The following is a 55,887-nucleotide window of genomic DNA, read 5'->3' as shown; positions in this document are numbered from 1 at the left end:
CGGACCCCCTGACCCTCGAGGTCGTCGAGCTCATCGGCACCGTCGTGGCCCGCTACCACGAGGAGTACGAGCAGGCGGCGGCCAGCCACCAGCTGACCGGCGCCCAGGCGCGCGTCCTCGGTCTGCTCTCCCTGGAGCCGATGCCGATGCGCCGGATCGCCCAGAAGCTCAAGTGCGAGCCCTCGAACGTGACCGGAATAGTCGACCGGCTGGAGAGCCGGGGCCTGGCCGAGCGCCGGCCGGACCCGGCCGACCGGCGGGTCAAGCTGGCCGCCGCCACGGACGAGGGCCTGCAGACCGCCGACCGGCTGCGCGAGTCGCTCGACTTCGCGCGCGAGCCCCTGGCCGGACTCTCCACGGCCGAGCGGGCGGTGCTGCGGGACCTGCTCAAGCGGATGCTGGGCTGACGGGCCGTGCCGGGCCGACCGCGAGGCCGGCCCGGCACGGCCCGTCAGCGGCTCAGCACCACCACAGCCAGCACCCGTCCGGCGGCGTCTTCGACGGGCTCGGCGAGGGCTTCGGCTTCTTGGAGGGCTTCGGCGACGCCGGGCCGCTCGTCGCGGGGGGCCCCGACGCGGTCGGGGGCGCGGGCTGCCCCGGCCCGGAGCCACTGGCGGACGGCCGGGCCGAGACCGAGGCGCTCGCCGAGACGGACGGGCTCGCCGACCGCGAGGCGCTGGCCGACGGGCTCGCCGAGGCGGACGCGCTGGGCTTCGCCGAGGCGGACGCGGACGGCTGGAGCGCGGCCACGTCGGACGGGTCCCGGGTCGAGAGCGGCTGCTGGGCGCCCGCGCCGTCCTTGAGCATCACGTTGGACGACTGACCGCCCCCCTCGGTCGCGATCCGGGCCAGCGCGAAGGTGACCCCGACCGCGAGCACCAGGCCGAGGCCCATGGTCAGAGCGGTCCGGCGGCGGCGCCGGTGCACGCGGCGGCGGGCCGCGCCGGGGCGACGGCTCCCCCGCGCACCCTCGCCGGGAGCGCCCGGCGCGGCGGCGTACGAGGTGGTGTGCGCGGCGGCGTACGAGGTGGTGTGCCCGGGGTCGGGGGGAGCGCCGTAGGGCAGGGCGGGGCCGTCGGCGTACGGCGTGTCGGGGCCGGGCCCGGTGGCGTTCGCGGGCGCGGCGCCGGTCGGGCGGGCGGTGGTCAGGTACTCGGCCGGTGTTCCGCACCCGGCGCACGCCAGTGCGCCGTTGAGGTGCCTCCGGCAGGCGTGGCAATAGTCCATGGCGCCCGCAGGCTACGTGGTCGTTCGCATCATCCGTATCGCGGAGGTGTAAGGATCCTGTGTGCAATTCTGAGGCGCATGGCCGCCGCCCCCGCACCCCACCCGACCTCCCGCTTCGGTTCGCGGGACTTCCAGCTGGTGCTGTTGCGCCGGATGTCCGATTTCCAGCCCGACCTCGCCGACCAGGCCCGGATCCGGCTCGGGGCCTCGCTCGCCGAGCAGCGCGAGGCGAACAAGCGGTGGCAGGCGATGGTCCGCTCGCCCCGGGCGCGCGGGGCGCTGGCCCGCTACCGCTCGGTGCTCGGACCGGCCGAGTCCGTGGCCCGGCGGAGCATCGGGGACCTGGAGTGCGAGGCGCTGCTGTGGCCCGTACCGCTCTGGCCGGACCTCCGCTTCGAGGTGCTGGCCGCGCCGGACGGGGCGGTGTGGAACGAGTGGCTGGTCCGGGCCCCGGGCGCGCGGGGGCCCGTACTGGCGTCCCTCGGCGATCTGCGGCCCTGGTCGGCGACGGTGGACGAGGTGGCGCGGGCCTTCGCGCCCGCCCGCCCGATGGAGGGCACCGCGCCCACCCGGTGGCGGCTGGCCTTCACCGGGCGGGACGGGAGCGGAGCCGTGCGGCCGTGCGTGGCGGAGTTCACGTACGGCCTGCTCCAGCGCGTCGCGTACGAGCCCCCGGCCGCCGGGGTCCCGTCAGGCACCCCCTAGGTGGTGAGGAACGCGCGGACCCCGGCCGAGACCCCGTCGTCGCCGAGGAAGTCGTTGTGCTTGAGGCATCCGGCGTAGGTGTTGAGGGCGCCGGTCAGGGCCACGCTGCTGTCGGGGTTGATGACCTCGTCACAGGAGGACCAGAAGGTCGCGTACTTCACCGCGCCGGGCGTCTCGTCGCCCTCGGCGAGCTTCTTCTGCACGTAGGAACCGGGGCTCATGTCCCGGCAGGCCTGGTCCCAGAGGACACAGCCCCAGCTGATGTAGGTGCCGTGGTTGGGTCCGGCGAGCGAGATCCAGTGGTCCACGACCGGAGCGCCGCCGCCGGACTTCACGTACCAGCGGGTGACGAGCGAGCCGAAGGAGTGCGCGACCAGGTCGACCCGGGCGGCGCCGGTCTGGCGGCGGACCTGGTCGACGTACGCGGCGAGACGGCCGGAGAGCACCTCGTTGACCGACTGGTGGGTGTCGTAACCCCACGAGAACAGCTCCGAGTCGGCGTACCCGGCGGCGCGCAGGTCCTCGCGCAGGGCGCCCCACACGCCGGGGTCGGCGTTGTAACCGTGGACGAAGACCACCGGATTGCGCTGCGGTGCCTGGTCGGCGGCCTGGTGCGCGGCCTGGGCCGGGACCGGCGCCAGAAGCGCCAGGCAGAGCGCCAGGCAGAGCGTCAGAAGGGTCAGGAATCTCTGGCGGGCCGTCAGCATCGGGTCCCCCTTACCTTGTTACGCACGAGTAGCGCGGGCGGTGGGGGCATCGTGTCGCCTGTCGGTACAGAAAACCACCCCCGTGCAGCACCCCTGAACCCCCTCGCCCCCACCCCGACCGGAGCAGCACAACGGGCAATATGTCCGAATTACCCCAGAAGATACTGATTGGGGCCGGTCATCCGTCGGTCTTTTCGCACCCCCGCGCTCTCGGGAGGACCTGCCGTGACCGTCAGTCTTGAGCAGTTGCGCCGTTGCCACGTCGCCGTCGACCTCGGGGCCGCCAGGACCCGCGTCTACGTCAAGGGCGCCGGCCTGGTCGTCGACGAGCCCAGCGTGGCCGCCGTGAACACACGGACCGGCGCCCTCATCGCCGTCGGCACCTTCGCCGAACGGATGACCGGGCGCACACCGGACTACATCCGGGTCGTCCGCCCCGTCTCCGGCGGCACCGTCGTCGACATCGAGATGGCCCAGCGGATGCTGCGTCACCTCCTCGGCGAGAAGCTCCGGCGCGCCCTGCGCCGCAAGCCCCGGCTGCGGGCCGCCGCCTGCACCCCGCACGACGCGGACCCGCTGGCCCAGCGGGCGACCGTGGAGACCCTGGTCGGGCTCGGCGCCCGGCGGGTCGAGCTGGTGGACACCCTGATCGCGGCGGCCGTCGGCTGCGGCCTGCCCGTGGAGCAGCCGACCGCGACGATGATCATGGTGTGCGGAGCCGCGGCCACACAGGTCGCGGTGCTCTCCCTCGGCTCGATCGTCACCGCCCAGCGCATCCCGGTCGGCGGCGAGGCCATCGACCACGCCATCGTCCAGCACCTGCGCCACGCCCACGAGCTGATGCTGCCGAGCCAGGCCGTACGCCCGCTCCAGCTGGCCCTGCACGGCAACGGCATCACCTCCGAAGGCCCCGCCTCCACCCTGATCCACGGCCGTGACGTCGCGACCGGTCTGGCGCGGTCCGTGCACGTCGACACGGCGGCCGTGCGCGACGCCATCCACACCCCGCTGACCGCCGTGCTGGACGGGATCGGCAAGGTGCTCCGGGACTGCCCGCCCGACCTGGTCGCGGACCTGACGGACCGGGGGATCATGATGGTGGGTGGCAGCGCCCTGCTGCCCGGCCTGGACCAGATGCTGCGCGACGCCACCGGAATGCCCGTGCAGATCGCGGAACGGCCGGACGTGTGCGCCGTCCTCGGTCTCGGCGCGATGCTCGAAGGGAAGATCACCCCCATGGTTCTGAACCCCTTGGCCGAATGACCCCGACCAGCGGGCCGTCGGACCCGGAGGCCGCCCGGGCGCAGCACGCCGCCCGGGCCCGGCCGGATGCCCGCGCGCAGCCGGACGCCCGGGCCCGGCCGGACGCCGGGCTCCCGGTGCTGCTGGAGGCCGTGCTCAGCGTCGGCTCCGACCTGGAGCTGCACGCCACCCTCCAGCACATCGTCGACTCGGCGGCCGAGCTGTGCACGGCGCGCTACGCGGCGCTGGGGGTCGTCGACCCCGAGCACGTGCGCCTGACCGAGCTGTTCACGGCCGGGATGACCGAGGCCGAGCGCGACGCGATCCCGCGCCTGCCGGACGGGCGCTCGGGCCTCCTCGGCACGCTCATCAGCGATCCGCGCCCCCTGCTGATCACCGACCTCACCAAGGATCCGCGCGCGGCCGGTTTCCCGGCCGGTCACCCGCCGATGCACACCTTCCTCGGCGTCCCCATCCGGGTGCACACCGAGGTCTTCGGCAATCTCTACCTCACCGAGAAGCGCGACGGCGGCCCCTTCACGGAGGAGGACCTCGCGCTCGTGCGGGTCCTGGCCGCGCAGGCGGGGATAGCGATCGGCAACGCCCGGCTGTACGAGACCGCCCGGCGCCGGGAGCGCTGGATCGAGGGCGCGGCCGCCGTCACCACCACCCTGCTCGCGGGCCGCCCCGCCGCCGACGCGCTGATGTGCGTGGCCGAACGGGCCCGGCTGCTCGCGGACGCCGCGGCCGGCGTGGTGCTCCAGCCCACCCCCGAGGGCGGCATGGAGATCGTGGCCGCCTCCACCGAGGGCGAACCCGGGGACCTGGTCGGCACGGCGATCGCGCCCGGCTCGGCCGTGCTGGAACAGCTGCTGGGCGGCGAGCCCGTCTTCATAGACGATTCGGCGACCGACCCCCGGATGACCACGCACGTCCGGGTGCGGTTCGGGCCGAGCATGATGCTCCCGCTGCAGAGCGGCGGCCAGCTGATCGGCACGCTGGCGCTGCCGCGGGACCGGGGCGGGAAGCCGTACGACGCCGTGGACCGGCTGCTGGCCTCGCAGTTCGCGTCCCAGGCCGCGCTGGCGCTCGTCCTGGCGGACGCGCAGCACGACCGCGAGCAGCTGGCGGTCTACGAGGACCGCGACCGCATCGCGCGCGACCTGCACGACCTGGTGGTCCAGCGGCTGTTCGCGACGGAGATGATGCTGGAGAGCACGCGGCGCCGGTCCTCCACCGCGCCGTCCGGGGACACGGTGGGCGAGGAGCTGAGCCGCGCCGTGGACGAGCTGGACTCGACCATCCAGGAGGTGCGGACCGCCATCTTCGCCCTCCAGCAGCCGCCGACCAACGCGCCGACCACCTTCCGGGGGCGGGTGCTGCGGGAGACCGGCGGCGCGGCGGTCCTCTTCGGCTTCCAGCCGTCGGTGCACTTCACGGGGGCGGTGGACGCGCTGCTCTCGGACCAGGCGGCGGGCGCGCTGCTGGCCGCCCTGCGCGGGGCGCTGGCCGCGGCGCACCGGCGCAGCGACGTCGGCTCGATCGAGGTCGAGGTGGAGGTCCGGGGGGACTCGGACACCGAGCCCGGCCGGGTCCGCCTGACGGTGACCGACGACGGCCGCACGGAGTCGGGCGCGCGCGGCACCAAGGTGGACTGGCAGTCACCCCTGTGACGGGCCGGAACACCTAGGGCCGGGTGGCGGCGCGCAGTGCGATCCGGGTGCTGGACTGGGCCACTCCGGCTTCGCGCTTGAGCCTGCGCAGCAGGGTGTCCAGGGCCGCCGGATCGGCCGCCCTGGCCCGTACGACGTAGTCGTGGGCGCCGGTCACGTGCACCACCTCGGTGATCCCGGGCAGCCGGACGACCTGCTGCTCGAAGTCCTCGTTGGTGGTGTCGGGGCGCAGCGTGACGTCGATGAGGACGACGAGCCCGCCGCGGGTGTCGGCGGCCGGGTCCACGACGGTGGTGAACCCGAGGATCACCCCGTCGCGGCGCATCCGGCGCACCCGGTCGGCGGTCGCGTTGGCGCTGAGCCCGACGCGGACGCCGAGGTCGCGGTACGAGATCCGCGCATCCTGCTGCAGGATGCCGAGGATTTCCCTGTCGAGGCGGTCCATCCCGCGATTCTCGCAGCCACCCCCGATATCCGCTGCCGCCATGCGCCCCCGCCGCCGCATCCTCGCCCCATGACCACCCCGATGACCCTGCTCACCCCCACCCTGTCCGGCGCCGCGGCCGGCCTGGGCGTCGCCATGCCGATGGGCGCGATGAGCGTGCTGCTGCTCCAGGAAGCGATGCGCTCACGCCGCGCGGCCGTGGCGGGGGCCGCGGGAATCGCGGTGGTCGACTGCGCCTACGCCGCCCTGGCCACGGCCCTGGGCCCGTGGGTGGCCGGGTCCCTCTCCCCGGTGGAACCCTGGGTCCGCCTCCTCTCGGCCACGATCCTCCTGACCCTGGCCACCCACGGCCTCCGGCCCCACCGCTCCGAGCCCCGACCCCTGGTGCCCTCGGCGGGGTCGACGGCGGGGCCGACACCCCGGTCCACCGGGCCCGGAACGGCAGGCACGGCGCCCGGGCCGGGGGCCGTCACCCCCCGGCTCCCCGCCCCCCGCACGGCCCGCGGGGCCTTCACCCGGTACGTCGGGCTCACCGCCCTGAACCCCACCACCGCCCTCTACTTCGTCGCGCTGACCACCGCCCAGGGCTCCCGCATCGGCACCGGCCCCGCCGGGGCCGCCTTCGTCGTGGGTGTGCTCCTCGCCTCCCTCCTCTGGCAGCAACTGCTGGCCGCCGCCGGCTCCTTCGCCGGGAGCCGGATCACCGAGACCGCCCGGGCCTGGACCTTCCGGCTCGGGTACGGCCTGATCGCCGTCTACGCCGTCAAGATCGCCCTGCCCCTCCCCTGACCCCCGCGACCCCGCCGACCGCCCGGTACGCTGGCGCCGTGACGACCCGCCTCTCGGCCCGCGCCGCCATCGCCTCCGTCGCCGACCCCGGGAGTTTCTGCGAACTCCCCGTCCCCGAGCGGGAGTCCCGCCCGGACGGCCCGCTCGGCTGGGACGGCTACGACGACTCCCGCGCCCGCGCGGCCACCCGCACCGGCGAGCGGGAGTCGGTCGTCACCGGCACGGCCCGCGTCGGGGGCCGCGAAACCGCCCTGATCTCCTTCGAGTTCGGCTTCCTCGGCGGCTCCCTCGGCGAACGCACCGGCGACCGCCTCGAGGCCGCCTACACGCACGCCCGGACCCACCGCCTCCCCCTCCTCTCCCTGATCGCCACCGGCGGCTCCCGCATGCAGGAAGGCATGCTGGCCCTCACCCAACTCCAGCGCGTGGCCCGCCAGTCCGTTCTCAACCGGGCCGCCGGCCTCCCGCAGATCGCGGTGCTGCGCGACCCGACCACCGGCGGCGGCTGGGCCACCCTCGGCGCGGGCGCGGACATCGTGCTGGCGCTGCCCGGCGCGCAGGTCGGTTTCGCCGGGTCCCGCGTGCGCCCGGCCGACGCGGATCCGGCGGCCTACACCGCCGAGGGCCAGTACGCCGCCGGGCACGTGGACGCCGTCGTCCCGGCCGGGGACCTCGCCCAAGCCGTCGGCGACTGGCTGCGCCTGCTGGGCTCCCCGCACGCCGGGCCCGCCGATCCCCCCGCCGCGCTGGCGGACGTACCGCCTCCGGCGAGCGGGTGGGAGGCCGTGCGCCAGGCCCGCCATCCGGAGCGGCCGCGCGCCGAGGCCTACTTGGACGCGTACTTCGACCTGCGCCTGCCCCTCTCCGGGGACCGGGCGGGCGGCACCGACCCGGGGATGCTGTGCGGCGTCGGCCTGCGCGCGGGCCGGGCGGTCGCGTACGCCGCCCAGTGCGGCACCGCCACCCGCCCCGCCGGGTACCGCACGGCGGCCCGTGTCATCCGCCTCGCGGACCGGCTCGGGGTGCCCGTGCTGACCCTGATCGACACCCCGGGCGCCGCCAACGACGCGGCGGCCGAGCACGCGGGCGCGGGCGCGGCCATCGCGGACACTTTCGCCGCGCTGGCGGCGGCCACCGTCCCGGTGACCACCCTGCTGATCGGCGAGGGCGGCTCGGGCGGCGCGCTGGCCCTGGCAGCGCCCGGCAACACCTGGGTCACCCCCGACAGTTACTTCTCCGTCATCGCGCCGGAGCTGGCCGCGGCCATCCTCAAGCGGCCCGCCGACCAGGCACCGGCCACCGCGGACCAGCTGCGCCTGCGCCCACAGGACCTGGTGGACCTGGGGGTGGCGCGCGGCATCGTCACCCCGCGGACGTGACGCCCCGGGGGCACGGCCCGCACGGCTTCCGGTAGGTACCGCCGGGACCAGCCCGGCGGCGCTGACCCAGGAGCCCCCATGTCACGTACCGCACACCACATACGATCCGGCGCAGCGGCCCCCTGGAAGGGCGGCCCGCTCACCATCACCCTCCACGACCTGCGGTTCAGCGCGCGGCTGCGCGCCGAGGCGGAGCGGGCGGGCCGTCGCGTCCGGCCGCGGCCGGTGCGCCGCCGGGTCGTGGTCCGCCACCTGCCGCGGCTGCTGCGCGACTCCTCGGTGGCCCGCGCGGCGGCCCAGGAGGAACGCCGCGCCCGCGCCCGGCTGCGTACGGCCGCGCGCACCGCGGTCCGCACGGCGCGAACGCCCGGCCCGCACGCCGACCCGACCGCCGACCCGGACATCGCGCCGGGCACCGACCCGCACCCCGGCCCGGACACCGGCCCGGACACCGAGCCCGACATCCTCCCGGCCCGCCACCGCCGCGCCGCGCTCTGGCTCGCCTGACCCGCGGGGGTCGGGGCGCTCGGGGCGGCGGGCTCAGCGCCCGCGCCCCGACCGCGCGAACCGCGCCGGGGTGATCCCCACGTGCCGCCCGAAGTGCCGGGTCAGATGGGCCTGGTCGTGAAAGCCCACGGCCGTGGCCACCTCGGCGGCCGGCGTCCCCGCCAGCAGCAGCCGCCGCGCAGCCTCGATCCGCCGCCCGGTCAGATAGGCGTGCGGGGGCAGCCCGTACGCCTGCCGGAAGGCACGGATCAGGTGCGTGGGGTGGAGGTGCCCCAGCGCCGCCGTGGCCTCCGCCAGGGTGATCCCCTCGACCAGGCGGGCGTCGAGGAGTTCGCGCAGCCGTACGGCGACCTCCGCGCCCGGGGGTGCGTACGCCGCCGGCTCCCGCCCGGTCAGCCGCTCCCGCAGCCGCTCGCCGATGAAGGCGAGCCGCGACTCCGCCTCCAGCCGCTCGGCCGTGGGCCCCTCACGCGCCGACGCGGCTTCCCCCAGCACCTGGTGCAGCCCGTGCACCCGCTCGCGCAGCACCCCGTCGTGCAGCAGCGGGGTGCCGACGGCGGCCCCGGTCAGCCCGGGGGCGAGGACGGTGGTGTCGAGGTAGAGCACCCGCTTGCGGAAGCCCGCCTCGGTGACGGTCCGCCCGTCGTGCGCGACCCCGGGCGGCAGCAGGATCACCGACCGGGACACCCCGACACCGTGCCGCTCGCGCTCCAGCGCGAAGTCGACCCGGCCGCCGTCGAGGACCATCAGCGTCCAGGTGTCGTGGACATGGGCGGGGTAGGCGTGATCGGTGAACCGGGCGTGGAACACCTCGGATATGCCGGGGACCGGCGGATGCCAGGCGGAGACGCTCACGTCAGGAACGTACAAGACGCCCCCCGTCCGGCCCGGGCAGTCTGCCCGCATGACGACACAGGGCGGAACAGAGGGATCGGTCGACATCGCGGCGAAGCTCGCCGGTTTCGACGAACACTGGGCACCGCGGCGGATCGCCCGGGTCAACGACTACGACGTCCGGGTCGCCAAGCTGCTCGGCTCGTTCGTCTGGCACACCCACGAGGACACGGACGAGCTGTTCCTGGTGGTCGAGGGCACCCTGACGATCCGGTTGCGGGACGCGCGGGGTGCGGCCTCGGGCTCGGGCTCGGGCTCGGGCTCGGGCGAGAGCGCGGTGACGCTCCGGCCCGGCGAGCTGTTCGTCGTACCGCGCGGGACCGAGCACTGCCCGGTGGCCGAGGAGGAGGTCTCGATCCTGCTCTTCGAACCGACCGGTACGGCCAACACCGGCAGCGCGGGCGGCGACCGCACCCGCGAACCGGTGGACGCCTGAGGTCCACGCGCCCGGTCAGGCCTGCGGTGACCGGGCGTCGTAGCGGGCGAAACCGCGCCAGCGCAGGCCCAGCAGGACGAGTACGAGCACGCACGCGAGCCCGCCGCCGGTGATCGCGATCCCCGGCGAGGTGAGCTGGGCGACGGAGCCGGTCAGGAAGTCGCCGAGCCGGGGGCCGCCCGCGACGACCACGATGAAGACGCCCTGGAGGCGGCCGCGCATGTCGTCGGGGGTGGCGGCCTGGAGCATCGTCGTACGGAACACCATCGAGATGGTGTCCGCCCAGCCCGCGAGGGCGAGGAAGAGCAGGCCCAGCCACAGGTTCCGGGTCAGCCCGAAGACGGCGATGGCCAGGCCCCAGGCGGCCACGGAGAGCAGGATGGCCAGTCCGTGCCGCCGGATCCGGCCCTGCCAGCCGGAGAAGAGACCGCCGAGCAGCGAACCGACGGCGGGCGCGGCGACCAGCAGGCCGACGGTCTTGGCGTCGCCGCCGTACCAGAGCAGGGCGATGGCCGGGAAGAGCGCCTTGGGCTGGGCCAGCACCATCGCGGCCAGGTCGGAGAAGAAGGTCATCCGGACGTTGGGACGGGTGCCGAGGAAGCGCAGCCCGTCCAGTACGGAGGCCCGCCCGCGGCCGTCGTCGGTCCGCTCGGGGCGCATGGAGGGCAGCCGCCACATCGCGTAGAGCGCGGCGGAGAAGGCGACGGCGTCGATCAGGTACGCCGCCTGGTAGCCCCACCAGCCGACGATCAGGCCGCCGAGCATCGGCCCCGCGGTGAAGCCGAAGGTGGTGGTCAGCGAGGTGAGGGCGTTGGCGGCGGGCAGCTGCTCCGCGGGCAGCAGCTTGGGGATCATGGCGGAGCGCGCGGGCGAGTTGAGCGCGCCGCAGACCGCCTGGAGGGCGACCACGAGGTAGAGGAACCAGACCCGGTGGAAATCGAGCAGCGCGGCGCCGGCCAGGGCGGCCGAGAGGACGGCGGCGGCCGAGGAGCTGTAGAGGCCGAGCTTGCGCCGGTCGACGGTGTCCGCGATGGCGCCGCCGTACAGGCCGAAGACGACGAGCGGGACCAGGGAGAAGAGCCCGACGAGGCCGACGTGGAAACTGGAGCGGGTGATGTCGTAGACCTGGAGCGAGATCGCCAGGGCGGTCATCGCCTGGCCCATCCAGGAGATGGTGTTCCCGGTCCACAGCCGCCGGTAGTCGGCGGAGGTCCGCAAAGGGGTGAGATCGGCGAATATGCGCCGTCTGGGGGCTCCGGGCGGGCCGTCGGCGGGGCCGCCGGAGCCGCCGGGGCCGGCGGGGGCCGTGTCTGCGGACCGGGTCCGTGGGGGCGTACGAGTCACATCGGATGCTAACCGTCCGCCCCGGTCGCCTTCGATCGGATTTCCCGCCCGGCGCCCCTCCCTCCCCACCCTCACCGCTTGACTCCGGACCCCCGCGGCGCGACCCGTCCGACTGCTAACTCGCCACTATCACCGGACATTTGACCGAATCGACGTGCGCTCACCCCCTGTCGTTCAGCTCATGATGAAACGACTCGAATGTCCAGGGAGGCGCAGTGATCGAACCTGGCAAGAGCACAACGAGCAACACCGTCCGTGGTCCCGGGGTCCTGGGACGCGCCGGGACGGTCCCCCTCACCATCGGTGTCGAGGAGGAGTTCCTCCTCGTCGACGCCCGCACCTTCCGGCTGGTCCCGGCCGCTCCGCAGGTCCTGGCCACGGCGTCCGGCGATCCGACCCAGATCCACGCCGAGGGCACCCGCTACCAGGTGGAGATCTCCACCCCGGTCGCCGACTCGGCCGCCCGGCTGCGCGAGGACCTCACCGCGCTGCGGCGCGCCCTCGCCAAGGCCGCCCGCGCGCACGGCTGCCGGCTCCTCGCCAGCCCGTCGCCCGTCGTGACGGTGCCCGGACCGCTGCACCTGAGCGACGACGAGCCGCGCCAGCGCGAACAGGCCCGCCGCTTCGGCTCGCTCACCCAGACCCTGGTCAGCTGCGGCCGGCACATCCACGTCGGCACCCTCGACATGGACACCGCGGTGGCGGTGGCCAACCGGGTCCGGCCCTGGCTGCCCACGCTGATCGCGCTGGCCGCCAACTCGCCGTTCTGGGACGGCCGCGACACCGGGCACGCCAGCTGGCGCGCGATGGCCTGGTCCACCTGGCCCTCGGCCGGGCTGCCCCCGCACTTCACCTCCACCGCGCACTACCGGCGCTCGGTCGAGGCCCTGCTCGGCTCCGGGGCGGCCCTCGACACCAAGATGGTCTACTGGGACCTCCGCCCCTCCGGCAACTGGCCGACGCTCGAGATCCGGGCCCCCGACATGTCCCCGGACATCGACGGCGCCGTGCTCCAGGCCGAGCTGGCCCGCGCCCTGGTGGCCACCGCCCTGCGCGAGCTGGCCGAGCACCGCCCCGACCCGGTCGTACGGGAGGACGTACTGCGCCTCGCGCGCTGGCGGGCGGCCCACGACGGGCTGGAGGGCTTCGGGCTGGACCCCTTCACCGGGGCGGAGGTCCCGGCGGCGGACCTGGCGGAGGCCCTGCTCGACCTGATCGCCCCGGAACTCGCGGCGGCGGGCGACCTCGACCACGCGGCCAAGGCCCTGGCCGGCCTCCTGCGCGACGGCTCGGGCGCCCAGCGCCAGCGCGCGGCCTTCGCCCGCCGCGGGAACCTGGACGACGTACTGCGTCTCCTCGCGGACGAGACGGAGGACTTCTGATCCTCCCGACCAAGCCGCAGGTGAACACAATTCTTCACCTGCGGCTCGCGCCAGGGCATACGCGCAGCACGTCAAACAGAAATGCCTTGCCCCCAGTTGCGGGCCTATTCACTCCCCGTCGGCGTGATTCGCCTTTCAGCGCGTCCGCTCGGGACGCGAACCGGCATTCCGGCGGTACTTCACCGTGCCACGCCCGCTGGTGCGCCGACCACCTTGGCGATGACCCCGTACGCAGGCGAGACTCTCGCCGGCACGAGGCGGTTCAGCACGCCTGACCAGCTGCGCTGTGTGCCCGTGGGGCCAGGCACCAGGCGCCGGTGGGGAGGTCACGCGGGCGGCGCCGGCGTCGGTGCGGTACCTGTCAGCCACCTCAGCCGCCGAGGGAACAGACCCACGCGGCCACGGCTCCATTGACGATTGACTGACACCCGGGGCGAGGCTCACGCTGAAATACTCGCCGAGCCGGAAGAGGCTGAAGCGCGCCTTCGAGACGTGCAGAAAAGGCTTGCCGGCAACTGTGGGGCGCGAGCACCGCGGTCATCATTCCGCGTCCCACGACTGGGGGTGGCACTCCAGCCGCAGCGGCCGGTCCGCTGCGTGATCAACAGCACATCGGCGAGCACCCGCGACATGCCGTTGAGCGGCTTCCCGGCCGGGCACGCGAAGGGCGTCTCGCGTCCCTGGCCGACACACCGTCCCCACCCCGCCGCCGCCGGGTCCCCCGAGCGTCCCCTGAGCGTCCCTTGAGACACGAAAGACGGCCCCGAAGGGCCGTCAGGATCACCGAAGTGGCTCACACCGCCAGCAGAGATACTGGTCAGATCGTTTCTGCACACCTGGTGCGTGGTGGGGCGGGTGGGACTCGAACCCACGGCCGACGGATTATGAGTCCGCTGCTCTAACCGGCTGAGCTACCGCCCCTCACGGCGCGTCGCGCACATTTGTACGCGCCGTCTGCCGCAGCATAGCCGCTCATACGATCTCCTGCCTCGGATGCTTCGCATGATCGGCATCGCCTGCTCAGAGAGACCGCGCCTCGTGCTGCCCGGTTCCCGAACGGGACAAAAAAGAAGAGGACCCACCGGGTCCTCTTCTGGTCGCTCCCCCGACTGGACTCGAACCAGTAACCTGCCGATTAACAGTCGGCTGCTCTGCCAATTGAGCTACAGGGGATCGCGCTCCCCCGACTGGACTCGAACCAGTAACCTGCCGATTAACAGTCGGCTGCTCTGCCAATTGAGCTACAGGGGATTGCTGCGTGCGCCAAACAGCCGACCATCGGCGGTGCCGAGGGGCGCTCGTTCGTTGCGAGACATAGATTAGCGCAAGCAGGGGGGTGCTCCGCCAATCGGTATCGGCAGTGGGCCGGGCGGGCCGGGCACCGACACTTCGAAGGGCGGCAGGCATGCGGTACAAGGTCACGTTCGTCGTGGGACTGGCCCTCGGGTACGTGCTCGGCACCCACGCGGGGCGCGAGCGCTACGAGCAGCTCAGGAAGTCGGCGCGGGAGCTCGCCCAGAACCCCGTCGTGCGCAACGCGGCCGAGACCGCGGGGCAGAGCGGACGGCAGCTCGCGGGCAAGGCGTTCGCCGCGGTGAGCGACAAGGTCGGGGACGCGGTGCCGGACGGACTGGTCGGCCGGGTGCGGGGGCTGCGCGGCCGAGGCTCCGGCGCGGACGACGACTGGGGCACCAGCAACACCTGAGGCAACACCTGGGGCCACGAGCGGGGCGGGCGCGCCGGTCGCGGCCGCCCCGGGCCCGGCGGCGGCGAACCGGACGGTGACGTACCGGACCGCGCCGGACGGGACGCCCCGGCAGTGCGGCAGAATTCACTCCATGGGGATAGTCGCCGGGCTGGACAGCTCTTCCACCTTCACTCGCATCGTCGTCTGCGACACCGATACGGGCGCCGTGCTGCGCCAGGGGTACGCACCCCATCCACAGCACGGCGGCGGCGAACCCGGCGGCGTGAAGACCCACGAGACCGACCCCCAGGCCTGGCTGCTCTCGCTCGGCGAGGCCGCGGGCGGCGGGCTGCTCGAGGGCGTGCAGGCCATCGGGGTCTCCGCGCAGCAGCACGGGCTGCTCGCGCTGGACACCCAGGGGGCGCTCGTCCGTCCGGCCCTGGTCGGCAACGACAAGCGCGGCCAAGTCGCCGCCGCCGAACTCATCGAGGCGCTCGGCGTCGACGGCCACGGCGGGCGTCAGGCCTGGGCGGAGGCCGTCGGGTCCGTCCCGCAGTCCGCGCAGCCCGTCGCCAAGCTGGCCTGGCTGGCGCGCCACGAGCCCGAGGCGGCGCGGCGCGTGGCGGTCCTGATGTCCCCGCACGACTGGCTTGTCTGGCAGCTACTGGGCCGCCCGGCCCGGCGCACCACCGACCGCGGCGGCGCCTCCGGCACCGGCTGGTGGTCGGCGGCCACGGGTTCCTACCGCCCCGATCTCGTCGAGCTGGCGCTCGGCCACCGGGCGATGCTGCCGGAGGTGCTCGGTCCGGCCGACGCCGCGGGGACGACCCCCGAGGGCCTGCTGATATCCGCCGGTACCGGGGAGACCATGGCCGCGGCCCTGGGCCTCGGGCTCGCCCCCGGCGACGCGGTGGTCTCGCTGGGCGCGTCCGGTTCCGTGATGGCCGTGCACCACGAGGCGCTGTCGGAGCCGAACGGCCTGATCACCTCGCTGGCCGACGCCGCCGGGATGCACCTGCCGGTCGTGAACACCTCCAACGCGGTACGGGCCCTGCGCGGCACCGCCGAACTGCTGGGCACCGACCTGGCGGGGCTGTCCGACCTGGCCCTGAAGTCGACGCCGGGCGCGCACGGGCTCGTACTCCTGCCGTACCTGGAGGGCGAGCGGACCCCGAACCTGCCGCACGCCGCCGGGACCCTGTCGGGGCTGCGGCGCGACTCGATGAAGCCGGAGCACCTGGCGCGGGCGTCCTTCGAGGGCATGCTGTGCGGGCTGGCCGACGCGCTCGACGTGCTGCGCACGCGCGGCGTGGAGATCCGCCGGGTCTTCCTGCTGGGCGCGGCGGCCGAGCTGCCGGCGGTGCAGGCGGCCGCGCCGGGACTGTTCGGTACGCAGGTCGTCGTACCGCAGCCCGCGGACTACGCGGCGCTGGGCGCGGCGCGTCAGGCGGCGTGGGCGCTGGGCGTGGCGCAGGGCACGCTGGCCCCGCACACCCCGCCGGTGTGGCCCGCCCCCGCGGGGCAGGTCTTCGAAGCGGGTGAGGACCACGCGGTGTGGCAGGCGGTGCGCCAGCAGTACGTCGCGACGCGCGAGCAGATCCACCCGGGGGCGTTCCAGGCCTAGGCCGTCTCTTCCGGAGAGACGGCCCAGGCCACGCGCGGCGTACTCCTTTTGACCCGGCTTTGCGAAAAGCGGTGGGGATCAAGCCCCCGGTTGGCCGAAGATGGGGTGAACCCCCTCGATCTTGCCGACCGGAGCCTGCGCGTGCTCATACGACTTTTGCGGACCCATCTGGGTCCGTACCGGAAACCCATCGCCTTGCTGGTGCTGCTGCAACTGCTGCAGACCAGCGCCAGCCTGTACCTGCCCACGCTCAACGCGGACATCATCGACAACGGTGTCGTCAACGGTGACACCGGCTACATCCTGTCCTTCGGCGCGCTGATGCTCGGCGTGTCGCTGGTGCAGCTGGTGTGCAACGTCGGCGCCGTCTACTTCGGCGCCCGGACCGCGGCCGCGGTCGGCCGTGACATCCGCGCCGGGGTGTTCGACCGGGTCCAGAGCTTCTCCGCCCGGGAGCTGGGCCACTTCGGCGCGCCGTCGCTGATCACCCGGACGACCAATGACGTCCAGCAGATCCAGATGCTGGTCCTGATGTCCTTCACCCTGATGGTTTCGGCGCCGATCATGTGCGTCGGCGGCATCGCGATGGCCCTGTCCCTCGACGTGAAGCTGTCGGGCGTGCTGGCGGCGGTGGTGCCGGTGCTCGGCGTCGCGGTCGGCGCGATCGTCTGGCGGACCCGTCCGCTCTTCCGTCTCATGCAGACGCGGCTGGACACGGTGAACCGGGTGCTGCGCGAGCAGATCACCGGCAACCGCGTGATCCGTGCCTTCGTCCGCGACGAGTACGAGAAGGGCCGCTTCCGGCAGGCCAACACCGACCTGACCGCGGTCTCCCTGGCCTCCGGCAGGCTGCTGGCCCTGATGTTCCCGACGGTCATCCTCGTCGTGAACATCTCCAGCGTCGCCGTGATCTGGTTCGGCGCGATGCGCATCGACAGCGGCGGCATGGAGATCGGTCAGCTGACCGCCTTCCTCGCCTACCTGATGCAGATCGTCATGTCCGTGATGATGGCCACCTTCATGTTCATGATGGTGCCGCGGGCCGAGGTGTGCGCCGAGCGCGTCCAGGAGGTCCTGGACACCGAGACCAGCGTGACGCCGCCCACCGACCCGGTGCGCGAGCTGGCCCGGCACGGGCAGCTGGAGCTGCGCGGGGCCGACTTCCGCTACCCCGGCGCCGAGGCGTCCGTGCTGCGCGGGGTGGACCTGGTGGCGCGGCCCGGCGAGACGACCGCGGTGATCGGGTCGACGGGCAGCGGCAAGTCCACGCTGCTGGGGCTCGTACCGCGCCTGTTCGACGCGACGGGCGGCCAGGTGCTGGTCGACGGCGAGGACGTACGGCGCCTCGATCCGGCGCTGCTGGCCAAGACGGTCGGCATGGTGCCGCAGAAGCCGTACCTCTTCTCCGGAACCGTCGCCTCCAACCTGCGGTACGGACGTCCCGACGCGACCGACGAGGAGCTGTGGCAGGCCCTGGAAGTGGCCCAGGCCAAGGGGTTCGTGTCCGAGCTGGAGGGCGGCCTGGAGGCTCCCATCGCCCAGGGCGGTACGAACGTCTCCGGCGGGCAGCGCCAGCGGCTGGCGATCGCCCGCACGCTGGTGCAGCGCCCCGAGATCTACCTTTTCGACGACTCCTTCTCGGCCCTGGACTACGCGACGGACGCGGCGCTGCGCGCGGCGCTCGCCCGCGAGACCGAGGACGCGACCGTGGTCATCGTCGCCCAGCGGGTGTCCACGATCCGCGACGCGGACCGGATCATCGTGCTGGACGAGGGCCAGGTGGTGGGCGAGGGACGCCACCACGAACTGATGGCCGGCAATGAGACCTACCGGGAGATCGTGCTCTCCCAGCTGACGGAGGCGGAGGCCGCATGAGCGGGCCCGGTGGACGGATGATGATGGGACCGCCGACGACGCGGTCCCTGGACTTCAAGAATTCCGGCAGGCGGCTGCTGGCGCAGCTGACGAAGGACCGGGCCCCGCTCTGGGGCATGATCGTCGCGGTCGTCGGCAGCGTCGCCTGCTCGGTGGTCGGTCCGAAGATCCTCGGCAAGGCGACCGACCTGGTCTTCGCGGGGATCGTGGGCCGGCAGATGCCGGAGGGGATCACCAAGGCGCAGGCCCTGGACGGGCTGCGCGCCAAGGGCGAGAACGGCATGGCCGACATGCTGTCCGGAACCGACTTCACGCCGGGCCGGGGCATCGACTTCGGCGGCGTCGGCGTGGTCGCGCTCTGGGCGCTGGCCACGTTCACGGCGGCCGGTCTGCTGATGCTGGTGGCGACCCGGCTGGCGAACACCGTGATGAACGGGACGCTGTACCGGCTGCGCGAGGAGCTGCAGGACAAGCTCTCGCGGCTGCCGCTGTCGTACTTCGACCGGCAGAAGCGCGGCGAGGTGCTCAGCCGGGCCACCAACGACATCGACAACATCGGACAGACGCTCCAGCAGACGATGGGGCAGCTGCTGAACTCGCTGCTGACGATCATCGGCGTACTGGCGATGATGTTCTGGATCTCGCCGCTGCTGGCGCTGGTCGCGCTGGTCACGGTACCGATGGCGATCTTCGTCGCCGCGCGGATCGGCAAGAAGTCGCAGCCGCAGTTCGTGGCGCAGTGGAAGGTCACCGGCACGCTCAACGCGCACATCGAGGAGATGTACTCGGGGCACACGCTGGTCAAGGTCTTCGGGCGGCAGCAGGAGTCCGCGGCCCTCTTCGCCGAGCAGAACGAGGCGCTGTACCGGGCCTCGTTCAAGGCGCAGTTCGTCAGCGGGATCATGCAGCCGGTGATGTTCTTCATGTCGAACATCAACTACGTGCTGGTCGCGGTCGTCGGCGGGCTCCGGGTCGCCTCGGGCACCCTGTCGATCGGTGACGTGCAGGCCTTCATCCAGTACTCGCGCCAGTTCTCGATGCCGCTGACGCAGCTCGCGTCGATGGCGAACCTGGTGCAGTCGGGCGTGGCTTCGGCGGAGCGGGTCTACGAGCTGCTCGACGCCGAGGAGCAGGAGGCCGACGAGCTGGTCCAGGACCTTCCGGAGGAGGTCCGCGGCGCGGTCTCGCTGGAGAAGGTGTCCTTCCGCTACGAGCCGGACAAGCCGCTGATCGAGAACCTGTCGCTGTCCGTCGAGCCCGGCCACACGGTCGCGATCGTCGGCCCGACGGGCGCGGGCAAGACCACCCTGGTCAACCTGCTGATGCGGTTCTACGAGGTCACGGGCGGCCGGATCGCCCTCGACGGCGTGGACATAGCGAAGATGAGCCGCGAGCAACTGCGCTCCGGCATCGGCATGGTGCTCCAGGACACCTGGCTGTTCGGCGGCACCATCGCGGAGAACATCGCGTACGGCGCGTCCTCGGCGCGCACGGTGACGCGCGAGGAGATCGAGGAGGCGGCGCGCGCGGCGCACGCGGACCGGTTCATCCGCACGCTGCCGGACGGCTACGACACCGTGCTGGACGACGAGGGCGCGGGCGTCAGCGCGGGCGAGAAGCAGCTGATCACGATCGCCCGGGCGTTCCTGTCGGATCCCGTGATCCTGGTGCTGGACGAGGCGACCAGCTCCGTCGACACCCGCACGGAGGTGCTGATCCAGAAGGCGATGGCCCGGCTGGCGGCCGGCCGTACGTCCTTCGTGATCGCGCACCGGCTGTCCACGATCCGCGACGCGGACGTGATCCTGGTCATGGAGGACGGCTCGATCGTGGAACAGGGCACGCACGAGGAGCTGCTGGCGGCGGAGGGTGCGTACGCGCGCCTGTACGCCGCCCAGTTCGCGCAGGCGGTGGCCGAGGTCGACTGACCCGGTCCGCCGGGTCGTGGATCAGGGGGCGTCCTTCGGGGCGCCCCCTTCGTCCGTCCCGTCCCGCCCCTCCGGTCAGTCCAGGTAGCCGCGGAGCTGGTCGGCGAAGGCGTGGTCGCGCAGCTTGTTGAGGGTCTTGGACTCGATCTGGCGGATCCGCTCGCGGGTCACGCCGAAGATCCGGCCGATCTCCTCCAGGGTGCGGGGGCGGCCGTCGGCGAGCCCGTACCGCAGCTGGACCACCTTGCGCTCGCGCTCGCCGAGGGTGGAGAGCACGGCCTCCAGGTGCTCGCGCAGCAGGAAGAACGCGGCGGACTCCACGGGCGAGGCGGCGTCGCCGTCCTCTATCAGGTCGCCGAGGGCGACATCGTCCTCCTCGCCCACGGGGGCGTGCAGCGAGACCGGCTCCTGGGCGAGCCGCAGCACCTCCAGGACCCGCTCGGGCGTCAGCTCCAGGTGGGCGGCGACCTCTTCGGCCGTGGGCTCGTACCCGCGCTCCTGCAGCATGCGGCGCTGCACGCGGACGACCCGGTTGATCAGCTCCACCACATGGACGGGCACGCGGATGGTGCGGGCCTGGTCGGCCAGCGCGCGGGACATGGCCTGCCGGATCCACCAGGTGGCGTAGGTGGAGAACTTGTACCCGCGGGCGTAGTCGAACTTCTCAACGGCCCGGATGAGCCCGAGGTTCCCCTCCTGCACGAGGTCGAGCATGGTGAGCCCGCGGCCGACGTAGCGTTTCGCCACGGAGACGACGAGCCGCAGGTTCGCCTCGATCAGGCGGCGCTTGGCCATCCGGCCCATGACGACCAGTTTGTCGAGGTCCAGGACGAGACGGGTGTCGAGGCCGGTCGCGGTGCCCAGCTTCTCCTCGGCGAACAGCCCCGCTTCGACGGCCCGCGCGAGCTCGACCTCCTCCGCCGCCGTGAGCAGCTGGATCCTGCCGATCTCGCGCAGGTACTGCCGGAACAGGTCGGCGGACGGCCCGCTTCCGGCGCTGCTGTCGCTCCGCTTGCGCGGCGCCGGCACGTATTCGCTCAGCTCCGGCGCCTCGGGCTCATCGTCCACGGCCTCGACCTCGGGCTCGGGCTCTTCCGCGGCGTCCGCGGCTTGCGGCGCCACTGCGGGTTCGGTCACGGACAGGGTCTGGGTCTGCACGGGGGCGACCTCCAGGGCTCCGAGGACTCAGGCACCGCAACTCAGTGTGGGGTACTACACATCGCTGCCACGAGGGGCGTGCGGACACTTTCTGCGTCCGGTGCGTGACCGGATGGTTACCCCCCGGCGGAAAGCCCGATGCGGATCGGACGCATGTCCGAGATGATCGACATCATGTCCTCGTACGAAACCCACGTGACGGTGCGCTGTCCGGATCCGGCGACCCTGTCCCGCCTCGAAACCTGGGCCGGCGAGAGCGGGTTGAAGGTGACGCACATCGTCCTGGCCCGGGGCCGGATGGTGTCGCAGCCGATGCTGACCCTGCGGGACCGCACGGGGCACCGGGCGCTGCTCCCCCGGCTGCGGACCGCCGGTTTCGACCCGGTGCGGGTCAAGGTGGAGACGGTGCCGTGGACCACGGACGAACCGGGCCCGGGAGGCGGGTACTTCGAGCACCACCTGCGGCTGTGCCTGCCGGCCGGCTTCGACCGGGCGGCCCTGGAGGAGCTGGTCGCCCCGCACGGGGCGCACCTGTCGTGGAACGCCCGGAAGCTGCTGGAGGGCGGGGAGCGCCACGAGCGGTTCGTGACCCAGCGGTGGCGCGGGACGGAGCGGGCGGCCGGGGCGGCGTGCGCCGCGCTGGCGGCCGAGCTGCGGGGCGCGGGGTACGACATCAGCGCGGAGGAGCGCGAGTTCGTGCTGTACGACAGTGACCTGTCGGTGGACGACGGATGGATCGATGAGGGGACCGCGCGATGAGCACTGCGGAGTGGAAGCCGTCCATCGCCGGCGGGCCGGACGACCCGGCGGAGCCGGAGTCGGAGCGGTGGCGGCGGACGCACCAGCCGCCCCGGACGCTGGCGACGGGTGGCGCCACCCCGCCCGTCGGCCGCCCGAGTGACGGCGCCGGGGGCGCGCTGGGCTTCGACCCGGCCCTCAAGCACTTCTCCGACGCCTACCGCCCGCTGGACCCGGCGATCCCGGATCCCGCGGTGCGGGAGGCCTGGCTGCGGGCCCGGCGGGGCGCCATGGAGGTCGCGCTGCGGGCCGTCGCCGCCTCCGGCTGGGCGGACACGCTCGTCCTGCGGGGCAGTGTGCTGATGAAGCAGTGGTTCGGCCCGGCGGCGCGGGAGCCGCACGACCTGGACTTCGTCGTGGTCCCGGCCGACTGGCGGATCGAGGAGGAGCGGACGGGCCGCGTGCTCGACGCGGTCGCGGCGGCGGCCGAGGAGCTGGGCGCGGCGCAGGGCGGCGGGCTGAGCATGCCGGCCGCGGCGGCCGTCTCGGAGTACATCTGGACGTACGAACGCGTCCCGGGCCGCCGCCTCGTGCTCCCCTGGTCGGCGCCGGGGCTGCCCGGTGGCCAGGTCCAGCTGGACTTCGTCTTCAACGAGCCGTTGCCCGTCGCGCCCGAACCGGTCCGGGTCTGCGGGGTCCGGCTGCTCGGCGCCACGAAGGAACTCTCGCTGGCCTGGAAGCTGATGTGGCTGGCCGGCGACCTGTACCCGCAGGGCAAGGACCTGTACGACGCGGCGCTGCTGGCCCAGCACTGCACACTGCCGTACGCGCTGCTGGAGGACGTGTTCCGCGCCTCCGGGGAGTGGGAGGCCGAGGGCGGCACGCTGCCGCCCACCCCGGAGACGTTCGAGGGCCTCGGGAACGCCGACTGGGACGAGTTCGTGAAGGAATACCCCGGAATCGCCTCCTCCGGCCCCGACACCACCGCGGACGGGTACGCACGGCGGCTGCGGGCCGCGCTGGCGCCGATGTTCGAGGAGGGCGCGCGGTGACGCTCCCTCCCCGGCGGGTCAGCCGGCGGTTCGCCGGGGCGGAGCCGGGGAGGGAGTCGACGGCTGCGCGGGGGTCAGGGACTCGACGCGGACCGCGCAGACCTTGAACTCCGGCATCCGGGAGACGGGGTCCAGGGCCGCGTTCGTGAGGGTGTTGGCGCGGCCCTCGCCCGGCCAGTGGAAGGGCATGAAGACCGTGTCCGCGCGGATGGTGTCCGTGATCCGGGCCGGGGCGACCACCCGGCCGCGGCGGGAGACCACGGCCAGCGGGCGTCCCTCCTCGGCGCCGACGCGGGCCGCGAGCCGGGGGTGGATTTCGACGAAGGGGCCGGGGGCGGCGGCGTTCAGCTCGTCCACGCGCCGGGTCTGGGCCCCCGACTGGTACTGGGCCACGACCCGCCCCGTGGTGAGCAGAACCGGGTACTCCGCGTCCGGCACCTCGGCGGCGGCGCGGTGCGAGACCGCGACGAACCGCGCCCGCCCGTCGTCGGTGGCGAACCGGTCGAGGAACAGCCGCGGGGTCCCGGGGTGTGCGCCGCCGGGGGCGGAAACGGCCTGTTCGCCGGGGACGCGCGGGTCGGCGGAGGCGGGCGGGTCGGCGGGGGCGACCGGGGGGGCGAGGGTGGCCAAGGGCTCCGCGTCGGCCGGGGGCTCCGGAGTGGCCGGGCAGGGCCAGAAGACGCCCTGTTCGGCCTCCAGGCGGGCGTAGGAGATGCCCGCGTAGTCGGCCGGGCCGCCGGACGAGGCGCGGCGGAGTTCCTCGAAGACCTCCTCGGGATCGGCGGGGAACCCCTTCTCCACACCCAGCCGGCCCGCCAGCCCGTGCAGGACCTCCAGATCGCTGCGCACCCCCGGTGGCGGGGTCAGGGCGCGGCGGCGGAGCAGGACCCTGCCCTCCAGGTTCGTGGTGGTGCCGCTCTCCTCCGCCCACTGGGTGACCGGAAGGACCACGTCCGCCAGGGCCGCCGTCTCCGAGAGCACCACGTCGGCGACGGCCAGGAAGTCCAGGGACCGGATCCGCTCCTCGATGTGGGCGGCGGCCGGGGCGGAGACCACCGGGTTCGAGCCCATGAGGAGCAGCGCGCGGACGTCGGTGCCGAGCGCGTCGAGGAGTTCGTACGCACTGCGCCCGGGCCCGGGCAGGCTGTCCGGGTCCACGCCCCACACCCCGGCGACATGCGCCCGGGCCGCCGGGTCGGTGAGCTTGCGGTAGCCGGGGAGCTGGTCGGCCTTCTGGCCGTGCTCGCGGCCGCCCTGGCCGTTGCCCTGGCCGGTGAGACAGCCGTAGCCGGAGTACGGGCGGCCCGCGCGGCCCGTCGCCAGGCACAGGTTGATCCACGCGCCGACGGTGTCGGTCCCCTTGGACTGCTGCTCGGGCCCGCGCGCGGTGAGCACCATGGCGGTCTGCGGCGCGCAGAACATCCGGGCGGCCTCGCGCAGTCTGGGCACCGGCACTCCGGTGAGGTTTTCCACGAGTTCGGGCCAGTGGGCCATGGCGGCGGCCCGCGCTTCGGGCCAGCCGGTGGTGCGGGAGGCGATGAACTCCTCGTCCGTGCGCCCTTCCGCGACGACGAGGTGCAGCAGGCCGAGGGCGAGCGCGAGGTCGGTGCCGGGGCGCGGCGCGAGGTGGAGGTCGGCCTGCTCGGCGGTGCGGGTGCGGCGCGGGTCGATGACGATCAGGGTGCCGCCGTTCTCCTTCAGCTCCGTGAGGTAGCGCAGGGCGGGCGGCATGGTCTCGGCGAGGTTGGAGCCGACGAGGATCACGCAGCCGGTGCGCGGTATGTCCTCCAGCGGGAAGGGCAGCCCCCGGTCCAGGCCGAAGGCGCGCTGGTGGGCGGCCGCGGCCGAGGACATGCAGAAGCGGCCGTTGTAGTCGATCTGCGAGGTCCGCAGGGCGACCCGGGCGAACTTGCCGAGCGCGTACGCCTTTTCGTTGGTGAGCCCGCCGCCGCCGAAGACGCCGACCGCGTCGGGCCCGTGCGCGCGACCCGTGCGGGCCAGGCCCTCGGCGACGGCGTCGAGGGCCTCCTCCCAGGTCGCCGGCTCCAGCCGCCCGGTACGGGTGCGGATCAGCGGCTGGGTCAGGCGCACCCGGGAGGAGAGCACGGCCGGGGCGGTGCGGCCCTTGCCGCACAGCGCGCCCCTGTTGACGGGGAAGTCCGCACGCTCCTCCACCACCACGGTGGCGCCCTCGCCCTCCGGGCCCGGGGCGCGGCGGAGGTTCATGCCGCACTGCAGGGCGCAGTACGGGCAGTGCGTGGCGGTGGCCCTGTCCGGTGCCGCGGCACCGGCCGTGGCCGGGGTGGTACTGCCGGTCGCGGCGGAGGTGACGTCCCGAGGGTGCATACGGCCACCCTGCGGTCGCGCTGTTACGCGGGCCGCCGCTCCCCGTTACGCGTCCGGTACGACGGTCTCAGCGCCCGGTTCACTGCCCGGTGAGGTAGCGGACGGTGAGCCCGGCCGTCCAGCCGCCGTCCACGGCCAGCTCCGCGCCGGTCATGTAGCCCGCGGCGTCGGAGAGCAGGAAGGCGACGGCGGCGGCTATCTCCTCGGGGGCGCCGACCCGCCCCATCGGGGTGCCCGGGTAGTTCCCCTCGCCCGCGTGTATGCCGACGGGCGCGGTCATCGGGGTGAGCGTCATGCCCGGGTGCACGGAATTGACCCGGATCCCCGCCTCGGCCAGCTCGACCGCGCCGATCTTCGACAGGCCGCGCACCCCCCACTTGGAGGCGCCGTACCCCGCCGTGAGCGCGAGCCCGGTCAGGCCCGCGGCCGAGGAGATGTTGACGATGGAGCCGCCGCCATGGGCCCGGAGCAGCGGGATCGCGGTCTTGATCCCGATGAAGACGCCGACCAGATTGACCTCGAGGACCTGGCGGAAGTGCGCGACGCTCTCGTGTTCCAGGAACTGGCCGGTGGATATGCCCGCGTTGTTGACGAGCCCGTCGAGCCGGCCGAACTCGGCGACCGCGTGGTCCAGAGCCGCCTGCCAGTCGCTCTCGCTGGTCACGTCGTGCCGGAGGAAACGCGCCGCCTCGCCGAGCTCCTCCGCCGTGGCGGCGCCCTCGGCCTCCAGGACGTCGGTGATGACGACCTTGCCGCCGCCGGCCACCACGGCCCGGGCCGCCGCGGCGCCCAGGCCCCGGGCTCCTCCGGTGATGACGACGACCTTGCCGCTCAGATCCACACCAGCCACGCTTCCACACCTCTTACGAAAAGGGATATGACTGTTCGGTATACACGCGCCGGGCGGCGTCAGTCTGCCAGAGCGGCCAGGGCCCGCGACACCCCTTCCTCCTTGGGTCCCAGGAAATGCGGCTTCGGCTGGAACACCGCGTCCACCGCGGCCTTGCCCGAGGCGAACACCTCGCGGACGCCGCCGTAGTACCAGGTCTCGTCGTGCGCCTGGTCCACTCCCACCCCGTACGACTCGACGCCCGCCGCCTCGCACAGCGCCACCGCCCGGCGTATGTGGAAGCCCTGGCTGATCAGCACCGCCCGGTGCACTCCGAAGATCTCCCGGGTGCGCACACAGGAGTCCCAGGTGTCGAAGCCGGCGAAATCGCTGACGATCCGCGCGTCCGGCACGCCGTGGCGCGTGAGGTAGGCCCGCATCGCGTCCGGCTCGTCATACTCCTCGCGGCTGTTGTCCCCCGTCACCAGCACGACCTTGACCCGGCCCGCCCGGTACAGCTGGGCCGCCGCGTCCAGCCGGTTCGCCAGATACGGGGTCGGCTGCCCGTCCCACAGGCCCGCGCCGAAGACCACGGCCACCTCGGCCGCGGGCGCGTCCGCCGTCGTGCGCAGCCGGTCCCCGGCCGCCGCGTGCGTCCACGCCGAGGGCAGCAGCGCGAGCACGCACCCGAGCATCACCCCCCGCACCACCCTGCGCCGCACCCGCACGGAGCCCCACCCCGTGCCCGGACCCGAGCCCGACGCGGAACCCGAGTCCGAACCCGGGTCCGACCCCGCGCCCGCACCCGATCCCGACCCGTCCCCCGACGCCGCCTTCAACCGGAACGTGAACCTCATGACCCATCCCCCCTGTGCCGTGCACTCCATGCCGTGCACCCCATTCGCACACGTTGACGAACCGGAGCCGCTCCCCAGTTCCCCCCACCTCACCTTTCACTCGTACGAATGAGCGGGTGAGCACCCGGAAAACACCCGTCACGCCCGCGCAACGACCCCGCAACGTGCACCCGCCACGATCGGTCCATGTCGGCACCCGGCACCGGCGCCCGGCACCCGGCCCCCCACGCCCCGCGCCCCGCGCCCCGCGACCGCCGGAGGCCCCGGCCCCAAGGAGCCCCCGCATGCAGCAGCCCACCCTCGTCGCCGTGGCCCACGGCAGCCGCGACCCCCGCGCCCTGCACACCGCCTCCGCCCTCCTCGACCGCGTCCGCGACCTCCGCCCCCGGCTCCGGGTCCGGCTCGGCCACATCGAGCTGAACGAACCCCTGCTGGACACCGCGCTCGCCGACCTCGACCCCGGCCGGGCCGTGCTCGTACCGCTCCTCCTCGGCCGTGGCCACCACGTCAAGCACGACCTGCCCGGGGCCGCCGCCCGCGCCCCCCACCTGCGCGTGCGCGTCGCCGCCCCGCTCGGACCGCACCCCCTGCTCGTCGAGGTGCTGCGCGACCGGCTCCTCGAGGCGGGCTGGGTCCCCGGCACCGCCGTCGTCCTGGCCGCCGCCGGGTCCCGCGACCCGGACTCCGCCGCCGACACCCGCCGCACCGCCGCCCTGCTCTCCGAACGCCTCGGCGGGGTCCCCGTCGTCGCCGCCTACGCCTGCGCCGCCGCCCCGGGCGTACCGGAGGCGCTGCGGGCCCTCGCCGCCTGCGGCCACCACCGGACCGCCGTGGCCTCGTACTTCACCGCGCCGGGCCGGTTCGCCACCCAGTGCGCGGCCACCGCGCCGGGACCGGCCGCCGACCCGCTCGGCGCCCATCCGGCGCTCGCCCGGCTCGTCCTGCGGCGCTACGACGCCGCCCTGGCCGGCCGGTTCGGGCGGCCCGGAGCCCTCCCGCGACCCGCCGCGGCCGCCCGGTCCGGCCATCCGGACCAGCGGGAACTGGCCACCGCGTAGGGCCGCGCAGGGCCTCGTACGTTCGGATTGCTCCGATTGTCGGTGTCTCCGGTTAACGTCTGAGCATGGAAGGCATGGAAGGCACCACCCCCGTCCCGTCACCCGCCTCGTACGATCCGGCCGCCACCGAGCGCTGGGCCACCGAGCCCGACAAACGCCCGGGCCGGACGGCCTTCCAGCGCGACCGCGCCCGCGTGCTGCACTCCGCCGCGCTGCGCCGCCTCGCCGGGAAGACCCAGGTGGTCACCCCCGGCACCCGGTCCTACGACTGGGACGCCAGCCCCCGCACCCGGCTCACCCACTCCCTCGAATGCGCGCAGGTCGGCCGGGAGCTCGGCTGGGCGCTGGGCTGCGATCCCGACCTCGTCGAGGCCGCCTGCCTCTCGCACGACATGGGCCACCCGCCCTTCGGGCACAACGGCGAGGAAGCGCTCAACGAGTTCGCCAAGGACTGCGGCGGTTTCGAGGGCAACGCCCAGTCGCTGCGGCTGCTGACCCGGCTGGAGCCCAAGCGGTTCGCCCCGCACCCCGGCACCGGCGAGATGGTCAGCGTGGGCCTTAACCTCACGCGGGCCTGCCTGGACGCCGCCACCAAGTACCCGTGGGCCCGCGGCGACCACCCCACCGACCCCGGCTCGGTGAAGTTCGGGGCGTACGAGGACGACCTGCCGGTCTTCGAGTGGCTGCGCGGCGGCGCGCCCGCCGACCGCAAGTGCTTCGAGGCCCAGGTCATGGACTGGGCGGACGACGTGGCGTATTCGGTCCACGACTTCGAGGACGGTCTGCACGCGGGCCACCTCGATCCCAACCTGCTCTTCGCCGAGCCCGAGCGGGACGCGATCTGGCGCGTCGCCATCGGGCGCTACGTACCGGCGGACACCGATCCCGAGGAACTGCGCGCGGCCCTCGACCGTTTGATGGAACAGGAGTGGTGGCCGCACGGCTACGACGGCTCCGCGGTCGCCCAGGCCCGCCTGAAGGACGCCACCAGCCAGCTGATCGGCCGCTTCTGCCTGGCCGCGGAGGGCGCCACCCGCGCCGCGTACGGCACCGGCCGGCTCACCCGGTACGCCGCCGAACTGGTGGTCCCCCGCGAGGCGCGCCACGAGTGCGCCGTCCTCAAGGCGGTCGCCGACCTGTACGTCATGCAGCGCGACGAACAGGAGCGCCTGCGGGCCGACCAGCGCATCGTCCTGGCCGAACTCGCCGAGGGGCTCAGCGCCCGCGCCCCGGAGGGCCTGGACCCCCAGTTCCGGGCGATCTTCGACGCCGCGCCGGACGAAAAGGCCCGCAAACGCGCGGTCATCGACCAGATCGCCTGCCTCACGGACGCCGCCGCCCGCTCCCTGCACTCCCGTGTCGCGCTGCACCCGCGACGCGCCGGGAGGTGAGCCGATCGGGCCACTGCCCCTTCACGCGGCAGGCTCAGTGCGGGACGCTCGCATGTGGTCGCATGTGGCGGAGAGGTTATGAGGAGGCATCAGGTGGTCGACGCACACCGGACGTTTGTCATCGTCGGCGGAGGGCTGGCCGGAGCGAAAGCAGCTGAAACGCTGAGGTCGGAGGGGTTCACCGGCCGGGTCATCCTCATCGGCGACGAGCGCGACCACCCCTATGAACGGCCACCCCTGTCGAAGGGGTACCTCGCGGGCAAGGAGGAGCGCGAGAGCGTGTTCGTGCACGAGGCCGCCTGGTACGCCCGTGCGGACGTCGAACTCCACCTCGGCCAGCCCGCCGTCCAGCTGGACCGGGACGCCAAGAAGGTGGTCCTCGGCGACGGCACGGTGGTGCACTACGACCGGCTGCTGCTGGCCACCGGCTCCGAGCCGCGCCGCCTCGACATCCCGGGCACCGATCTGGCCGGGGTCTACCACCTGCGCCGGCTGGCCCACGCGGAGCGGCTGCGCGGGGTCCTGGCCACGCTGGGCCGGGAGAACGGCCACCTGGTGATCGCGGGCGCGGGCTGGATCGGCCTGGAGGTCGCCGCCGCCGCCCGCGGCTACGGCGCCGAGGTCACCATCGTGGAACCGGAGGCGACCCCGCTGCACGCGGTGCTCGGCCCGGAGCTGGGCCGGGTCTTCGCCGACCTGCACGGCGAGCACGGCGTCCGCTTCCACTTCGGCGGCCGCCTCACCGAGATCAGCGGCCGCGACGGCATGGTGCTGGCCGCCCACACCGACGACGGCGAGGAGCACCCGGCGCATGCGGTGCTCGCCGCGATCGGCGCGGCGCCGCGCACCGCGCTCGCCGAGACCTCCGGGCTCGCCCTGGTCGACCGGCAGCACGGGGGCGGCATCGCGGTGGACGCCTCGCTGCGCACCTCCGACCCGGACATCTTCGCCGCCGGTGACGTGGCCGCGGCCCACCACCCGCTGATGGGCACCCGGCTGCGGGTGGAGCACTGGGCGAACGCGCTCAACGGCGGGCCGGCCGCGGCGCGGGCCATGCTGGGCCAGGAGGTCTCGTACGACCGCGTGCCCTACTTCTTCTCCGACCAGTACGACGTGGGTCTGGAGTACTCGGGGTACGCGCCGCCCGGCGCCTACGACCAGGTGGTGATCCGCGGGGACCTCGCCAAGCGGGAGTTCATCGCCTTCTGGCTGTCCGGGGGCCGGGTGCTCGCCGGGATGAACGTGAACGTGTGGGACGTCACCGAGCCCATTCAGGCACTGATCCGCGCCGGGGTCGAGGTCGACCGTGACGCCCTGGCGGACCCGACCGTTCCGCTGGCCTCGCTGGTCCCCTCCGCGGAGCGGGCCGGGTAGCCCCCGGACCCCCGGCGGGGAGGCCCGCGGGAAGGGGGAGGGGTGGCGGGCGGGATTGTCCGAGCCCGGCCGTAGACTTCACGGGTGGCAGGCAGGATCAACGACGACGATGTGAAGGCGGTCCGGGACGCGGTCCCGATCGACGCCGTCGTGTCCGAGTACCTCCAGCTGCGCAATGCGGGCGGCGGCAACCTCAAGGGCCTCTGCCCCTTCCACGACGAGAAGTCCCCCTCCTTCCAGGTCAGCCCGAGCAAGGGGCTCTACCACTGCTTCGGCTGCCAGGCGGGCGGGGACACCCTCGACTTCATCATGAAGATCGACCACCTCTCCTTCTCGGAGGCGGTCGAGCGGCTGGCGGGCACCGCCGGAATCACCCTGCGCTACGAAGAGGGTGGCTACACCCCCGGCCAGAGCGGGCGCGGCGAGCGCATCCGGCTGGTCGAGGCGAACAAGGCCGCCGCGGTGTTCTACGTCGACCAGCTGGAGAGCCCCGAGGCGGAGATCGGCCGGAAGTTCCTGGCCTCGCGCGGCTTCGACCAGGCCGCGGCCGCCCACTTCGGCGTCGGCTACAGCCCGGCCGGGTGGGACCACCTCACCCGCTTCCTGCGCGGCAAGGGCTTCACCGACAAGGAACTGATCCTCTCCGGCCTGTCCCAGGACAGCCGCAGCGGCAAGCCCATCGACCGCTTCCGCGGCCGCCTCATGTGGCCCATCCGCGACATCACCGGCGAGGTCGTCGGCTTCGGCGCGCGCAAGCTGCGCGACGACGACAACGGCCCCAAGTACCTCAACACGCCCGAGACCCCGATCTACAAGAAGTCCCAGGTCCTCTACGGCATCGACCTGGCCAAGAAGGAGATCGCGAAGACCTCCAGCGCGGTCGTCGTCGAGGGCTACACCGATGTCATGGCCTGCCACCTGGCCGGCGTCACCACCGCGATCGCGACCTGTGGCACGGCCTTCGGCGGGGACCACATCAAGATCCTGCGCCGTCTGCTGATGGACAACGCCACCGCCGAGGTGATCTTCACCTTCGACGGTGACGCGGCCGGGCAGAAGGCGGCGCTGCGGGCCTTCGAGGACGACCAGAAGTTCGCCGCCGAGACCTCCATCGCGATCACCCCCGGCGGCATGGACCCCTGCGACCTGCGGCTCGCCGAGGGCGATGCCGCCGTGGCGGCGCTGGTCGCTTCCCGCACCCCCCTGTTCGAATTCGCGCTGCGGCAGATGGTGGCCCGGCACAACCTGGAGAACCCTGCGGGCCGCGCCGCCGCGCTCGACGAAGCGGCCCCGGTGGTCGCCGCCATCAAGAACATCGCGATCCAGCACGAGTCGGCGGTCCAGCTCGCGGGCATGCTGGGCATCCGCGACGAGCAGTTCGTGGTCAAGCGCGTCTCCCAGGTGGCCCGCTGGGCCCGCGACCGGGGCGGCCGCCCCGGTCAGGGGCAGGGACAGCAGCAGGGCGGCCGGGCCCGGCCCGGTCACGACCAGGGCCACGGCCAGGGCTCCCCGGAGCCGGCCGCGCACGCCCCGGGCCCCGCTCTGAACCTGCGCAGCCCCGCCCACCGCACCGAGCGCGAGCTGCTCAAGCTGGCTCTGCAGCGCCCGGCCCTGGTCTCCCCGGCCTTCGACGCCTACGGGCCGGACGAGTTCACCGCCCCGCCGTACGCGACGGTCCGCCAGGCCATCCAGGACGCGGGCGGCGCCTCCCTCGGCACCGACGACTATCTCGCCCGGGTCCGCGAGGCCGCCCCCAACGACACCGTCCGCGCGCTGGTCACCGAGCTGGCCGTGGAGGCCATCCACGCCAAGACCGTGGACGAGATCTACGCCGGGGTCCAGCTGGTCCAGGTCCGGCTGCGCGCGGTCGACCGCCGGGTCCACGAGATCCAGGGCACCCTGTCCCGGCTCGGCCCGAACGCCCCGGCGGAGCAGCTCGCGGCCGTCCAGGAAGAGCTGTGGATCCTCCAGCAGTACGGCCAGCGCCTGCGCAACCGGGGAGCCGAGGGGCTGTAGGGGAGCCCGGGGGCGCCCGCGCTCCTACCGGCTCAGCCAGTCGCCGCCCGGGATCGGGGTGCCGGACTTCGCCAGGGCCGCCGCCAGCGCCGGGGCCGCCAGGTAGACCCACGCGAGGGCCGCGGTGCCGTCGGGGCGCAGGGTGGTGCGGCGGACCCGCTCGTAGAGGTTCAGCGGGCTGGCCGGCCCGTGGTACTCCTCCAGCCGGTCCAGCTCCGCCAGCAGCCGCGCGTACTGCCCCGGCGCGGCCGCGATCAGCTCCCCGGCCGTCTGGGCCCCGGCGCACTGAACGGCGTACGGATAGCCCGGACCGTCGTAGAGCAGCGCGTCCGGGAGCCGGGCGGGCTCCTCGGCGCGGGTGCGGCCGCGCAGGAAGGCGTCGTGGTTGACCTGGCCGGGGCGCAGGGTTCCGTAGACGAAGAAGGGCAGCTCCTCCGCGACGCCCGGTTCCGGTTCTTCTGGCCGATCGACTGATGTCACGGGTGGCCCCCCTCGGATAGAACGGTACGGAACAGGCGGAACGGGACCACCTGCCCGGCCGGTTGACCCGGGCGGGCGCCCCGGCCCCGCACGCCCGGACCACCGTACGCACCCCCGTCTCCGACGGTTCCACTCCCCCATGACCGGACCCATGACCCGCCCCTTGACCCGATCCACGACGCGACCCCCGCTCCGGCCCTCGGCCCGACCCTCGGCCCGGCCCTCGGCCCGGTTGTCCCGTCGCGCCACCGCCGCCCTGCTGTGCGCCTGCGCTCTCGCCGCGGGTGGCTGCGCCGCGCCCGGCGGGCTGGCCTCCGGCGAAGCCGCGCCGCCCGTCTCCTCCCCTCCCCGGCCCGATCCGCTCTGGCCCGCCTGGACCGAGCGCTCGGACAGGGCCCCCGGCGTCGAGGTGGGCACCCGGGTACCCCCGCCGCAGCCGCTCCCGGGCGGCCCCGGGGTGCCGAAGGGCGGTCTCGGGGCGATGGAGTACCTGGATATCCTGCGCGCCGACCCGCTGATGAGGCCGTACACCTGCCGGGGGACGATCAGCGCCCCGGGCCGGGCCGGGGTCCGGCCGCCCGTCTACCAGCGGCTGACCGGAAGCGGCGGCCCGGCGCTGATCGCCGCCGCCGACACGGAGAGCGGCCGCTCGGTGCTCGCCGTGTACACCGTGGCCGGGGACCGGGTCGTGCCCGTCCTGCACACGACCGGCCTGCGCATGCAGGTCGAGGTGACCGGCGGCGACCTGCTCGTACGGACGAATCCCGACCGGGGCGTCGAGCAGGCCGTCCGGTTCCGGTGGGACGGCGCGCGGATGACCGTGGCGAGCGAGGAGAAGCATTACAACGAGCCGGAGCCCGCTCCGGGTTCCGGCTCCGGCCCGGACGCCGGCTCCGGCTCCGGCTCCGGCTCCGGTTGGGCGTCCGGCCGGTGAGGCGCTCCCTGTTCCGCTGCCGCCGTCGCCTCCGGGCCCTCGGCCTGCGCTGGAAGATCGCCGTACTGCTCGCCGTCGGGTGCTCGCTGGTCGCGGTCACCATCGGGTTCTTCATCCACCGGGCCCGCGCCCACCAGGTGTCCGCGGCGGCGCGGGCCGCTGCGACCGCGCAGCTGATCAGGGTCCGCCAGGTGTACGAACTGACCGGGCGGCTCGACCCCGGCAGGACGGCCGGGACCGCCGCCGAGGTCGACGCGCGGGACGTCCCGCCCGCCCTGCGCGAGACGGCGCTCGCCGGGCGGCGCAGCACCTACCTCGACCTGGCCGGCGCGCACCCCTCGGTCTGGGCCGCCCGGCCGATCGACGGCGGGCACGTGCTGTCGGTGCGCCAGCCGCTGGGCGCGGAGCAGGAGGAACTGGCCGACCTGGACGGGCAGCTCGTGACGTACGGCGTCGTGGTCGTCGCGCTCGCGGCCGTCGCCGGGGCCCTGCTGGCCAGTCGGCTCAGCAAGGAGCTGCGGACGGCGGCCGAGACGGCCCGCCGGATCAGTGAGGGCGACCTGGACGCCCGGATCGGGCCGTCGGGAGTGCCGGGCAGCCGGGACGAGGTGGCCGAACTCTCCTCGGCCGTGGACTCGATGGCTGCCACCCTCCAGGGCCGGCTGGAGGCGGAGCAGCGCTTCACCGCTGATGTCGCGCACGAGCTGCGCACCCCGCTGACCGGGCTGCACACGGCGGCCGAGCTGCTGCCGGAGGGTCGCCCGACCGAGCTGGTACGCGACCGGGTGGCCGCCCTGCGCGGCCTCACGGAGGACCTGCTGGAGGTGGCTCGCCTGGACGCGAACCGCGAGGAGGCCACGCTGGACGTCCACCGCCTGGGCCCCCTCGTCGCCACGATCACGGCACGGTCGGGGGTCCCCGCGAAGATCACGTCCACGCCCGCTCCCGAGCACGGCGCGGGGGCCGGTCAGGACGCGGAAGCGAGCTCCGGTCGGGGGGCCGGGCCGGATGAGGGGGTGTACGTGCGGACTGACGTGCGGCGGCTGGAGCGGATCCTGGGGAATCTGCTCGTCAATGCCCGCAAGCACGGCGGCGGCGCGGTCGAGGTCACCGTCGCCGGGACCACGGTCGCGGTGCGGGACCACGGCGCGGGGTATCCGGAGCGGGTGCTGCGCGAGGGCCCCCGGCGGTTCCTGACCGGCACGGTCGAGCGCGGGCAGGGCACGGGCCTCGGCCTGACCATCGCCCTGGGGCAGGCCCAGGTCATCGGGGCCCGGGTGGAGCTGTCCAACCCGGCGGACGGCGGCGCACGCGCCCTGGTCACGCTCCCGCCGGGCCCGGCACCCGAGGCAACGCCCGACTGACCACCGGCCCGCCCCGGCCCCCGCGCCCCGCCGGGGGCTCTGGTTGCGCTCCCGCAGGGCTGACCAGGCGCCCCGAGCCCGCGCCCGCACCCGCGCCCGCGCCCGCGCCCGCGCCCGCGTCCCGCCGAGCCCCCCGTCGCGCTTCCGGGGAGCGGCGGGACCCGAGGCAACGCCCCCACCGGCCGCCCGCCCCGGGCCCGCACCTGCGTCCTGCCACCCCCACGGCGCCGGGCCCCCGTCACGCTCCCGCCGGGAGCGGCGGGGCCCGAGGCCGCGACCCGGCCCCGCGCCCGGGTCCCGTCACCCGGACGGGGCGGGGGCACCCGGATGGCCGCCTGGCGGGTCTGACGTGCCGCGATGGCGGGACACGCCCGGGCCGGGCCGCAATCTGACACCCCATCAGGAGGCGCCCGGCACGCACCCCGGCTTACCTCGGAACACGACCCCGTTTCCCAGGAGCCCCCATGCGCCGACGCACCGCCCACGTGCTCACCGCCACCGCACTGACCGCCGTCGCCTTCGCCGGTCCGGTCGCGGGAGCGGTGGCCGCAGCGGACTTCGGCGTGGGGAGCTTCGCACCCGGGGACTTCGCGCAGCTGGAGGTCTGGCCCAAGTCGGCCGCCCCCGGCGCCACCGTCACCGTGAACACCTCCGCCTGCGGGCACGGCAGCCACGCCGAGGGGGACGCGTCCACGGTGGGCGGCGGCAGGTTCACGCTGACGCCGGGCACCCGCAAGGGGGTGGTCGTGGGCCAGTTCCAGGTGTCCCGGGACACCGCGCCCGGCACCTACGAGATCGGCGCGACCTGCGCGGACGGCAAGTTCGCCACCGGCGACCTGGTCGTCACCGAGCACGGCCCGCAGGGCCGTGTCCGGACCGGAATGGGCGGTGGTACGACGACCACCGCCGACCCCACCAAGATCGCGGCGGGAGCGGCAGTGCTGGCCGTGGCCGCCGTCGGCGGTACCTGGCTCCTGCGTCGCCGGGCGAGCGGCACGCGGAGCTGACGGACGCCCACCGCGGCTCGCGCCGCGGTCCGCCCGGTACCGCCCCGCCGTCGCCCGCTCCCGCGAGGTCCCCCCCGTTCGCGGGGCCGGGCGACGGCCACCGACACCCTCCACCCGCCCGAGAGCCCACCACGGCCACCACGGCCATCCCGGGCATCCCGGGCACTACTGACACGCCCCAACAACCACAGCAACCACTGCAACCACTGCAACCACGAAACACCCGCACCACAGACAGACACCGGCAGCAAGGGGGCACGCATGCGCACCTCCAGCCACCACCGTCACCCCAGCCCCCACCCCAGCCCCCGCCCCAGCCCCCGCGCCGGTCGCGGCGGCCTCGTCGCGCTCGCCGCCTGCCTCGGCATCTGGCTGGTCACCAGCGGCTCCGCCGAGCCGGTGCACCCGCCCCGGCCCTCCCCCGCGGACGCCCTCACCGCGAAGCCCCTCGGCCCCGGGGACGCCGCGCCGCTCCCCGGCTCCCCGCCCCGGCGGATCCGGATCCCCGCCATCCGGGTGGACGCGCCCCTGACCGGGCTCGGCCTGGAGGCCGACGGCAGCATCGAGGCCCCGCCGCCCGGCCGCCGCGAGCTGGCCGGCTGGTACCGCGACGGCACCACTCCCGGCTCCGTCGGCACCGCCGTCATCGCCGGGCACGTCGACACCGCCACCGGCCCGGCGGTCTTCTACCGGCTGGGCGCGCTGCGCCGCGGGGCGCTGATCGAGGTGACCCGCGAGGACGGACGTACCGCCGTGTTCACCGTGCACGCGGTGGAGGTCTACGACGCCAGGGCGTTCCCGGACCGGCTGGTCTACGGGCCCGCGCCGCGCGCCGAACTGCGCGTGATCACCTGCGGCGGCGCCTTCTCGCCGCGCACCGGCTACCAGGGCAACGTGGTGGTCTTCGCCCACCTCACCGCCACCCGGCAGGAGCCGGCGGCCTCCCGCCGGGAAGCGCTCGGCCCCACCACCGCGGGCCTCAGCCCCACTGCTCCAAGCCGAGCTTGACGACCAGCGCGGACACCACGGTCAGCAGCACCACCCGCACGAACCCGCTGCCCTTCTTCAGCGCCATACGGGCGCCCGCCATCCCGCCGATCAGGTTGAACACCGCCATCAGCGCGGCCAGCTCCCACATCACCTCGCCCTTGGAGGCGAAGACGGCGAGCGCCCCGGCGTTGGTGCCGACGTTCACGATCTTGGCGGTCGCGGAGGCCGTGACCAGGTCGAGGTGGAGCAGCGCCGTCAGCGCGAGGACGAGGAAGGTGCCGGTGCCGGGGCCGATCAGCCCGTCGTAGAAGCCGATGCCGAGACCGGCCAGCCCGATCGCGGCGACCACGCGCCGACGACTGACGGGTCCGGTGGCCGGGGCGGAGCCGAAGCCGGGGCGGAAGATCACGAACCCGGCGACCAGCAGCAGAACCACCATGATCACCGGACGCATCGTGTCCTTGCTGAACATGCCCGCCAGCAGCGCCCCGCCCCCGGCCCCGGCCATCGCGGCCAGCCCGATCCGGAGTGCGATCCGCACGTCGACCGGGGCCTTGCGGGCGTACGTCACCGCCGCGCCCGTGGTGCCGACGATGGCCACCGCCTTGTTGGTACCGAGGGCGTGCGTCAGCGGGACGTTCGCCGGGAGGCCGAGCATCAGGGCGGGCAGGAGCAGCAGTCCGCCGCCGCCGACCACCGCGTCGATCCAGCCCGCCGCGGCCGCGGCCACGCACAGCACGATGATCATGGTCGTTGATATGTCAGGCACGGCCCGACCTTATGGATCCGGTGGGTGCAAGGGCCATCAATCCCGCGAAACTTGCGCAAGGTTTGAGCTTTGACCAGCGGGGCTCCGGTCCGGGGCCGCCGGAGCGGACGGCTCCACCACCGCTGTCAGCACCGTCGCGGCGAGCACACTGGCCAGCCCGAGCCCGGCCGCGACCCGGCGCGCGGCCGGTACGGAGGCCAACGCCGCCGGTACGGAGGCCAGCGCGCCCGGCAGCGCGAAGCGCACCGGCGGCTTGCGGTGCCGGGCCCGGGCCCGCGCGGCCGACCGGGCGGGCGGGGCGGCGGACACCGGCCCGGCGACGGGCAGGGCGACGTGCAGCGGGTGACGCATGGAGCGGTGGCCTCTCGGGGCGGGAACATCAGGGGCGGGCATCAGAAACGCGAGTCTCAGGAGCTGAAGCACTCCACATGGACGCGTCCCCCCGGCACCCCGGCCCGCAGCAGCGCCGCCCGGGTCGCCTCCGCCATCCCCGGCGGCCCGCACAGGTAGACGTCGTGCTCCACGAGACCGGGCACCAGGTCGGCCAGCGCCTGCGGGGCCAGCGGGTCGTAGGCCGCGCCCGAGGGCCCGAGCAGGTAGTGCAGCCGGGCCCCGCGCTCCGCGGCGATGGCCTCCAGCTCGGACCGCAGGACGAGGTGCTCCTCGGCCCGGGCCCGGTAGAGCAGGGTGATGTCCCCGGGGCCCCCGGGCAGGGTCTCGAACAGGGCCCGCATCGGGGTGATCCCGACCCCGCCCGCGATGAGCAGCACCTGCGGCCGGGTCCGGCGGGCCGCCGTGAGGGCTCCGAAGGGGCCGGTGGCGAGCACCCGGGTGCCGGGGCGCAGCCTGCGGATCCGGCGGGTGTGGCCGCCCAGCGCCTTCACGGTGATCCGGAGCGTGTTGTTCCGGACGGGGGCCGAGAGGGAGAACGGCAGGGCGGTGTGCCAGAGCCGCCGCTGGAGGAACCGCCAGCGCAGGAACTGGCCCGGCTCGGCGCGCAGTTCCGCGAGGTGGGCGCCGTACATGACCACGGACACCACCCCGGGCCCCTCGTCCCGCACCTCCAGGACCCGCAGCGCGTGCCGCAGGGCCTGGCGTACGGGCACCACGGCCCGGTACCAGAGCAGCAGGACCGCGACCGCGGTGTGCGCGAGGGCCCAGAACCAGGTGACGGGGCGCAGGTCGGGGCCCGCGAGCTGGTGGAGGAAGGCCAGCGCGGCGGCGAGGTGGGCCAGCAGGTGCACCCCGCGCCAGGTTTCGTGGGAGACCCGGCCGCGTACCGCCCGGGCGGAGGTCACCCCGACGCACACCAGCAGCCCGGTCCCGGCGGCCCCGGCGGCGAGCGCCGGGTAACCCATCAGGTCCCGGGCCGCGGTCAGGACGTCGAGCCCGCCGTGGACGGCGTACCCCAGCAGCGCGAAGAGGGCGTGGCCGGCGCAGAGCAGCAGGACGTGGCGGCCGCCGAAGGCGTGCCAGCGGGCCAGCCGGTCGGCGCCCACCCCGTGTTCGACGGCGGGCACCCGGGCCATCAGGAAGAGCATGACGAGGACCCCGTACCCGGCGAGCAGGCCGGTGAGGTGCGCGGCGGTGGCGAAGAGGGCGTCGGGGCGGGCGGAGGGGCGCACCTGCACGGCCCACAGCAGGACCACCAGCACGGCCCCGGCGCCCAGCGCGCCACGGACCCGGACCGCCGTGCCGCCCGCGGCCATGACGCCCGCCCCGCCGACCGCCCGGTCCGCGCTCAGGACGCCCGTCCGGCCCGCGCCCAGGGCCGCCCCCAGCCCGCCGCGCGTCCGCGCGCCCACCGCCGTGCCCCGTCCCGCCGCATCTCGCATGCGGGCCACGCTAGGCGCCCGAAACCCCCTCCGGATGATCCTTAAGGCGGCCTTGAGGAACGCCTCACGGCCCCTTAACCCGGGCCGCCCGTGGCCTCACGGCCCCCCGGCCCGGGTGCTGAGGTGCGCGTTCCGTCCGGGTAACAGAGGCGATGCGGCAGGGAAACAGCGGGCGCGCAGGCTGACGCCATGACCTCGCAACAGCACGTGGTGGTGATCGGCGGCGGCCTCGCGGGCCTGCGGCTCGCGGCCCGGCTCGGCGGTGACGCGGCGGTGACGATCCTCGGCGAGGAACCCCACGTCCCCTACAACCGGGTGCTGCTGGCCGAGGTCCTCGCGGGCCGGTACGCGCCGGAGGTGACCGCCCTCCCCGCCCCCGGCGCGGCGCTGCGCCGGGGCGTGCGGGCGGTACGCGTCGACCGCGCCGACCGCACCGTCCACTGCGACGACGGCGGCGCGCACCGCTACGACACCCTGGTCCTGGCCACCGGCTCCAACCCGGTGCTGCCGCCCCTGCGCGGCCTGTTCGAGCCCGACGGCCGCGACCTCCCGGACGGGGTGCACGCCTTTCGCACCATGGACGACTGCCTCGCCCTGGACCGCGCCATCACCGCCCGCCCCGGGCTGAACGCGGTCGTCATCGGCGGGGGCCTCCTCGGGGTCTCCGCCGCCCGCGCCCTCGCCGAACGCGGCGTCCGGGTCGTACTGGCGCAGCAGGGCACCCGGCTGATGGAACGCCAGCTCGACGAGGACGCCTCGGCCCTGCTCCACACCCACCTCGGCGAACTCGGCGTCGAGATCCACACCGAGTGCCGGGTGCGCGGCCTGACCACCCGGGCGCAGGGCGCCGGCCGCCGGGTCACGGGCGTCGACCTCGCCGTCGGCCTCCACCTGGAGGCCGATCTCGTCGTCCTGGCCTGCGGGGTACGTCCCCGCACCGGCCTCGCGCAGGCCGCGGGGCTCGACGTGCGCAAGGGCGTCGTGGTCGACGACGGGCTGCGGACGAGCGATCCGCGGATCCACGCCATCGGCGACTGCGCCGAGCACGCGGGCCGGGTGTACGGCCTGGCCGGACCCGCGCTGGAACAGGCCGACGCCCTCGCCGCCCTCCTCACCGGCGGCGCTCCGGCCGGCTCCGCGCGGCCGGACTACACCGGCACCCGCGCCCTCACCCGGCTCACCCTCTCCTCCGGCCCGCGCCCCCTGGACCTCGCCGCCTTCGGCGAGACCACCCCGCTGCCCGGGGACGACGTGCTCCGGCTCGCCGACGCCACCCGGCGCACCTACCGCAAGGTCGTCGTCCGCGGCGACCGCCTGGTCGGCGGGGTCCTGCTCGGCGAACTCTCCACCGTGGGCGCCCTCGCCCGCACCTGGGAGGGCGACGAGATCCTGCGCGCGCACGACGACCTCTCCCACCTGCTCACCGACGACGGAGGCTCCTGAACATGGCCGCATCCACGACGCCCACCCCCGCCATCGTGCTCATCGGGCACGGGATGGTCGGCCAGCGCTACCTCGAAGCGCTCGCCGAGCGCGGCGCGACGGCCACCCACCGCATCACCGTGCTCTGCGAGGAGCCGCGCCCGGCCTACGACCGGGTCCACCTCACCTCGTACTTCTCCGGCAGCAGCGCCGACGACCTGTCCCTGACCCCCGCGGGATTCATGGCCGACCACGGCATCGAGCTGCACCTGGACGACCCCGCCGAGCACATCGACCGGGCGGCGCGCACGGTCACCTCCCGCTCCGGGCAGGTCTTCCCGTACGACGTCCTCGTCCTGGCGACCGGCAGCTACCCCTTCGTGCCGCCGGTGCCCGGCAAGGGCGCCCCCGGCTGCTTCGTCTACCGCACCATCGAGGACCTCCTCGCGATCGAGGAGTACGCCAAGGGGCGCACCAGCGGCGCGGTCATCGGCGGCGGCCTGCTCGGCCTGGAGGCGGCCGGCGCCCTGCAGGGGCTCGGACTGGCCACCCGGATCGTGGAGTTCGCGCCCCGGCTGATGCCCGCGCAGATCGACGACGGGGGCGGCGCGGCCCTGCTGCGCACCATCGAGTCGATGGGACTGACCGTGCACACCGGCGTCGGCACCCAGGAGGTGCTGACCGGAGCGGACGGCTCCGTCAGCGGAATGTCCCTCTCCGACGGCTCGTCCGTGGAGACGGAGCTCGTCGTCTTCTCCGCCGGGGTCCGCCCCCGCGACCAGCTCGCCCGCGCCGCCGAACTGGCCGTCGGCGAGCGCGGCGGCATCGCCGTCGACGCCCGCTGCCGCACCTCGGACCCCCGGGTCTACGCGATCGGCGAATGCGCGCTGGCCACCGACGGACGGGTCTACGGCCTGGTCGCGCCCGGCTACGAGATGGCCGAGACCGCCGCCGAGGACCTGCTGGGCCGCGACAAGGAGTTCACCGGCGCCGACCTCTCCACCAAGCTCAAGCTGCTCGGCGTGGACGTGGCCTCCTTCGGCGACGCCCACGGCGCGACCCCCGGCTCCCTCGACGTCGTCTACTCCGACTCCCGCTCCGGGATCTACAAGAAGCTCGTCGTCTCCCCCGACGGCGTCCTGCTCGGCGGGGTCCTGGTCGGCGACGCCGATTCCTACGGGCTGCTGCGGCCGCTGACCGGCAGCGTGCCGCCCGCCGCACCCGAACAGCTCGTCCTGCCCGCCGGGATCGGCTCCGCCGTCCAGCTCGGGCCCGCCTCGCTGCCCGACCACGCGGTCATCTGCTCCTGCCACAACGTCACCAAGAAGGCCATCACCGCCTGCGCCACCCTGCCCGAGGTGAAGAAGTGCACCAAGGCCGGCACCGGCTGCGGCAGTTGCGTCAAGGTGATCGGCCAGCTGCTCCCGGCCGCCGCCGACCCGGGGCTCTGCGCCTGCTTCCCGTACACCCGCGCCGAGCTGTACGAGATCGTCCGCACCCTGCGCGTGACCTCCTACGACACCCTGCTCGACAGCCACGGCCGGGAAGCGGCGCGCGGCGGCAACGGCTGCGAGGTCTGCAAGCCGGCCATCGGCTCGATCATCGCCTCGCTGGCCCCGACCGTCGGCGCCCCCGGCTACGTACTGGCCGGGGAACAGGCCGCGCTCCAGGACACCAACGACCACTTCCTCGCGAACCTCCAGCGCAACGGCTCGTACTCGGTCGTCCCCCGCATCCCCGGCGGCGAGATCACCCCGGACAAGCTGATCGTGATCGGTGAGGTGGCCCGCGACTTCGGCCTCTACACGAAGATCACCGGCGGTCAGCGCATCGACCTCTTCGGCGCCCGCGTCGACCAGCTCCCGCGGATCTGGGCCCGCCTCGTCGAGGCCGGCTTCGAGTCCGGGCACGCCTACGGCAAGGCGCTGCGCACCGTGAAGTCCTGCGTGGGACAGACCTGGTGCCGCTACGGCGTCCAGGACAGCGTGCGCATGGCCATCGATCTGGAGCTGCGCTACCGCGGCCTGCGCGCCCCGCACAAGCTCAAGTCGGCGGTGTCCGGCTGCGCCCGCGAGTGCGCGGAGGCGCAGAGCAAGGACTTCGGGGTGATCGCCACCGCGAGCGGCTGGAACCTGTACGTCGGCGGCAACGGCGGGGCCACCCCGCGCCACGCCGATCTGCTGGCCCAGGACCTGTCGGACGCCGAACTGGTCCGGCTCATCGACCGGTTCCTGATGTTCTACATCCGCACCGCCGACCGGCTGGAGCGGACCTCCGCCTGGCTGGAGCGGCTGGAGGGCGGCCTGGAGCACCTGCGGGACGTGGTCGTCCACGACTCGCTCGGGCTGTGCGGGGAGCTGGAGTCCCTGATGGCCGCCCATGTGGCGCACTACCGGGACGAGTGGGCCGAGACCCTGGAGGACCCCGAGCGGCTGCGGCGGTTCGTGTCCTTCGTGAACGCGCCCGGCGCCCCCGACCCGACCGTGAAGTTCGTCGCGGAACGCGACCAGGTCAAGCCCGACCTGACGTTCCTGACCCTTGAGCCCCTGGGAGGCGCACGATGACCGTCGAACTGCAGGTGTCCGAAGGCTGGCTGACGGTGTGCGAGTACACGGCGCTGACGCCGGGGCGCGGGGTCGCGGCCCTGCTGCCGGACGGCACCCAGGCCGCGGTGTTCGTCGACCGCTCGGGCCGTACGTACGCGATCGGCAATCAGGACCCCTTCACCGGGGCCCAGGTGCTCTCGCGCGGGCTCGTGGGGTGCGTGGAGGGGCGGCCGTTCGTGGCGTCGCCGCTGCTCAAGCAGCGCTTCGACCTGGCGACGGGGCGCTGCCTGGACGACGAGGAGGTGGCGGTCCGGACGTACCCCGTACGGACCGCCGCGACCTCACCCGCGACCTCACCCGCCGCCTCTGCCGCGGTCCCGGCCTGGACGGCCTAGCCCTGGACGGCCGCCGGGTCCATCCACATGATCTCCCAGGTGTGGCCGTCGAGGTCGTCGAAGGCCCGGCCGTACATGAAGCCGTGGTCCTGGGGGGCGCGCGGCTCGGTGGCGCCCGCCCCGACGGCCCCGTCGACCAGCTCGTCGACGGCGGCGCGGCTCTCGGCGCTCAGACACACCAGCACCTCGGTGGTGGTGGCCGTGTCGGCGATGGCCTTGTGCGTGAAGTCCTTGAACCGGGCCTCGGTCAGGAGCATCGCGACGATGGTGTCGCTGATGACCATGGAGGCGCAGTTCTCGTCGCTGAACTGGGCGTTGAAGGTGTAGCCGAGCTTCGCCCAGAACGCCTTGCTCGCGTCCAGGTCCTTGACCGGCAGATTGACGAAAATCATCGTTGACATCTCGGGTTCGCTTCTCTCGCGTGGCTCGTGCGGCCCGTGGTGCGCCGGTGCGCGCCGCGGGTGTCCGGAGCAGGTGTCCGGTGCTTACGAGAGGTAGACGGCGGGCCCGCGGGAAACTCATCGCTGCCCGGCAAAGAAATTTCCGGGGAGTTTCCGCGCCCCCGGGCGGGGCGGGCCCGGCCGCCCCGCCCCGGCCCGGAGTTCGGGGCTCCGGGAGCCCCGCAGGGCCCCCGGAAGCCGTTACGAGGCCACCGCGCCGCCCTTCAGCAGGGCCGCGCCCAGCGGGGTCACGGTGTGCAGGACCGCGCTCCCCCGGCGCAGGGTCGTCACCAGGCCCGCCTCCCGCATCACGCAGGCGTGCTGGCTCGCCGAGGCCAGCGACACCCCGGCCCGGCGGGCCAGTTCACTGGTCGTCGCCCCGTCCCCGATGGCCCGCAGGACCACCGAGCGGGTGTGCCCGACCAGCTTGCCCAGGGTCCGCTGGCGCTGCTCCTCCACGGGCCGGGCCGCCTCGCCGCCGGTCTGGGCCGAGGCGAGCTGCGCCGCGGCCGGATAGACCAGGACGGGCGGCAGCTCCGGGTCGTGCAGGGTCACCGCCGTGCGCCGGCAGAAGAAGGACGGCTGGAGCAGCAGACCGCGTCCGCGCAGCCTGACGTCCCGGTCCACCGGGTAGTCGCACTCGAGCACCGGCGCCCGCCACCGCAGCATCGGCGGCAGCGAGGCCAGCAGTTCGTCCGCGCCGCCGTCCAGCAGCGCGCGGCCCCGGGCGGCCCGCTCGGCCTCGATCTGGGCCTGGATGTGCGTCCAGTACGGCTCCACGGCCGCCCGGTGGTACCCGCGCAGCTCGTCCATGAGCCGCGGCAGGTGCCGCGCCGCGTCGTCGGCGAAGTCGCGCAGCCGGGGCGAGGGCGGTGCCCCCTGGCCCAGCACGTGCAGTTCCCTGCGCATCCGCTCGGGCCTGATCCCGCGCAGTGCGTCGAGCCCCGTGTCCCATCCGTACTGACCCTCGACCGGGGTCAGGAAATCGGGGAAATAGCCGCGACTCGGTATGAGTGCGCCCAGCACACGTGTTTCACTATTCAACCTGCTCCGCGTTGTTGTACGCCATTCACCGAACAACCGGACGTCACGCCGGTCTCTTAAGCGGTGAAAACTGAGAATCGTTTCCCACAACGCATCGGGACGCCCTGCCATCCGTACGCGTGCCAGGTCCACTCCAGTGAAATGGATACGAAGCACCGAACCCCCACCTGTGCAACCGCAATCCCCCCGCCCCATGAGTATGCATGCCGTCACACGACGTCACCACGCCCTTTCGGCCACAGTTGAAACCCCTTTCGGCGGGGGTGTGACAACCGAAATCCTGTACTCCGCCGGGCACACTCCGGCGCGACCGAAACGCTCCGCGAAGGCCGTGGGGGGCTTTGCGGGGCCTGGCGGTCGGTCGCACCGGGAAGCGCCGACGTGCCCGGCAGATTGTCAGCAGGCGGTGGACGGGTGGGGATCCGTCCACCGCCTGCTGACGTAAAAACTTGTTGAACAATGTGCTTCTTCACACCGCGCTTCTTCGCGGCGCACTTCCGCACAACGCAGGGCGCGCCCACCCCAGGGCGTCAGGGAACCCGGGGCAGGCGCGGTCTGTGGGGGCGCGGACGGCACGTACCGCGCGCTCGGGGCGCGCGGTACGGCGTTCACGCCGTGAGGGGGGTCAGCGGCTGTCGCTGCCCTTCGACTCGGCGGCGGCACGGCCCGCCTCCAGGCGCGCCACCGGGATCCGGAAGGGCGAGCAGGAGACGTAGTCGAGGCCGACCTCGTGGAAGAAGTGCACCGACTCGGGGTCGCCGCCGTGCTCGCCGCACACGCCGAGCTTGAGGTCGGGGCGGGTCGCCCGGCCCGCCTGGACCGCGCTGCGGACCAGGGCGCCGACGCCGTCCTTGTCGATGGTCTCGAACGGGGAGACCCCGAAGATGCCCTTCTCCAGGTACGCGGTGAAGAAGCTGGCCTCGACGTCGTCGCGGGAGAAGCCCCACACCGTCTGGGTCAGGTCGTTCGTACCGAAGGAGAAGAACTGGGCGGCCTCGGCGATCTGACCGGCGGTCAGCGCGGCGCGCGGCAGCTCGATCATCGTGCCGATGGTCAGCTTGAGGCTGGTGCCGGTGGCGGCCTCGACGTCGGCGATGACCTGGTCGGCCTCCTCGCGGACGATCTCGAGCTCCTGCACGGTGCCCACGAGCGGGACCATGATCTCGGCGCGCGGGTCGCCCTTGGCGTTCTTGCGCTCGGCCGCGGCCTCGGCGATCGCCCGGACCTGCATGGCGAACAGACCGGGGATGACCAGGCCGAGGCGGACGCCGCGCAGACCCAGCATCGGGTTCTGCTCGTGCAGCTTGTGCACGGCCTGGAGCAGGCGCAGGTCGTTCTCGTTGTGGTCCTTGCGGGACTCGGCGAGGGCGACGCGCACCGACAGCTCGGTGATGTCGGGCAGGAACTCGTGCAGCGGCGGGTCGAGCAGGCGGACGGTGACGGGGAGCCCGTCCATCGCCTCGAACAGCTCGACGAAGTCCTTCTTCTGGAGCGGCAGGAGGGCACTCAGTGCCTCCTCGCGCTCCTTGTCGGTGTCCGCCAGGATCAGGTTCTCGACGAGCTCGCGGCGCTCGCCGAGGAACATGTGCTCGGTGCGGCACAGGCCGATGCCCTGGGCGCCGAAGCGGCGGGCGCGCAGCGCGTCCTCGGCGTTGTCGGCGTTCGCCCGCACCCGCAGCCGGCGGACGCGGTCCGCGTACGCCATGATCCGGTGCACGGCGGCGACGAGCTCGTTGGCGTCGTCGGCGCCGGCGTGCATGCGGCCCTCGAAGTACTCGACGACCGGGGACGGTACGACGGGTACCTCGCCCAGGTACACCTTGCCGGTGGAGCCGTCGACGGAGACGACGTCACCCTCCTCGACGACCACGCCGGAGGCGGTGGTCATCCGGCGGCGCTTGGTGTCGACCTCGAGCTCCTCGGCGCCGCAGACACAGGTCTTGCCCATGCCGCGGGCGACGACGGCGGCGTGCGAGGTCTTGCCGCCGCGCGAGGTCAGGATGCCCTCGGCGGCGATCATGCCGTCCAGGTCGTCCGGGTTGGTCTCGCGGCGGATCAGGATGACCTTCTCGCCGGAGCGGGACCACTTGACGGCCGTGTAGGAGTCGAAGACGGCCTTGCCGACGGCCGCGCCCGGGGAGGCGGCGATGCCGCGCCCGATCAGCTCCGTCGCGGCCCCCTCGTCGAAGCGCGGGAACATCAGCTGGGCGAGCTGGGCGCCGTTGACCCGCTGGAGGGCCTCGGCCTCGTCGATCAGGCCCTGGTCGACGAGCTGGGTGGCGATGCGGAAGGCCGCGCCCGCGGTGCGCTTGCCGACACGGGTCTGCAGCATCCACAGCTGACCGCGCTCGATGGTGAACTCGATGTCGCACAGGTCCTTGTAGTGCGTCTCGAGGGTTTCCATGATCTGCATGAGCTGGTCGTACGACGTCTTGTCGATCGACTCCAGCTCGGCGAGCGGGACCGTGTTGCGGATGCCCGCGACGACGTCCTCGCCCTGCGCGTTGGTGAGGTAGTCGCCGTAGACGCCCTGGTGGCCGCTGGCGGGGTCACGGGTGAAGGCGACGCCGGTGCCCGAGTCGGGGCCGAGGTTGCCGAAGACCATGGAACAGATGTTGACGGCCGTGCCGAGGTCGCCGGGGATGCGCTCCTGGCGGCGGTAGAGCTTGGCGCGGTCGGTGTTCCAGGAGTCGAAGACGGCGTGGACGGCGAGGTCCATCTGCTCGCGGGCGTCCTGCGGGAAGTCCCGGCCGGCCTGCTCGGCGACGATCTCCTTGAAGCGCGCGACCAGCTTCTTGAGGTCGGCGGCGTCCAGGTCGGTGTCGACGGTGACCTTCTTGGCGGCCTTGGCCTCGTCCAGCGCGTCCTCGAAGAGCTCGCCCTCGACCCCGAGGACCGTCTTGCCGAACATCTGGATGAGACGGCGGTACGAGTCCCAGGCGAAGCGGTCGTTGCCCGCCTGCGCGGCGAGGCCCTGGACCGACTCGTCGGACAGGCCGATGTTGAGGACCGTGTCCATCATGCCGGGCATCGAGAACTTCGCGCCGGACCGGACCGAGACCAGCAGCGGGTCGTCCGACTGCCCGAGCTTCTTGCCCATCTTCGCTTCGAGGGCGGCCAGGTGGGCGCTCACCTCGTCGCGCAGCTCCGCGGGGGCGTCGCCGCTCTCCAGGTAGACCTTGCAGGCCTCCGTGGTGATGGTGAAGCCGGGAGGGACGGGGAGGCCCAGGTTGGTCATCTCGGCGAGGTTGGCTCCCTTGCCGCCGAGAAGGTCCTTGAGGTCCCGGTTGCCCTCGGTGAAGTCGTAAACGAACTTCTGATCTTTGTTTTCCGACACGGGTCTCGACTCCTCGAGGACTCGGGTGGCTGCCCTGACGGCCAGGAACATACCCAGATCGAAGGCTTATGGGTACGTCCACTTGGCGGTCACATGGCTGTAACCACCCATGCGCCAGGAGATCGAAAGTAACTCGTGGGTAGCTGGAACCTACGAAGAGCCTTCACATCCCGAAGCGAGAAGGGCCTGCTGAGGCTTGCCCGTGCTCGGATGAGCGATCATCGATACATTTGCGTTCAAGTCTTGAACGCACAAAGGGTGGCACCCAGTGCCACCCTTTGAAAGTCTTACCCGTGATATTGGCGCTCATCTGAGCGCAACCCCACCCATGCGTGGCGTATCTCACGCCGCCGGAGGGGCCCCCGGAGGGCTCTTCCTCAGCCTCCCGAGGTGTCCTGCTCGGCGTCCTCGCCGACCCCCGCGCAGTCGTACGGATCCTTGAGCCACCCCTCGGGGAGGACAACTCGGTTGTTTCCGGACGTCCGGCCCCGCGGGCCGTCCGCGCTCTCCGGCCAGGGCTGGTCCAGATCAAGCTCGCTCAGATGAGCGTCCAGCTCGGCCAGCGAGGAGGTGACGCCGAGCTTCTGCCGCATCTCCGAACCCACCGAGAAGCCCTTGGTGTACCAAGCCACGTGCTTACGGAAGTCGATCACCCCGCGCGCCTCGTCGCCGATCCACTCCCCCAGCAGCTGCGCGTGCCGGAGCATCGTGGCCGCGACCTCGCGCAGCGTGGGCTTGTGGAAGTCCTCGGGGCGCCCCTCGAAGGCCGCCACGAGGTCGTTGAAGAGCCACGGCCGCCCCAGGCAGCCGCGCCCGACGACGACGCCGTCACAGCCCGTCTCGCGGACCATGCGCAGGGCGTCCTCGGCGCACCAGATGTCGCCGTTGCCCAGGACCGGGATCTCCGGCACGTGCTCCTTGAGGCGTGCGATGGCCTCCCAGTCGGCCGTGCCGCCGTAGTGCTGGGCGGTGGTGCGCCCGTGCAGCGCGATGGCGGTGATGCCCTCCTCGACGGCGATCCGGCCCGCGTCGAGGTAGGTGAGGTGGTCGTCGTTGATGCCCTTGCGCATCTTCATCGTCACCGGCAGGTCACCGGCGCCCGCGACCGCCTCGCGCAGGATCGCGCGCAGCAGGTTCCGCTTGTACGGCAGGGCCGAGCCGCCGCCCTTGCGGGTCACCTTGGGGACCGGGCAGCCGAAGTTCAGGTCGATGTGGTCGGCGCGGTCCTCCTCGACGATCATGCGGACCGCCTTGCCGACCGTGGCGGGGTCGACGCCGTACAGCTGTATCGAGCGGGGCTTCTCCGTCTCGTCGAAGTGGATCAGCTGCATGGTCTTCTCGTTGCGCTCGACCAGCGCGCGCGTCGTGATCATCTCGCTCACGAAGAGCCCCTTGCCGCCCGAGAACTCGCGGCAGAGGGTGCGGAACGGGGCATTGGTGATGCCGGCCATCGGCGCGAGCACTACCGGCGGCTGCACGGTGTGCGGGCCGATCGCGAGGGGCGGGGGGAGCGTGGTCATCCCTCCATTGTGGCGCAGCCGCGCCGCGTGCCGTACTTGTTTAGTTAGGCGTACTATCGGCATCATGCACGACTTGAGCCCCAGGCGTCGCCTGTTGATCCTGGCCATCTGCTGCATGAGCCTGCTGATCGTCAGCCTCGACAACACGGTCCTGAACGTCGCCCTCCCCTCCATGCGCCGCGAGCTCGACGCCACCGTCGCCGGGATGCAGTGGACGATCGACGCGTACACGCTGGTCCTGGCCTCCCTGTTGATGCTCGCGGGCTCCACGGGCGACCGGATCGGCCGTCGCAGGGTCTTCACCGCCGGGCTCGTGCTCTTCACCGCCGGTTCGCTGCTGTGCTCGCTGGCGCCCAGCCTCGGCTGGCTGATCGCCTTCCGGATGATCCAGGCCGTCGGCGGCTCGATGCTCAACCCGGTCGCTATGTCGATCATCACCAACACCTTCACCGACCCGAAGGAGCGCGCCCGTGCCATCGGCGTCTGGGGCGGCGTCGTCGGCATCTCGATGGCCGCGGGCCCGCTGATCGGCGGGCTGCTCGTCGACTCGGTCGGCTGGCGGTCGATCTTCTGGGTCAACCTCCCCGTCGGACTCCTCGCCCTGGTGCTGACCCTGCGCTACGTCCCCGAGTCGCGCGCCGGGCACCCGCGCCGCCCGGACCCGGTGGGCCAGCTGCTCGTCATGCTGCTGCTCGGCTCGCTGACCTACGGGATCATCGAGGCCCCCGACGCCGGGTGGACCTCCCCGCTGATCCTCGGCTGCGCGGCGCTGGCGGTCGCGGCGCTGGCGGGCCTCCTCGTCTACGAGCCCCGGCGGCCCGAGCCGCTGATCGACCCCCGGTTCTTCCGGAGCGCGCCCTTCAGCGGGGCGACCGTGATCGCGGTCAGCGCCTTCGCCGCGCTGTCCGGGTTCCTCTTCCTCAACACCCTGTACCTCCAGGAGGTGCGCGGGCTGACCGCCCTGCACGCCGGGCTCTACATGCTCCCCATGGCCGCGCTGACCTTCCTCTTCGCCCCGGTCTCGGGGCGGCTGGTGGCCTCGCGCGGGCCCCGGCTGCCGCTGCTCGTCGCGGGGGTCACGATGGCCGCGAGCGGGCTGCTGTTCGCCGCCTTCGACGCCGCCGCCTCCACCCCGCTGCTCTTCGCCGGGTACGTGCTCTTCGGGCTCGGCTTCGGCATGGTCAACGCCCCCATCACCAACACCGCCGTCTCCGGGATGCCCCGCGCCCAGGCGGGGGTGGCGGCCGCGGTCGCCTCCACCAGCAGGCAGACGGGCGGCACCCTGGGCGTCGCGGTCATCGGCGCGGTCCTCGCGGCGGGGCTGGGCGGCCACGCGTACACGGCCGGCGCCTTCGCGGACGCGGCCCGGCCCGCCTGGTGGATCATCACGGCCTGCGGGCTGGCCGTCCTCGTCGTGGGGATCCTGACCAGCGGCCGCTGGGCCCGGGCCACGGCCGTACGGACCTCGCGGACGCTGGAGAAGATCGCGGCCCGCTGACCGACGGGCGCACTACTCGCCGCAGCTGAAGTCCTCGGCGTTCGTGTCGATCCGGCTCAGCAGCTCCCGCAGCGTGGCGCGCTCCCGCTCCGACAGACCGGCGAAGAGCACCCGCTCCACGGCGTCGAGGGCGGCGTTCGTCGCGCTCAGCGCGGCGGAACCGGCCTGCGTGATCGCCACGTTGTGCCGACGCCGGTCGGCCGGGTCGCGGCGCCGCTCGACGAGTGCCTCGCCCTCCAGGTCGTTGAGGAGCCCGACGAGGACGCTCGGGTCCACCTCCAGCCGCTCGGCGAGGGCCCGCTGGCTCACGGGGCCCGTTTCCAGGTGCATCAGGGTCATCGCGTGGCGCGGGGTGAGTCCGGCGGCGCTGAGCGCCCGGCGCATCCGGGTCTCGGCGGCCGAACCGTGCCAGGCCAGCAGCATGCCCAGGCGCTGCGCCGGAGCGGGGCCGTCCTCGCCGGGCAGTGCGTCCGGCGTGTCCGGCGCGTCCTGAAGGGTCATCTCCACACCGTAACAGTCGGCAAATGATTGCCATCGATCGATCGTTGATGCTATTCAATGATTGAGCATCCCCGATCGTTGGAGTCCTTCATGTTCACCGCTTACCTGATCACCGCCACCCTCCTCGCCCTGACCCTCACCGCCTCCGCCACGCTCACCGCGCGCCGCGCCGAGCCGGTGGTCACGAACATGCGGGCCGTGGGCGTTCCCGATTCCTGGCTGCCGCGCCTGGCGGCGCTCAAGGCGGCCGGCGCGGTCGGCCTCGTCGGCGGGCTCTGGTTCACCCCGCTGGGCATAGCCGCCGCGACCGGCGTGACCCTCTACTTCATCGGCGCCGTCATCAGCCACCTGCGGGTCAAGCACTACGAGCTGGTCCCCGCGGCCGTGCTGACACTGCTCGCGGCCGCGGCACTGATCCTGCGCATCGCCTCGGCGTGACCCCGTTCGAATGAAGAGGAGTGATGACGGGTGACAGATATTGAAATCTGTCACCCGTCATGCCATTCTTGTGTCATGACGAACGAGACGAACACCCAACAGACCCAGCAGACCCAGCAGACCGGGCAGACCCGGCACACCCACCGCACCCTCGGCACCACCGGCCCCTCCGTCCACCCGCTCGGCCTCGGGTGCATGGGCATGTCCGCCCTGTACGGCGAGGCGGACCGCGCCGAGTCCATCGCCACCGTCCACGCCGCGCTGGACGCGGGCGTCACCCTGCTGGACACCGGCGACTTCTACGGCATGGGGCACAACGAACTGCTGATCAACGAAGCGCTGCGCACCGCACCGGCCGCCGCCCGGGACCGGGCCCTCACCAGCGTCAAGTTCGGCGCGCTGCGCACGGTCGAGGGCGGCTTCACCGGATACGACGGCCGACCCGCCGCCGTGAAGAACTTCCTGGCGTATTCGCTCCAGCGCCTCGGCCGGGACCACATCGACATCTACCGGATCGCCCGGGTGGACCCGGACGTCCCGATCGAGGAGACGGTCGGAGCCATCGCGGAGGCCGTCCAGGCGGGGCACGTCCGGCACATCGGGCTCTCCGAGGTCGGCGCGGACACCCTGCGCCGGGCGGCCGCGGTCGCCCCGATCTCCGACCTCCAGATCGAGTACTCCCTGATCTCGCGCGGCATCGAGGCGGAGATCCTGCCGACCGCCCGCGAGCTGGGCATAGGCATCACGGCGTACGGCGTGCTCTCCCGCGGCCTGATCAGCGGCCACTTCGCCCGCGACCGGGCGCTCGCCCCCGGCGACTTCCGCGGGATGAGCCCGCGCTTCCAGGGGGACAACCTCGCGCGCAATCTCGATCTGGTCGACGCCCTGCGCAAGGTGGCGGACGAGAAGGGAGTGAGCGTGGCGCAGACCGCCATCGCCTGGGTGCTCTCGCGCGGCGAGGACATCGTGCCGCTGGTGGGCGCGCGCCGCCGGGACCGGCTGGCGGAGGCGCTGGGCGCCCTGGACACCGTTCTCACCCCTGCCGATCTGGCGGCCATCGAGGCGGCCGTCCCCGCCGGCGCGGCGGCGGGCGAGCGGTACCCGGCGGCGCAGATGGCCCACCTCGACAGTGAGCACTGAGCTGCCGGTACGGTCGTAGACATGCCTCCCGCAGCTGCCGAACCCCTGACCCCCGAGCGCATCCTCGAAACCACCGAGGAGGTGCTGCGCCGCTTCGGCCCCACGAAGGCGACCGTGGTGGACGTGGCGCGCGCCCTCGGAGTCAGTCACGGCAGTGTCTACCGGCACTTCCCGTCGAAGGCCGCCCTGCGCGAGGCGGTCACCGACCGCTGGCTCGCGCGGAGCGTGGTCATGCTGGAGGAGATCGCCTCGGCTCCGACCGGGAGCGCCCCCTCCAAGCTGGAGTCCTGGCTGGAGGCGCTCTTCGAGGCCAAGCGGCACAAGGCGGGCGCCGACCCCGAGCTGTTCGCGACGTACACGGTGCTGCTCGCCGAGAACAGCGGAGTGGTGGACGCGCATCTGACCCAGCTGATCGACCAGCTGGCGCGGATCATCGACGAGGGCGTCTCCGCCGGATCACTGGCCGCGCCGGACGTTCCGGCGGCCGCCCGCGCGGTCTTCGACGCCACCGGCCGTTTCCACGACCCGCAGTACGCGGCGGACTGGCTCTCGCCGACCATCATCACGGAGTTCGAGGCCGTCACCGCGCTCATCGTCCGGGGACTGCGCGCCTGACCCCGCACCGGGAGGCATCCGCCGGGTGGCCGGAATCTGACGGTCCGCAAGTTTGGTGATCATTTGGGGCGCCCCGCCATTGCCCCGGGCTCACCCTTCTCCTTACGTTCCCCTTACCGCACTTCACCATGCATGCCTCAGGGGGAACGTTGTCCGTTCAGGAAACACCGGCAGCTCAGGCCAGACCACCCGCACGGTCCGGCTCGGCCACCGCCATCGGCTGGATCATGACCATCGCCTTCAACGTGGTCGCACCGATCGTCACCTACAACATCCTCACCGGGCGGGGCTGGACCGAGTTCGCCGCGCTGCTGCTCAGCAGCGCCTGGCCGGTGGTGGACACCCTCGTCTCGCTCGCCTGGCGCCGCCACATCGACGAGTTCGCCATCGTCACCCTGGTATTCCTGGTGATCACGGCCCTGGTCACCCTGGTCGGTACCCACTCGGCCCGCGCCCTGCTCATCAAGGACTCGGCCGTGACCGGGCTGTTCGGCACGCTGTGCCTGGCCACCCTGCTGGCGCCGCGGCCGTTGATGTTCTTCTTCGGCCGCAAGTTCGGCACCGACGGCACCCCGGAGGGCGTGGGGCACTTCAACAGCCTCTGGCAGTACCCGGACTTCCGCAAGGCGATGAAGACGATGACCAGCGTCTGGGGCGTCGCCTACCTGATCGAGGCCGCGCTGCGCGTGGTCCTCGCGTACGCGCTGAGCACCGACACCATGGTGATCCTCAGCCCGTTCCTGATCTACGGCTTCCTCGTGTCCCTGATCTTCTGGACCATCCGCTACTCGAAGCGGATGCAGGCCGAGGGTGAGGCCCGGGCCGCCGCGCGGGAAGCGGCGGCGGCCGCCGCCGCCTGATCAAGGCACGGCACAACACAGCAGGCACGGCACAGACAGGGGTGGCCCGGTGCGCGCTGCGCACCCGAGCGCACCCCAAACCCAAAGCC

49 protein-coding genes and 3 tRNA genes (1 of these 52 only partly in view) are annotated in these 55,887 nt (G+C 73.5%); 31 read left to right on the top strand and 21 right to left on the bottom strand.

From position 1 onward, the window contains the following. Positions 1–407, top strand: the 3' portion of a protein-coding gene (locus ABT084_RS17255) for a MarR family winged helix-turn-helix transcriptional regulator (RefSeq protein ID WP_351044099.1). It extends 16 nt beyond the left edge of the window; the window shows 407 of its 423 coding nt (coding positions 17–423); its start codon lies off the left edge, out of view; the stop codon is at positions 405–407. A gap of 52 nt (positions 408–459) precedes the next feature. Here the strand turns inward: ABT084_RS17255 and ABT084_RS17250 are convergent, their stop codons facing one another. Further along, positions 460–1,227: an SCO2400 family protein gene (locus ABT084_RS17250; RefSeq protein WP_351044096.1), complete on the bottom strand. Its 768-nt coding sequence runs from the start codon at positions 1,225–1,227 to the stop codon at positions 460–462. Between the two features lie 78 nt (positions 1,228–1,305). On the opposite strand from ABT084_RS17250, the gene ABT084_RS17245 reads away from it, so the two are divergent. After that, positions 1,306–1,932 carry a hypothetical protein gene (locus ABT084_RS17245; protein WP_351044093.1) on the top strand — a complete coding sequence of 209 codons (627 nt, stop codon included), beginning with the start codon at positions 1,306–1,308 and terminating at the stop codon, positions 1,930–1,932. On the opposite strand, the gene ABT084_RS17240 is transcribed toward ABT084_RS17245, so the two are convergent. Continuing rightward, a complete protein-coding gene (locus tag ABT084_RS17240) occupies positions 1,929–2,639 on the bottom strand; it encodes an esterase/lipase family protein (protein ID WP_351044090.1) in 711 nt (236 codons plus the stop codon). The genes ABT084_RS17245 and ABT084_RS17240 overlap by 4 nt on opposite strands. A gap of 225 nt (positions 2,640–2,864) precedes the next feature. Between ABT084_RS17240 and ABT084_RS17235 the strand changes: the two genes are divergently transcribed. Together ABT084_RS17235 and ABT084_RS17230 are read left to right on the top strand one after the other, a co-directional pair. Continuing rightward, complete coding sequence (locus ABT084_RS17235) at positions 2,865–3,902, top strand: rod shape-determining protein (RefSeq protein ID WP_351044088.1); 1,038 nt, start codon at positions 2,865–2,867, stop codon at positions 3,900–3,902. Then, on the top strand, positions 3,899–5,554 hold the full coding sequence (locus ABT084_RS17230) for a GAF domain-containing protein (protein ID WP_351044085.1): 1,656 nt from the start codon (positions 3,899–3,901) through the stop codon (positions 5,552–5,554). Before ABT084_RS17235 ends, ABT084_RS17230 begins: the two co-directional genes overlap by 4 nt. Positions 5,555–5,567: 13 nt before the next feature. Here the strand turns inward: ABT084_RS17230 and ABT084_RS17225 are convergent, their stop codons facing one another. After that, positions 5,568–5,999, bottom strand: coding sequence for an Lrp/AsnC family transcriptional regulator (locus tag ABT084_RS17225; protein WP_351044082.1), 432 nt, complete (start codon positions 5,997–5,999; stop codon positions 5,568–5,570). 69 nt (positions 6,000–6,068) lie between these two features. On the opposite strand from ABT084_RS17225, the gene ABT084_RS17220 reads away from it, so the two are divergent. From ABT084_RS17220 to ABT084_RS17210, 3 genes are all read left to right on the top strand, one after another. Beyond that, the gene (locus ABT084_RS17220) at positions 6,069–6,788 is read left to right on the top strand and encodes a LysE family transporter (RefSeq protein ID WP_351044079.1); all 720 of its coding nucleotides are present in this window, start codon (positions 6,069–6,071) and stop codon (positions 6,786–6,788) included. A 38-nt stretch (positions 6,789–6,826) separates the two neighbouring features. Then, a complete protein-coding gene (locus ABT084_RS17215) occupies positions 6,827–8,167 on the top strand; it encodes a carboxyl transferase domain-containing protein (protein ID WP_351044076.1) in 1,341 nt (446 codons plus the stop codon). Between the two features lie 78 nt (positions 8,168–8,245). Then, the gene (locus ABT084_RS17210; protein ID WP_351044074.1) at positions 8,246–8,674 is read left to right on the top strand and encodes a hypothetical protein; all 429 of its coding nucleotides are present in this window, start codon (positions 8,246–8,248) and stop codon (positions 8,672–8,674) included. A gap of 33 nt (positions 8,675–8,707) precedes the next feature. On the opposite strand, the gene ABT084_RS17205 is transcribed toward ABT084_RS17210, so the two are convergent. Further along, on the bottom strand, positions 8,708–9,529 hold the full coding sequence (locus tag ABT084_RS17205) for a helix-turn-helix transcriptional regulator (protein WP_351044071.1): 822 nt from the start codon (positions 9,527–9,529) through the stop codon (positions 8,708–8,710). A gap of 49 nt (positions 9,530–9,578) precedes the next feature. Between ABT084_RS17205 and ABT084_RS17200 the strand changes: the two genes are divergently transcribed. After that, positions 9,579–10,004: a cupin domain-containing protein gene (locus tag ABT084_RS17200; protein WP_351044069.1), complete on the top strand. Its 426-nt coding sequence runs from the start codon at positions 9,579–9,581 to the stop codon at positions 10,002–10,004. 15 nt (positions 10,005–10,019) lie between these two features. Here ABT084_RS17200 and ABT084_RS17195 read toward each other — a convergent pair whose 3' ends face one another. Further along, the gene (locus ABT084_RS17195) at positions 10,020–11,243 is read right to left on the bottom strand and encodes an MFS transporter (RefSeq protein ID WP_351044228.1); all 1,224 of its coding nucleotides are present in this window, start codon (positions 11,241–11,243) and stop codon (positions 10,020–10,022) included. A 320-nt stretch (positions 11,244–11,563) separates the two neighbouring features. On the opposite strand from ABT084_RS17195, the gene ABT084_RS17190 reads away from it, so the two are divergent. Next, positions 11,564–12,730, top strand: coding sequence for a carboxylate-amine ligase (locus tag ABT084_RS17190; protein WP_351044067.1), 1,167 nt, complete (start codon positions 11,564–11,566; stop codon positions 12,728–12,730). An 844-nt stretch (positions 12,731–13,574) separates the two neighbouring features. Here ABT084_RS17190 and ABT084_RS17185 read toward each other — a convergent pair. The 3 genes from ABT084_RS17185 to ABT084_RS17175 form a co-directional block, all read right to left on the bottom strand. After that, positions 13,575–13,651: transfer RNA gene (locus tag ABT084_RS17185), tRNA-Ile, on the bottom strand. Between the two features lie 179 nt (positions 13,652–13,830). Then, positions 13,831–13,903: transfer RNA gene (locus ABT084_RS17180), tRNA-Asn, on the bottom strand. Between the two features lie 5 nt (positions 13,904–13,908). Further along, positions 13,909–13,981, bottom strand: a tRNA-Asn gene (locus ABT084_RS17175). A gap of 154 nt (positions 13,982–14,135) precedes the next feature. On the opposite strand from ABT084_RS17175, the gene ABT084_RS17170 reads away from it, so the two are divergent. The 4 genes from ABT084_RS17170 (at position 14,136) to ABT084_RS17155 (ending at position 19,844) form a co-directional block, all read left to right on the top strand. Further along, the gene (locus ABT084_RS17170; protein ID WP_351044064.1) at positions 14,136–14,435 is read left to right on the top strand and encodes a YtxH domain-containing protein; all 300 of its coding nucleotides are present in this window, start codon (positions 14,136–14,138) and stop codon (positions 14,433–14,435) included. Between the two features lie 133 nt (positions 14,436–14,568). Further along, entirely contained in the window at positions 14,569–16,041 is a 1,473-nt protein-coding gene (locus ABT084_RS17165; protein ID WP_351044062.1) for an FGGY family carbohydrate kinase, read from the top strand. Between the two features lie 141 nt (positions 16,042–16,182). Continuing rightward, the gene (locus ABT084_RS17160) at positions 16,183–17,916 is read left to right on the top strand and encodes an ABC transporter ATP-binding protein (protein WP_351044059.1); all 1,734 of its coding nucleotides are present in this window, start codon (positions 16,183–16,185) and stop codon (positions 17,914–17,916) included. After that, positions 17,913–19,844, top strand: coding sequence for an ABC transporter ATP-binding protein (locus ABT084_RS17155; RefSeq protein ID WP_351044056.1), 1,932 nt, complete (start codon positions 17,913–17,915; stop codon positions 19,842–19,844). Before ABT084_RS17160 ends, ABT084_RS17155 begins: the two co-directional genes overlap by 4 nt. Before the next feature lie 75 nt (positions 19,845–19,919). Here ABT084_RS17155 and ABT084_RS17150 read toward each other — a convergent pair whose 3' ends face one another. Then, entirely contained in the window at positions 19,920–20,966 is a 1,047-nt protein-coding gene (locus ABT084_RS17150) for an RNA polymerase sigma factor (RefSeq protein WP_502968960.1), read from the bottom strand. Positions 20,967–21,155: 189 nt separating this feature from the next. Between ABT084_RS17150 and ABT084_RS17145 the strand changes: the two genes are divergently transcribed. Both ABT084_RS17145 and ABT084_RS17140 read left to right on the top strand, forming a co-directional pair. After that, complete coding sequence (locus tag ABT084_RS17145) at positions 21,156–21,761, top strand: hypothetical protein (protein WP_351044051.1); 606 nt, start codon at positions 21,156–21,158, stop codon at positions 21,759–21,761. Next, the gene (locus tag ABT084_RS17140) at positions 21,758–22,792 is read left to right on the top strand and encodes a nucleotidyl transferase AbiEii/AbiGii toxin family protein (RefSeq protein ID WP_351044048.1); all 1,035 of its coding nucleotides are present in this window, start codon (positions 21,758–21,760) and stop codon (positions 22,790–22,792) included. The genes ABT084_RS17145 and ABT084_RS17140 overlap by 4 nt, the downstream gene beginning before the upstream one ends. A gap of 18 nt (positions 22,793–22,810) precedes the next feature. Here ABT084_RS17140 and ABT084_RS17135 read toward each other — a convergent pair whose 3' ends face one another. The 3 genes from ABT084_RS17135 to ABT084_RS17125 all read right to left on the bottom strand — a co-directional run bounded on the left by ABT084_RS17135 (position 22,811) and on the right by ABT084_RS17125 (position 26,662). Then, complete coding sequence (locus ABT084_RS17135) at positions 22,811–25,018, bottom strand: molybdopterin oxidoreductase family protein (RefSeq protein WP_502968959.1); 2,208 nt, start codon at positions 25,016–25,018, stop codon at positions 22,811–22,813. 199 nt (positions 25,019–25,217) lie between these two features. Then, complete coding sequence (locus ABT084_RS17130) at positions 25,218–25,988, bottom strand: glucose 1-dehydrogenase (RefSeq protein WP_351044042.1); 771 nt, start codon at positions 25,986–25,988, stop codon at positions 25,218–25,220. A gap of 59 nt (positions 25,989–26,047) precedes the next feature. Next, on the bottom strand, positions 26,048–26,662 hold the full coding sequence (locus ABT084_RS17125; RefSeq protein WP_351044226.1) for a SanA/YdcF family protein: 615 nt from the start codon (positions 26,660–26,662) through the stop codon (positions 26,048–26,050). A gap of 446 nt (positions 26,663–27,108) precedes the next feature. Here ABT084_RS17125 and ABT084_RS17120 point away from each other — a divergent pair, with 446 nt between their 5' ends. From ABT084_RS17120 to dnaG, 4 genes are all read left to right on the top strand, one after another. Further along, positions 27,109–27,882, top strand: a complete 774-nt coding sequence (locus tag ABT084_RS17120; RefSeq protein ID WP_351044039.1) for a sirohydrochlorin chelatase — start codon at positions 27,109–27,111, stop codon at positions 27,880–27,882. A gap of 65 nt (positions 27,883–27,947) precedes the next feature. Then, positions 27,948–29,273: a deoxyguanosinetriphosphate triphosphohydrolase gene (locus tag ABT084_RS17115; protein ID WP_351044037.1), complete on the top strand. Its 1,326-nt coding sequence runs from the start codon at positions 27,948–27,950 to the stop codon at positions 29,271–29,273. 93 nt (positions 29,274–29,366) lie between these two features. Then, positions 29,367–30,647 carry an NAD(P)/FAD-dependent oxidoreductase gene (locus ABT084_RS17110; protein ID WP_351044036.1) on the top strand — a complete coding sequence of 427 codons (1,281 nt, stop codon included), beginning with the start codon at positions 29,367–29,369 and terminating at the stop codon, positions 30,645–30,647. Positions 30,648–30,731: 84 nt separating this feature from the next. Continuing rightward, entirely contained in the window at positions 30,732–32,663 is a 1,932-nt protein-coding gene (dnaG, locus tag ABT084_RS17105) for a DNA primase (protein ID WP_351044033.1), read from the top strand. Positions 32,664–32,687: 24 nt separating this feature from the next. On the opposite strand, the gene ABT084_RS17100 is transcribed toward dnaG, so the two are convergent. Beyond that, entirely contained in the window at positions 32,688–33,143 is a 456-nt protein-coding gene (locus ABT084_RS17100; RefSeq protein WP_351044031.1) for a gamma-glutamylcyclotransferase family protein, read from the bottom strand. Positions 33,144–33,375: 232 nt separating this feature from the next. Between ABT084_RS17100 and ABT084_RS17095 the strand changes: the two genes are divergently transcribed. From ABT084_RS17095 to ABT084_RS17080, 4 genes are all read left to right on the top strand, one after another. After that, the gene (locus tag ABT084_RS17095; RefSeq protein WP_351044028.1) at positions 33,376–34,077 is read left to right on the top strand and encodes a hypothetical protein; all 702 of its coding nucleotides are present in this window, start codon (positions 33,376–33,378) and stop codon (positions 34,075–34,077) included. Further along, on the top strand, positions 34,074–35,441 hold the full coding sequence (locus ABT084_RS17090; protein WP_351044026.1) for an ATP-binding protein: 1,368 nt from the start codon (positions 34,074–34,076) through the stop codon (positions 35,439–35,441). Before ABT084_RS17095 ends, ABT084_RS17090 begins: the two co-directional genes overlap by 4 nt. A gap of 464 nt (positions 35,442–35,905) precedes the next feature. Next, entirely contained in the window at positions 35,906–36,448 is a 543-nt protein-coding gene (locus tag ABT084_RS17085) for a GVDTG sorting domain-containing protein (RefSeq protein WP_351044023.1), read from the top strand. 261 nt (positions 36,449–36,709) lie between these two features. Continuing rightward, positions 36,710–37,456, top strand: coding sequence for a class F sortase (locus ABT084_RS17080; RefSeq protein WP_351044020.1), 747 nt, complete (start codon positions 36,710–36,712; stop codon positions 37,454–37,456). On the opposite strand, the gene ABT084_RS17075 is transcribed toward ABT084_RS17080, so the two are convergent. Genes ABT084_RS17075 through ABT084_RS17065 form a run of 3 tightly spaced genes read right to left on the bottom strand, consistent with a single transcriptional unit; the run spans position 37,428 to position 40,042 of the window. After that, a complete protein-coding gene (locus tag ABT084_RS17075; RefSeq protein WP_351044018.1) occupies positions 37,428–38,207 on the bottom strand; it encodes a sulfite exporter TauE/SafE family protein in 780 nt (259 codons plus the stop codon). The two genes, ABT084_RS17080 and ABT084_RS17075, sit on opposite strands and share 29 nt — an antisense overlap. Before the next feature lie 36 nt (positions 38,208–38,243). After that, a complete protein-coding gene (locus ABT084_RS17070; protein ID WP_351044015.1) occupies positions 38,244–38,558 on the bottom strand; it encodes a hypothetical protein in 315 nt (104 codons plus the stop codon). Positions 38,559–38,614: 56 nt separating this feature from the next. Next, positions 38,615–40,042, bottom strand: a complete 1,428-nt coding sequence (locus ABT084_RS17065) for a ferredoxin reductase family protein (RefSeq protein ID WP_351044012.1) — start codon at positions 40,040–40,042, stop codon at positions 38,615–38,617. Between the two features lie 189 nt (positions 40,043–40,231). Between ABT084_RS17065 and ABT084_RS17060 the strand changes: the two genes are divergently transcribed. Genes ABT084_RS17060 through nirD form a run of 3 tightly spaced genes read left to right on the top strand, consistent with a single transcriptional unit; the run spans position 40,232 to position 44,405 of the window. Beyond that, positions 40,232–41,485, top strand: a complete 1,254-nt coding sequence (locus ABT084_RS17060) for an NAD(P)/FAD-dependent oxidoreductase (RefSeq protein WP_351044009.1) — start codon at positions 40,232–40,234, stop codon at positions 41,483–41,485. 2 nt (positions 41,486–41,487) lie between these two features. Then, entirely contained in the window at positions 41,488–44,028 is a 2,541-nt protein-coding gene (gene nirB / locus ABT084_RS17055; RefSeq protein ID WP_351044007.1) for a nitrite reductase large subunit NirB, read from the top strand. Further along, on the top strand, positions 44,025–44,405 hold the full coding sequence (gene nirD, locus ABT084_RS17050) for a nitrite reductase small subunit NirD (RefSeq protein WP_351044004.1): 381 nt from the start codon (positions 44,025–44,027) through the stop codon (positions 44,403–44,405). Before nirB ends, nirD begins: the two co-directional genes overlap by 4 nt. Here nirD and ABT084_RS17045 read toward each other — a convergent pair. The 4 genes from ABT084_RS17045 to dusB form a co-directional block, all read right to left on the bottom strand. Further along, on the bottom strand, positions 44,402–44,806 hold the full coding sequence (locus ABT084_RS17045) for a VOC family protein (RefSeq protein ID WP_351044001.1): 405 nt from the start codon (positions 44,804–44,806) through the stop codon (positions 44,402–44,404). The two genes, nirD and ABT084_RS17045, sit on opposite strands and share 4 nt — an antisense overlap. A gap of 240 nt (positions 44,807–45,046) precedes the next feature. Then, complete coding sequence (locus ABT084_RS17040) at positions 45,047–46,045, bottom strand: ArsR/SmtB family transcription factor (RefSeq protein WP_351043998.1); 999 nt, start codon at positions 46,043–46,045, stop codon at positions 45,047–45,049. 469 nt (positions 46,046–46,514) lie between these two features. Continuing rightward, positions 46,515–49,226: a pyruvate, phosphate dikinase gene (ppdK, locus tag ABT084_RS17035; RefSeq protein WP_351043996.1), complete on the bottom strand. Its 2,712-nt coding sequence runs from the start codon at positions 49,224–49,226 to the stop codon at positions 46,515–46,517. A 377-nt stretch (positions 49,227–49,603) separates the two neighbouring features. Then, positions 49,604–50,746 carry a tRNA dihydrouridine synthase DusB gene (gene dusB, locus ABT084_RS17030; protein ID WP_351043994.1) on the bottom strand — a complete coding sequence of 381 codons (1,143 nt, stop codon included), beginning with the start codon at positions 50,744–50,746 and terminating at the stop codon, positions 49,604–49,606. A gap of 64 nt (positions 50,747–50,810) precedes the next feature. Here dusB and ABT084_RS17025 point away from each other — a divergent pair, with 64 nt between their 5' ends. After that, positions 50,811–52,244: an MFS transporter gene (locus ABT084_RS17025; RefSeq protein WP_351043992.1), complete on the top strand. Its 1,434-nt coding sequence runs from the start codon at positions 50,811–50,813 to the stop codon at positions 52,242–52,244. 12 nt (positions 52,245–52,256) lie between these two features. On the opposite strand, the gene ABT084_RS17020 is transcribed toward ABT084_RS17025, so the two are convergent. Then, positions 52,257–52,745, bottom strand: a complete 489-nt coding sequence (locus ABT084_RS17020) for a MarR family winged helix-turn-helix transcriptional regulator (RefSeq protein WP_351043989.1) — start codon at positions 52,743–52,745, stop codon at positions 52,257–52,259. 90 nt (positions 52,746–52,835) lie between these two features. Here ABT084_RS17020 and ABT084_RS17015 point away from each other — a divergent pair, with 90 nt between their 5' ends. The 4 genes from ABT084_RS17015 (at position 52,836) to ABT084_RS17000 (ending at position 55,798) form a co-directional block, all read left to right on the top strand. Further along, entirely contained in the window at positions 52,836–53,183 is a 348-nt protein-coding gene (locus ABT084_RS17015) for a DoxX family protein (protein ID WP_351043986.1), read from the top strand. Positions 53,184–53,258: 75 nt separating this feature from the next. Further along, positions 53,259–54,323 carry an aldo/keto reductase gene (locus tag ABT084_RS17010; RefSeq protein ID WP_351043983.1) on the top strand — a complete coding sequence of 355 codons (1,065 nt, stop codon included), beginning with the start codon at positions 53,259–53,261 and terminating at the stop codon, positions 54,321–54,323. Positions 54,324–54,344: 21 nt separating this feature from the next. Further along, positions 54,345–54,938 carry a TetR/AcrR family transcriptional regulator gene (locus ABT084_RS17005; protein WP_351043980.1) on the top strand — a complete coding sequence of 198 codons (594 nt, stop codon included), beginning with the start codon at positions 54,345–54,347 and terminating at the stop codon, positions 54,936–54,938. A gap of 227 nt (positions 54,939–55,165) precedes the next feature. Then, positions 55,166–55,798 (top strand): VC0807 family protein, encoded by a 633-nt coding sequence (locus tag ABT084_RS17000; RefSeq protein ID WP_351043977.1) that lies wholly within the window; start codon positions 55,166–55,168, stop codon positions 55,796–55,798. The last annotated feature ends 89 nt before the right edge of the window (positions 55,799–55,887 follow it).

This window comes from Streptomyces sp. NPDC002138, assembly GCF_040296485.1.
GTDB lineage: Bacteria > Actinomycetota > Actinomycetes > Streptomycetales > Streptomycetaceae > Streptomyces.
The sequence above is the reverse complement of the archived record's forward strand: the minus strand, read 5'-3'. Positions and strand labels throughout refer to the sequence as shown.

Coding starts and splice junctions, on each gene's coding strand:
- ABT084_RS17250 (WP_351044096.1), bottom strand. CDS start 1,227: ATGGACTATTGCCACGCCTGCCGGAGGCACCTCAACGGCGCACTGGCG.
- ABT084_RS17245 (WP_351044093.1), top strand. CDS start 1,306: ATGGCCGCCGCCCCCGCACCCCACCCGACCTCCCGCTTCGGTTCGCGG.
- ABT084_RS17240 (WP_351044090.1), bottom strand. CDS start 2,639: ATGCTGACGGCCCGCCAGAGATTCCTGACCCTTCTGACGCTCTGCCTG.
- ABT084_RS17230 (WP_351044085.1), top strand. CDS start 3,899: ATGACCCCGACCAGCGGGCCGTCGGACCCGGAGGCCGCCCGGGCGCAG.
- ABT084_RS17225 (WP_351044082.1), bottom strand. CDS start 5,999: ATGGACCGCCTCGACAGGGAAATCCTCGGCATCCTGCAGCAGGATGCG.
- ABT084_RS17220 (WP_351044079.1), top strand. CDS start 6,069: ATGACCACCCCGATGACCCTGCTCACCCCCACCCTGTCCGGCGCCGCG.
- ABT084_RS17210 (WP_351044074.1), top strand. CDS start 8,246: ATGTCACGTACCGCACACCACATACGATCCGGCGCAGCGGCCCCCTGG.
- ABT084_RS17200 (WP_351044069.1), top strand. CDS start 9,579: ATGACGACACAGGGCGGAACAGAGGGATCGGTCGACATCGCGGCGAAG.
- ABT084_RS17170 (WP_351044064.1), top strand. CDS start 14,136: ATGCGGTACAAGGTCACGTTCGTCGTGGGACTGGCCCTCGGGTACGTG.
- ABT084_RS17165 (WP_351044062.1), top strand. CDS start 14,569: ATGGGGATAGTCGCCGGGCTGGACAGCTCTTCCACCTTCACTCGCATC.
- ABT084_RS17155 (WP_351044056.1), top strand. CDS start 17,913: ATGAGCGGGCCCGGTGGACGGATGATGATGGGACCGCCGACGACGCGG.
- ABT084_RS17145 (WP_351044051.1), top strand. CDS start 21,156: ATGTCCGAGATGATCGACATCATGTCCTCGTACGAAACCCACGTGACG.
- ABT084_RS17140 (WP_351044048.1), top strand. CDS start 21,758: ATGAGCACTGCGGAGTGGAAGCCGTCCATCGCCGGCGGGCCGGACGAC.
- ABT084_RS17135 (WP_502968959.1), bottom strand. CDS start 25,018: ATGAACCTCCGCCGCGCCCCGGGCCCGGAGGGCGAGGGCGCCACCGTG.
- ABT084_RS17125 (WP_351044226.1), bottom strand. CDS start 26,662: ATGCTCGGGTGCGTGCTCGCGCTGCTGCCCTCGGCGTGGACGCACGCG.
- ABT084_RS17120 (WP_351044039.1), top strand. CDS start 27,109: ATGCAGCAGCCCACCCTCGTCGCCGTGGCCCACGGCAGCCGCGACCCC.
- ABT084_RS17115 (WP_351044037.1), top strand. CDS start 27,948: ATGGAAGGCATGGAAGGCACCACCCCCGTCCCGTCACCCGCCTCGTAC.
- ABT084_RS17085 (WP_351044023.1), top strand. CDS start 35,906: ATGCGCCGACGCACCGCCCACGTGCTCACCGCCACCGCACTGACCGCC.
- ABT084_RS17080 (WP_351044020.1), top strand. CDS start 36,710: ATGCGCACCTCCAGCCACCACCGTCACCCCAGCCCCCACCCCAGCCCC.
- ABT084_RS17070 (WP_351044015.1), bottom strand. CDS start 38,558: ATGCGTCACCCGCTGCACGTCGCCCTGCCCGTCGCCGGGCCGGTGTCC.
- ABT084_RS17065 (WP_351044012.1), bottom strand. CDS start 40,042: ATGCGAGATGCGGCGGGACGGGGCACGGCGGTGGGCGCGCGGACGCGC.
- ABT084_RS17060 (WP_351044009.1), top strand. CDS start 40,232: ATGACCTCGCAACAGCACGTGGTGGTGATCGGCGGCGGCCTCGCGGGC.
- nirB (WP_351044007.1), top strand. CDS start 41,488: ATGGCCGCATCCACGACGCCCACCCCCGCCATCGTGCTCATCGGGCAC.
- nirD (WP_351044004.1), top strand. CDS start 44,025: ATGACCGTCGAACTGCAGGTGTCCGAAGGCTGGCTGACGGTGTGCGAG.
- ABT084_RS17045 (WP_351044001.1), bottom strand. CDS start 44,806: ATGTCAACGATGATTTTCGTCAATCTGCCGGTCAAGGACCTGGACGCG.
- dusB (WP_351043994.1), bottom strand. CDS start 50,746: ATGACCACGCTCCCCCCGCCCCTCGCGATCGGCCCGCACACCGTGCAG.
- ABT084_RS17025 (WP_351043992.1), top strand. CDS start 50,811: ATGCACGACTTGAGCCCCAGGCGTCGCCTGTTGATCCTGGCCATCTGC.
- ABT084_RS17020 (WP_351043989.1), bottom strand. CDS start 52,745: ATGACCCTTCAGGACGCGCCGGACACGCCGGACGCACTGCCCGGCGAG.
- ABT084_RS17015 (WP_351043986.1), top strand. CDS start 52,836: ATGTTCACCGCTTACCTGATCACCGCCACCCTCCTCGCCCTGACCCTC.
- ABT084_RS17010 (WP_351043983.1), top strand. CDS start 53,259: ATGACGAACGAGACGAACACCCAACAGACCCAGCAGACCCAGCAGACC.
- ABT084_RS17005 (WP_351043980.1), top strand. CDS start 54,345: ATGCCTCCCGCAGCTGCCGAACCCCTGACCCCCGAGCGCATCCTCGAA.
- ABT084_RS17000 (WP_351043977.1), top strand. CDS start 55,166: ATGACCATCGCCTTCAACGTGGTCGCACCGATCGTCACCTACAACATC.